This window comes from Shewanella sp. S23-S33, assembly GCF_043359565.1.
Classification (GTDB): Bacteria; Pseudomonadota; Gammaproteobacteria; order Enterobacterales; family Shewanellaceae; genus Shewanella; species Shewanella oncorhynchi.
Map to the genome: position 1 here is coordinate 1 of NZ_JBHFFD010000019.1, position 57671 is coordinate 57671.

Below are 57671 nucleotides of genomic sequence, written 5' to 3' on the forward strand. Positions count from 1 at the left end.
ATTTTTTGATGGGCTGAGGTTATTTTAGTTTGAAGTAGAGCTGCGTTATCGTATTAGGCCAAGCAGTTAACTTCGCTGCAGAGTGGTGATGTAACTGCAGCGAATAGGCCTGATATCATCGCTTTTTGATTGTGCTCTCTGTAGATGCTTGCTCGCATGGTTTAAGATATTTTCTCCATTACTCCATTACTCCATTACTCCATTACTCCTTTACGTCAGGAGCCTAAATCAAAGTCCCAAATCCATTTCTTAAATGTGGCTCCTATCGTTTTGATGTAGTGCTGTTATAAAAAATGCCGCCCTGTTAGGGCGGCATTTAACGTTTGATAAAGCACTAACTCTGTATCTAACCTGAACTCGGGATAACGAGTGTCGAAAAATCTAAATTTAACAAATAAAATCAATGGTATAAAGTTATTAGTTTAAAGCGAAAAATCTATTTCCTGACTGAATGCGCAGATTTTTGCGCATATCAAGGCGCTCTGTCGTACGCCATAGCTAGCTATGGTTAGACAGAGCAACGCAGAGAGGCCCGAAAAGATGCCTATTCAGCGGCTCTGCTTATCCCGAGCTCAGGTTATCTAAGTCCGTATTTGAGTTAGGCCTTAAACTGGCTTATTTGGCGTTTTAAGGCGGCGGCTAAGGAAGACAGTTCATTGGCAGAATGCACTGTTTCAGTGGCACGGTGCTCGCCTTCGTTAGCGAGTTCGCTGATCTGATGCAAATTGTGGGTTATCTCTTGTGCAACACTGCTTTGCTGCTCAGTAGCCGAGGCAATATTGCGTGAGCTAATCGCGAGTTCGCCAATCCTACGGGTGATTTCCTTCAGTTGTTCACCCGTTGCTTCACCCTGTGCTGCAGATTCCATTCCTAATTGATGACTTTGGCTCATTTGTTCTGTGGTACTTTTCACTTGAGTTTGCAGCTTTTCAATTGTTTGGCCAATTTCTACAATGGATGACTGGGTCCGCTGGGCGAGAGTCCTCACCTCATCGGCAACGACAGCAAAGCCTCGACCTTGATCGCCTGCGCGCGCCGCTTCAATCGCTGCATTTAATGCGAGTAAATTAGTTTGCTCGGCAATGCTGTTAATGACTTCGGTCACCTTGCTGATCGCTTCACTTTCATGGCTGACTTTTTCAACCGATTGATGACTGTTACTGAGTTGCTGACTGAGTTTGAGTAAATCCTGCACCACTTTAGTCTGTTGGTTTTGACCTTCTTTGGCTGCGGCATCCACTTGCTGGCTTTGAACTGCGCCATCTTGGGCATGATTAGCCACATCACGGATCGAGGTCGACATTTCTTCGATGGCAGTTGCGATTTGATCCGTTTGTAGCATTAGGGCTTGAGCTTCTTCACCATTTTGCTTCGCGATACTCTGTGCCTTGGAGGCCTGTTGCTCTAGACTCATGACTGAATCCTGCAATGCAATAATCAATTGCCTGAGCTCTGAGGACATAGTTGATACGCTGGTCGTAATTCGATCCACTTCGTTTTGACTCTGTGGTTCTGATGGCGCTAAGTGATGGCTAAAATCGCCACTGCCTAAATTTTCCATATGCACTTGGAGGGCATGCAAAGGTTTGAGTGCGCGAATTAAGACAACTGATAATAGCGCTGTGATCAGCGCGATCCCTGTGATAGCAACGATGGCGTTGATGGTGAGCAATTGCATACTTTCTTCATTAAGCTCACTTGCCTTGACTTGACCCACTAGCACCCAATTCCAGCCTGTTACGGTTTGGCTATAGGCAAACATGGGCTCATTTTTACTATTGCTGTAATGGGATTCCGCATCATTTTGGGTGGCATTTGCAACACTTAAGCCATCAAGCATACTTTCGGTGATGATGTCACCTGCATTGAACTTAGGATGGGCGACCAACACATTGTCCGCTTTGCGTACTAATAGAAAATGGCCACTTTCTTCTAAGGTGATTCTGTTAACTGCTTCTTGTAATTGTTTTAAGGAACTGGTGATGTCGAAGCCAATATATAAGATACCAATAACTTTGCCCTGTGTGTCTTTCACTGGACGATAGACTGTCATGTAGTCTTTGCCGAAAAGTTTGGCATAACCTTCGTATTCATTACCGCTGAGCAGCACTTGATAGCCTGGATGTGTTTTGCCAAGGGAAGTACCTAGTGCACGGCTGCCATCGGCTTTTTTGAGCGAAGTCGAAACTCGCATAAAGTCATCGCCATCACGCACAAATACTGTAGCGGTACCGCCAGTTAGATTAGCAAAACGATCGACTTTACTTTTTGATGAGTTCACTTGTTCTTGTTCATGCATTAGGGCTGGAGAGCCTACTCCCATCACATTGACAGTTTTATTTTGCAGACTAAATTGTCCAGGATACATTTCCTTAAAAACATCGGCGTTGCGTCTCGCAAGCTGCAGAAGACTATCGTACTGCAGCTCTAACATGTCTGAAACTGCACGCATTTCAGATTTCATGGCACTGATACCTTTATCTTCTAATACATTTGAAGCGGCTTTATAGGAGACGGTACTCAATACACCAAAGATGAGAAGAGTGAGAATAAACGCGAGGGCGCCAATTTGTTTTGCAATAGGCCAATTTTTATAATTCATCGTAAGATCCTATAGGTAACGGTTACATCAATGTAGCCTAAGTTTTACTCTGTAGTCTTGATGTGGGTCTAAAACTTCTGCAATTTTAAACTCATTTCGTTGATATTTTTGCAGTTTTAGACTTGGACTCATCAGCTTATTTTGCAGAAATGTTAGCAGATAACATGCCCAAGTACTGGCTGTATTCTGAAGGTATAGACTAAGCTGCTTAAGGTGAATGGAGTTCATAGTGTTAGAACCACATTATAGGAGAAGTGAATATGCTAGGTGAGAATCATGCGTTGGTTTATGAGTTTCCTGATTTTGTCGATCAAATTAAGCATTTAAAAGTCAATAATACCGTCTTCGCGACCATGGCTAGTCGTTACCATGAACTCGATAATAAAATTAGGGCGCTGGAGTTAACAAAAGTGCCCACCGCCGATGAGCACTTTTTAGCGTTAAAATTAGAGCGATTAAACCTTAAAGATAAACTGTACCAATATCTAGTTCATGATGCGATTTGAGCTTGAATCGCGGATGGGGTTTTTGCCGTACGGGTTTTCATCAGCAGCAAATACATAGTTGGAACCCATACCAGAGAAAGTAAAGTTGTCAGCAGGGTGCCGCCCGCGATAGCAATGGCAAAGGGAGGCCAAAACCCGCCGCCAGCAATGATGAGCGGAATAAAACCGCCCACGGTGGTAATAGTCGTTGAGCTGATATGACGACCACAGCTGCTGACGGTAGAGACTATGGTTTCCATATCGCCGAGCCGAGCGCTCGGCATATCTTCTAGTTCGGCCAAGATCACAATCGCAGCGTTAATGGCAAGTCCCATTAATCCAAGCAGTCCTATGATGACCGGGAATCCAAAGGGATAACCAAATACAAACACGGCTAATAGGCCAAGTCCTGCTGATTGTATCGCGCTCAATAGAATAATCGCCGTGAGCCGAAAGGAGTTGAACGACAGCACTACAGTGGCTAATAACAAGGTGACGACCAACATCATATTGGACAGTAAATTACCGACTGCTTCGTTACGCTTAGCACTTTCACCACCGATTTCAATGCGATAACCCGATGGCAACGGTAATTGAGCCACTTTATCTTTAACATCATTAAGTACTTGAGCAGGTAATACCCCACTGACGATGTAGGCTTCTATGGTATTAACCCTTTGGCCGTTGCGCCTTGGAATGGCGCCGCGGCTCACTTGCACTTCGTTGTGGGCGAGGGCGGATAATGCAACAGACTCACCCGAAGGTGTCATTAATTGAATTTCAGAAAGGCGGCTCACCTGCTCGCGACTGTCATCAGTAAGGCGAACTCGTACGGGTAACGATTCTGTTTGCTCAAGCACGCTGCCACCGATAACGCCTGTGGTTGACATTTGGATCTGTTTGGCAATGTCCGTCAGGCTTAACCCACTCATTAGACTGGCATCTTCATTTACCTGTAGCCACAGCTTAGGCGCACCGGCACTTAAGGTTGCACGTGTGTGAAGTACGTCCGGCGTTTGCGCGAGAATATTACGAACGTCGTCGCCCAATGATCGCAAAGTATCTAGATTCGGGCCGAAGATCATTAACTCCACTGGCGCATTAAAGGGCGGGCCTTGCTCGAGTTTTCGTACTAGTACTTGCGCTTCGGGAAAAGCGCTATCAAATTGCTGTTGTAATTCGGGGATTAACTCATTAGCACGCTCAAAGTCAGTCACTTTTACCATGGCCTGTGCATAGTTAGTCGCCCCTTGTTGGCGCTGCGTCAGGTTGTAATAAAATGAGGGCGTATTACCGCCCACCACCCAATCGACTTGAGTGATCCCTGTGACTGCGTGGAGTTTTTTATCCATCAACTGCACTTGGTTCAAGGTGTTTTCTAAACTCACATGGGGCGCAAGATAGATTTCAATTTGGAACATGTCCCTGTCCGATGGCGGAAAGAATTGCTCCGTCATCTTACCCGAGGCGAAAAACCCTAATACTGGTGTAATGCCGATAAGCAGCGCGCTGACGATTGGGCGTTTAAGGGCAATTCTCAGGCTCGCTTGAAAATATTGGCTCACTAGCGGGAGGTTGATCCCGTGTTGATACCAGACATCCAGTTTACCTTCATGACTAAAACGTCCCGCGAGCCCTGCAATTAGCGTATGGGAAATCAGGTAAGAGCCCAGCAGCGCAAACATCACTGACATGGCAATACCACCGACAAATTCCCCCGCAGCACCGGGCATGAGTACTATGGGCGCAAAAGCCAAAATAGTGGTGATAGTCGATCCCGCTAAGGGCAGCCAAAGGTGGTGTAAGGTTTCGCTCACTGCGGCTAAACGGCTCATTCCTTGCTGACGCCTTTGCGATATGGCATCGACAATCACTATCGCATTGTCCACCATGATCCCAAGGGCTACGACGAGTCCTGTCACCGACATTTGATGTATCGGCAGGCCGATATATTTCATGCACGCCAAGGTAAATAGCGCTGTGAGCGGCAATGAAATCGCCACTATGATGGCGTTTCTTAAGCCTAGGGTGAGGAGTAATACCAGTAAGATGATGACAAATCCTTGCAGCAGGTTAACCACTAGCCCGCCAAGTCGTTCGCTGGTGTAACTGTTTTGCTCGAATAGCCATTGGATCTGGATATTAGCGGGAACTTCGCGATTGAGTTCGTCAACGACGTTATTGACTTGTGCTTGCCAAAGATCAACACGGGTATTATCGATCATTCGCACTGCAACCATTACGCCTTGTTCACCATCGACTAACGCTATGCTATCCGCTGGGGTTTGAGCTTGGCGAATCACAGTGGCTATGTCGCCGAGGCGAATAATTTGCCCTTGGCTATCAATTTTAAGCGGCACTTGGCGAATACGGGTTAAAGAATCAAGCTCGCCGGAGACTTCAACTAAGGCGCGAAATTCACGGTTGTTGATTTCACCGGCAGCAATTTTACTGTCGGCGCCGCTGAGAATATGGGCGATGGACGCAGGAGAAAGCTGTAACTGGCTCATCTTGTTACCATCAAGCTGCACTAGCATTTCTTCGGTCGGTGCGCCGTAAAGTTTGACAAAATCCGTGCCCGATAACAGCCTGAGCCGACTTTGTAATTCTTTTGCGTAGCGGTTTAGCATGTCGACTTGTACGGGCGTATTACTATTCCACACTAAACTTAAGATGGCGGTGTAGGCATAACCAATTTGATCATCGAGTGTGGGAGATTGTATGCCCTCAGGTAAATTAATTTTCGCATCGGCCAATAAATCCCGTGCTCGAGACCATACGGGAGCAGTTTCTTTAACTGTGTCTTTCAATTCTAACTGTATAACTGAAATCCCTGGTCGAGAGGTTGATTGGATCAACTTAATTTCTTCCAAACGTCTGAGCTGGTTCTCAATGACTTCAGTCACTAAGGCTTCTACCCGCTCGGCTGAGGCGCCAGGATAAGGGGTGATCACAGAGGCGAAACGGTTAGTTATGTGGGGATCTTCAGTACGCGGTAGGCTCGATATCGCACCAAAGCCTGCGACAAGTAATAGCGCAATAACGAGGCTGACTAAGCGGCCGTTTTCAACAAAGGCTTTAATCATAATTACCTCGTGGCTGCAGCAATGGGAGATACAGTTTGGCCGACGACCAGCTTATGCAGCCCTTGGCTGACATAGATTTCATTAGGCTGAATCGCGCCTTGAATGTAGGCCATGTCTTTGGTGGTGTAGAGGATTTCCACATCGCGGCGCTCTATGATGGATTGCTGTTCATAGTTTGCGATGACATAGAGATTCCATAATCCACGAATACCATCCGTCAGTGCGGAAATGGGTACCCAGTAGCCCGGTTGCGGGATTTGCTGTTGTTGATGCAGATACGCAATTTCGCCATTGAGTACATGGGCATCATTTGGCAGGCTTATTCTCAGTTGTAGGGTACGACTGATGGGATTGACTTCAGCGCTGATACCGGCAATTTCAGCAGTAAAGATTTGATCTCGTACACTAACTTGCACTTGCTGTTTGGTGTGAAATTGTTCTGCTAGCGCAACAGGAACACCAATATAAGCTTCAGGATTGATGTTACCCACTAAGGTGAAGATAGGACTGCCCGCGGCAATCACTTCGCCAAGATTATGTAGCCTTTGGCTGATGCTGCCGTCAAAGGGGGCCACTAAAATGGATTTATCGAGCTTAAGTTGGTTGGCATGCTGCGAGGCGAGTAGACGGTTTTTCGCTGCGGCTAAGCTATTTAATTGTGAGCGGTTTTCATCTAATAGCTGTTCAGAGACATAGCCCGATTTTTTCAATTCTTGATTACGTTTTAGAGTGCTGGTGGCCAGATCAACATCGGCTTGGGTTTGTGCCAGACTTGCTTGGATCTCTTGACGCTCGGCTTCGAGTAGCCGGGTATCGAGAACTGCAAGTATTTGTCCTTGCTTAACTTTACTCCCAGAATCGACCTGTAAATTGTTTAACTTTCCCGCTAGTTCAAAGCCTACACCTGTGGTATTACCTGCACGGATGGTGCCAGTGAAGGTCTGAAAGTGTTCATAACTTGGGGTCTGGATCAACGTTTGGCTTGTGACTGTGGGTAGCGTGGCTGTCGTAGCGTGTTCGGTGACTTCCTTTTGACAGGCGGATAATGTGGCTAAAGCAAACACGCAGACGCTAAGAGTGCGCCAAGAAAGTCGGGCAGTTCGATCCATTTTAAAGGCTTCCGCTGTAAGTTAAACGTTAATACTATGTAACTAGACTTGCTAGTCTAGTTGTACGAAACTAGACTGTCTAGTCTATTTTGTGCTTAACTAATGCCAATTAATTATGTCTATCTATTCGAGAGTTGATATGACGCATTCCTCTGAGACGCAATTACCTTTGAGCCGTAGTGAACAAAAACGTCAGCAAGTCCTTGTGGCTGCTATTGATTTGTTTTGTCGTCAAGGTTTCCCTCATACCAGTATGGATGAGGTTGCAAAGCTTGCGGGCGTGTCGAAACAAACCGTATATTCCCATTACGGGAGCAAAGATGAATTATTTGTTGCGGCAATTGAATCTAAGTGTGTTGGCCATAATCTTAACGATGATTTGTTAAGTGATCCCACTAAGCCGGAATCGGCATTAACCCAATTTGCCTTGCAATTTGGGGAGATGATCGTCAGTCCTGAAGCTATTACCGTATTCAAAGCCTGCGTGGCGCAATCCGAAAGTCATCCTGAAGTGTCGCGATTGTTCTTTGACGCAGGCCCTAAACACATAGTGGGCTTATTGGCGGATTATTTAGTCGCTGTAGAGGCGTTAGGGCAATATCGATTTGGTAATGCTCACCATAGTGCAGTGCGTTTATGTTTAATGTTGTTTGGTGAGCTAAAACTTAAATTGGAATTGGGGTTAGCGGCCGATGAGCTTTTTGACGACAGGAACCATTATATATTGGGTTGTGCTGACATGTTCTTGAGGGCGCATCGGGTAGAGTGAAGGCTTGTTTGTTTCAAAGGTATTAGTTTGTATCTTCATTTTGAAAGTGTGAACCTTTTTATTCAATAGCGCGTATTATGCACAAAAATTTATTCATTATTTTAAATGCAAGGAGCTAGCGTGGCTAATCGAGAACTCGTACCATTAAGCGTAAAACAGCGGTTGCTGAAAGGCAGTTTGTTATTGTTACCGTTAATGAGCTGTGCCGCTATTGCAGCGGATAAACCTTCGCAGGAATACAAACCTTTTAGATTAAGTGTCACGCAGATCAGTACCCAAAGCGCCGAGGTGGCCAATGGCAATACTGAGCTACAAAGGGACAGCTTATTACTGAATGCTGGGATGAATGTGTCGCTGGATAAGCAATGGTCGCTAGGCTTTCGTGTGGGCTATGACAGACTTGATTATGATTGGCGTAACATCACGCTTACTGGCGCAAACAATGTCGCACCGCTGTTTGGCACCGACGGACAGAATTGGGATCATATTAATCGTTACCGTGCCGGAGTGTCGTTAAATTATCGCATGGATAAACATTGGGCCTTCTTTTTAGCGCCGCAGATCCAATATGCCTACGCCGATACTGCATCGGCTAGCCAAGCTCAGAGTTACGGTATTGTGGCATCGGCCATGTATGCATTTGATTCGGGAAACATGATTGGCTTTGGCGTCGCGTATCTTAATGATATCGATGAAGTTCGCACAGTGCCTTATCTTGCCATGCGTTGGCAGATAGATGAACATTGGACACTGGCTAATCCATTCCAAGCTGGTTTTAGTGGTCCAGCAGGACTAGAGCTTAGTTATCAATTCAATCCTGATTGGAATATTGGTTTGGGTAGTTCACGTCGTACTGAGCGATTCCTTATTGAGGATGATGATATTGCTGTAGAAACGAACGAATGGGTGAGTTATCTGCGTGGCGGTTGGCGAGCAACGCCTGCTTTAACCGTAAATCTCTATGCTGGTTATTACTTTGATGGTGAGTTAGAAGTGACAAATCAAGCCGCGCTTGAAATGGATAACCAAGGCGCAGCGGCCTTGGATATCGAATTCAAATTCTAACGTTAATGTCAGTTATTTGCCCAGCATGGCCTCTTTGAGGCTTTTCTGGGCTGGCTTATCACCTAGCCAAATTTTTAACAGTGCTTGACGGAACATTTCACCTTCGATGGTGGCTTGTTCCTGACCATTTTTATAGGCCGTCACGCCGCGGGCTTTATTGGCGACTAAGGTAAATTGGTCACCTTCTTTAATTTCTTCCTTAAACAGCGCCATAAAGGTATCTATCTGCGGTTGAATATCGGCGGTGTTTTCTGCCGTCGCTTGCTCAAAACCTTCAGTGATCGCATCGCGCATTTTTTCTGAGGTGATCATGCCTGAGGTAATGTTAAGGCGTATCGCTGCAACTGGTGCATCAATAACCGCTGCAGTGCTACTTAATGCTGCTGGCAAATACAAACTGCCTACATATAAATCCATAAAGAACTTACTGCGAACGCCCGCGCCATTGAGCTGTAATGTTTGGCTATCTAATGTCACTGTCTCGGCGACTTGCACTCCTGAGACTTCTTTGGCCATTAATGTGTGGGGTAATAACAGCGCGCTTGCTAGGGTAAGAGTGGAGAGTAACTTCATAATACACCTCATTTTTCTATTTTAATTATTGGGTTTTAAGCAGATTTTTATGAGTATTTACAGCAAAAAGTTGACCCCAACTTCTCAAATACTCGGCACCGAAAACGGATGTTAATCTAAAGAAGAGGGGAGTGATAGGCTAATTGTGCTTACGCATCATTCGAAAATGGCTATTATGGCATACTCATCATTAAATATGAGCATACCAACAAGATGACTCCTCGCGCTAAACTATTGCGTAAAAGTGTTGGCGTAAAGCTATCGATGGGAAATTATCAGCGTTAAGCGCCCTGTATAAATTATCCGCGAGTGCCTAGCTTGTATTGACCACTCTGTTCGAACATCACCGCTTGTTTCTGTTTTGGCGAGATCAAAATGGGACCGTCGTCAAAGAAAAGAAAACACTTCCAATTGCGGACGAACACATCCCAACGAGTTTCAATAATCTGATATTTTTCATAGCAAAAATACACCGGCGTCTCATCGGGCCATTGTATAAACTCAGCTAACATGGTGGGTAAACTGTTATCTTCACTATCCCAAGCGCTCTGCCAGTGATCTGTTTCCACCCAAGCATCAGCCTTCGCCGCCCAGTCTCCCTTAGTAAATTGCTCCGCACGACTACTCTTGTTGCTGATCCATTGGTTCCAGATTTCCATTGCACTTTTATCTGTTAACGGCAGGATGTGCGCCTTGTCCTCGTCGGTGACAGGCAAGTCTTTGTGGTTGAAAATCCACTTACGGCGGTAAGTTTCTAAAGGTATATAGGTATGAGCCAAACAAAATCTCCTTACTCAGCCGATACATTTAACTGTATTTTACAGGCATGAATATCAAATATCTCAGATTATACTCTATTTGTGTATGAGGTATAGAAATGAGTTTGACAGTTCTCACATTAAAGCTGCAAGCATTGCTAAATGTTATTTTATACTAACTAAAATGGTGATTAAGCTTTTTACATATCTTCACTCTTTAGCTTAGCTGTTAACTAGCTATAAAGGTTAAGTGTCAATTTTGACTCTGAGCTAAACATTGTTTTGCAATCCTTAGACATGTGACTGTAACCAGTTGATATACTCGTGTGCAACCCGATTGTCAGGGTCGGCTTGTAACACATGATAAAATGCGGTTTTAGCATTAGAGAACTGATTAATATCAATCATAAATAATCCGAACTTAATCCATGTGGATATATCATTAGGGTATTTTTCTAAATAATCTAAATATAAATTAATAGAATCTTGATGTTTCCCTTGAAGCTTTAGTATGTGGGCATATTGAGGAACATATTCATCAATATTTTCAGCTAATCTTGCTATCGCATATTCAGCAATATCTATTTTCCCTTGTTTTAATGCGAGAAGACTAATCTGCTTTAACTCTATTTCAGATTGCAAATCGTTGTCTAGTTCGAGTAGCACTTGAAGGGCTTTATTTTCGTTTTGTTCTAAGAGTAGCTGATGACTATATGCAAGATGATAAAGACGCTTAGCGGCTTCATCTTTTATAGCTAATTCTCTTAGATTTAATGTCATCTTGACCAAGCCTGTATGATCATTGTCTCTAATAAGTACAATAATCTTTTCGAAGACATTTTCCATAGAGGCCGACTCTTTGACGTTCTCTATATACTCCTTAGGTATGATCGTGAGTTGTTCTTGGTATTCATCGCTAATTGATTGTATCAAATGGCGGTATTCTTCTAATAATTGAGCATTCTGCTTAAATTTTTTATGCTCTTGCCAATCTGAATTGTTTTTTAACCATATATTGATGCGACCATGTTGTTTTTCCGTACGCCAAAATTGTACTAGAGGTTCTAGATCGGTATCTTGAGATAATTCATTAATTCTATGAGTTAATCTTGCCAGACTATCTTGGGCTAGTCGTATTAATTGCTCTGCGATACTGATAAATGCTTTATAGTAGTTTTCGGTCATATCTAACACATGTAAAGTATCCCATTCCTCGGTTTTTTTGGTAGTTAGAAAGGCGGAAAACTCTGAAAAACCATAGGTTTTTATTAATTTAACTATACCAGAGTGACTTTTATTTATTTTTTTATCAATAAAATCAATCTTGTTGAATTTTTTTTGTACTGTGTGAGGTGGTTTTGTTTGCTCTTTAAGTTGTTGGCTTAAATCTAAAATATCCTTAGATAAAGTGACAATATTACGAAGTGTAGTGATTAGTCTGTTAATTTCTTTTTTAGAAATAAGATTATCTTGCTTTTTATCTTCCAAACTAAAATAAGGGACCCAGTCAAGTAGCTCTAGGGGAGATGGCTCTTCGGTCTGTAGGCTTATATGCTCTGTATTTTTATATTCCATGCCATTCACTTTAGCGGCATTCAGTGACAGATTAATAAACTCAATTTCAGGATTTATCTTAGCTTCTACAGCTAAAGCTTCAATAGCCAATTTTAGTTGGGTAACAGTTTCAGCTTTTTCGCCTCCATAGGTATCTATCCATTCACCCATGATCCCCAAATTGGGTCCAAGAGTCGATTCAACTGAATCTTTAGCATGTGTAAAACCTGTGTTGGTGAAACATAAATCAACTCCAGTGAGTAAAATGCTTGAAAAGCCCATCTTAGTTGCCAGATGAACTGCAGCATTAGTTACTGTTGGTCCTATTGTTTCAATATTTTCTTTGTCTTCCAGTTGCCAAGGATATTTATTATCCATGAAAAGGTTTTTTCCTTGCCATTGGCTTAGGAGTCTGGAATTAACATGGAAAGAGTTTACAAATAAACTGGAGTTTGCAAGGGGCATCATATCTCTATTGACTTCAAAACTAAAATCATAGGGATCTACCGATACGATAATATGAGGTATGATCCCTACTTTGTGCAATTTACCTGCAATACGTGATACCGCAATGATAAAGAGATGCTTAGAGTGAGATCGTATCCAGTCGAGATGATCATCTAATGAAGGACCACCTGCAACGATAAGACAAGTATGCCCGGTGAATCTATTTGCTAATAAGGATGCTGGGAGCACATTTTCAGAAATATTTTTAAATTGTTCTTCAAAGTATTTTTGTTGGGATGAGTTTACTCTTTGCTCTAAGTGGCCAGCCTCTAGGATTTTGACAATTTGAGTATTAAGAATGCTGTATTCTGGAAGGTGACTTGATGTTGCACCTAAGCTTCGATAATGCTTAAAGTGATTTTTAAGTATATAGACTCCATATGTATCAGAGGAGAAATTCTCTTGGAAGTCTTTATAATTATAAATAAATAATTTATTTTCGATTTCTTTAGGTATATCGATATTGAGAAGGTTGAGCACCTCATCTAATTCAACAAAAATAAAGATGCTGCCCTTAGGTATGCCTTGTTCAAGGAGGTAGTTTACCAGCAGACCAGAGTCTAGTCCGGTAACAACTTGTAACATACCTTCTTTGGCGAAGTCATTCTTGAATTTTTTATCGTATTGAGTTTTTGAATCAATTGATTCAAACATACTCCGGTTAACACTTGGGAGATAATACTCATTAAATCGACTGATAGAGAAAGTGTTTTGTATATTGGATTTATGTAAACTCATCAGTTCCCCGTTAAAATTGATTTTCTATGAAAATTAATATAGTGATAAAATTTTTTTACACTTTTTAGTTATTTAAACTGCTAAGTTAATCACTATATCTAACTGATTACTTAATCTGCTTAATTATTTTTGCTGGTTGTCCTGCAACAACCACATAGGGCGGCACGTCTTTCGTCACCACAGAACCTGCCCCTACTACACTATTTGTTCCGATTGTTACCCCAGGTAAAATAATAGCATTGGCCCCAATCCATACGCCTCGACGGATAAGTACGGGCTCTACAGGCTTATGTCCCTGAAAGAAAATAGCTTGATTCGGATCGGCAAATTCATGGTTAGAAGTATAAATATGTACACCAGAACCAATCAGGACAAAATCTTCGATAGTGATGTTGACCGAGTTACCGCAGTGTTCGGAGCCAAAAAGCATAGTGCCTGGCCTAAGTACGACTTCATCGCCAATACTAATATGATCACAGCAGATAGCATAACTGCCAGGTCTCATTGCACTATTATGGCCAAACTTTGCAAATTTATTTTGACACAACCAGCTACCAAGGCGCTTAGAGTGTAAAAGAAAATGAGTCAGAGGTATGTCTGGCCCAATGCGTTTTACTTTCAACCAATAGCAAAGTTTTTTTAGCATAATTTATAATGTGAACCCATCATCAATAGTGATGTTTTGCCCAGTAATATATTGAGATTGTTGTGACAGTAAAAATATTATCGAACCTACAATATCATTCGGGGCTAACATTCCATGACCATTTGTCGAGTCTTGATATGCTTTTAGAAATGAGGCTGGTTGGCTATCAAAAATGCCTCCAGGGCTGATACTGTTGATCCTAAAGCGACTGTCTTTAATAAATGCTACTACGTATTTACTTAGGTGTAGTAGGGCAGATTTGATAGCGGCATATTCAACTGGCATAGTCATTTTGGTGCCTTCATATAACGAAAATTTTGGTGCTACAACACCATAAATAGATGAAATATTGACTACCGACATGTGGGATTGTTGTCTGACAAATAGTGCTGCACATTGCTGCATAAATAGAAATGAAGAACCTAAATGTAGTGATAGATTCTCATTAAAGCTATCTAGGCTGACTTCTAAAAATGAAGTACCATACTGCGTATTTCGTGGATAGGCACAATTAACCGCGCCAGAAAGTCCATTAAGGCTTGAAAAAAAACGTTTCACTGCGAGTTCATCTGTTATATCTAGTTCAACTAATGTTAATGAATTCCCATAATCCTGGATGAGTTCTTGAAATTTAAGTCTCATCAGTGAATCTGAACGATCCACAGCGATTACTTTTGCACCTTGGGTGAGCATAGAGGCTGTTACTTGAGAGCCGATTAAACCTACTGCACCTGTAATAAGTATGGTTTTTCCCGTTAGCATAACTTTCCTTTGCTGCTTAAGATGGCTTCAGCTAGTTTAAAATCATAAATATCATCGATATCTACCGCTCTCTCTTTAGGCACGATAATATGCGCGACATTACCTACGAAAAGATTGTTGGCTCTCTGAATGTAGCTTGGTTTTGCCACATAAACAACAGTAGTAATATCATAAACTTGTGGGGCATCCTGTCGCCGATATATTTCAGTTGAAGGTGCATTAACCAATTCAACATTACCAGATTCTGTTTCTTTTACCATATTAAAGTATGGGCTACGATTTGCCGGAGTGGTGGAGATACAAATATCAGCCTTACTACTATTAAGCTTATTCATCGCAGATTCGACATCTTCCACACTTCGTAATGGACTTGTTGCAGGTAAACTGATGAATTGCTCAAATTCACCATATTTATGGGTTACCCAGTCGATGGCGTGCTGCCAAGAAAGCCATTCTGGTGATTTATCTGTGGCTAAATGTGCCGGTCTGGGTATTATCTCTGCACCTGCGGCTAAACCAATTGTGGCAATTTGATTATCGTCGGTTGAGACAAAGACTTTATCAATCTTCGCTGTTTGCAGTGCGGTTTCAATGGAATAAACAATAAGGGGTTTACCGAGTAAGTCTTTAATGTTTTTTCCTGGAAGTCCTTTTGAGCCCCCGCGAGCGAAAATAAAGGCGTATCGTGTCATTGAGTGACTCCCCACTCTGCCTGCTGCTTAATTTTCGCGATTAGGCTAATTGTTTGATGTGCGTCTATTAGAGAAGTATTTGTATGTTGTTTATGCTGAATATGGGATACAAAGTCTGCCACCATATTCAGGTACATTTGGTTTTTGTTCCATTCAGGTTGTGAATATAGAACCTGAGTACCCTCTGAATTGTAGTGACGGATTGTATTGGCTACTAAATCCCAATGTAATCTGCCTTTAGAACCGATAAAAGTGCACTCTCGTTGAGCTTGTTTTTGAATGAAATCCATATGGATGTAGCAAATAGTGCCCTGCTGACTGGTTAAAATGAGATCTGCAATTTCTTCCACCTCCAATGCTAGCTCATTTGTCGCTCTTAGCTGTGCGTAGTTGAGTTCTAATGGACCTAATAACCAATGCAAATAATCCAACTCATGACTTAATTCTAATAGGGCACCACCACCAAGGGATATTTGGGCTGATACTGACTCAGAATAATGTTTATTGGGGCGCCAGTCGGGTAAATATTGTCCTACAACTGCGGAGCAGTTATATATTTTGCCAATAAGCTCTTCTAATAATAGTTGTTTGATAACGATTGCAGAACTGAGATATCGCAGACAATACCCTATCATGACTTGACTGTTATGACTTTGAGCAAGGGCCAAAATACGTTCCGAACTCTCAGGTTCTGAGGTTAATGGCTTTTCTATCAATACGGGAATATTGTGCTTCATTAACGTCGTGGCATGGGCTTCATGCAACGAAGCTGGGGAGGCGACAATCACTAGTTCTGGTTGATAGTCGATTAGCTCGTTTATATTAGAGAGTACAAGATCAGCAAATTCTATTGGCTGATTTGCGACTCTTCCACTTGCAGAAAGCGCAATAATATTCGCTTGTGGATAAAGTGTTTTTAGGTTTTGTCGATGACGTTTGGCAATGTTACCCAGTCCAATCACAGCGAGTGTATTCATTGTTCAAAACCGAGAGCACAAATATCAATTTGGGCTTGTTTGAAGTCATCCATACGCCCTATATCGAGCCAATACTCATGGATAGGAAACATAAGAACTTGTCCGCCATCTGCAATTTTTTGCTCTAGCAGTGTTGGCATATCAATATGAGTGTTAGCAGGAACGCTTTTTATAATATATTGGTTTATAACATAAATACCTGCATTAACGAAAAATCGTTGCACGGGTTTCTCGACCATTTCTGTAATACGATTTCCTATGCCGCTAATCACGCCATAAGGGATTTGGTAGTCATATTCTCGAACACACATAGTTGCATCGGCATTATTGTCTTCATGAAATTTAAGTAAGTGTTGAAAATCGACTTTAGTTAAAATATCACCGTTCATCACAATGGTGGGTAATGGTGAAAGGTCTTTTGGAAGCAGGCCTACGGCTCCACCTGTTCCTAATGGTGTCGTTTCATGGACGTAGTTAATATTTACATTCCACCGACTACCATCTCCAAAGTATGATGCAATTTGTTCCGGCATATAGTGGGTAGAAATATAAAAATTAGTAAAACCAGCTTGAATAAAATTAAAGAGTGCAATCTCTAGCAAGGGGCGATTGCCAACCTTAAGCATAGGCTTGGGGCATTTATCTGTTAAGGGCTTTAGGCGTGTTCCAAAGCCTCCCGCCATGATAAGTACTGGATTCTCATAATGCGCTTTTTGTTGTGCACTTTTTAAGGTCTCTAATCCAACAAGAATATGATCTTTAACGAGCGGAATAGATAAAACACTGTACTGTTGCATTAATTGCAGCAGTTTCTTTTTTGAGGTGTTAGGGGAGGCGGTCTTAGGATTGGTGTTCATCACTTCAGTCACAAGGGCGTCAAGTGATAGGTTATTGAGTAAGCCTCTACGAATATCACCGTCGGTGATGATACCTAACAAGCGTTCGCTCTCATCAGTCACTAAAGCTACTTGAAGTGCTTGTGAATTAATAAGTAGTAAGGCATCACGAAGTGATTTCTCAGGTGATATTGTAATTTTACTCAATGTTGGGTTCATATTATGACTTTTCCTCAATTTTGCTGCGGTACCCATAAATTATCGTATTATCGGGCATATTTTTAGTAACAATGGAGCCCGCAGCGATAATGCAATTTTTACCTATTGAGATACCTTGTATCACATTGGCACCCGTAGCAATATGAGAGCGTTCGCCTATATGAACTCCGCCACAAATAATTGCACCAGGGGCGATATGACAGTCATTGCCTATATCACAATCGTGCTCAATGATTGCGCCTGAATTAATTATTGTACCTCTGCCAATGGTTGCACCTGTTTGTATGATTGACCCAGTTAAAATTTGTGCGCCAGCGCCAACAGTTGCATATGACGATAGCATCGCATGCTTAGAGACCACGGATTCAAATTCATAATTAAGCTGAGTAAAGTGAGCAAATAGTTTATGGCGTAAATGTTGCCCAGGTAAGGAGCCTAAACCATTGACTAATCTAACTTCATTACAAGGGAATTGCAAAATGTCATCATCAGAATCAAAGTGTTGTATATTGCTAAAGAGTGTGCTGCGACCTTTGCTCGGGCTAACCACTGCTAACAAAGTGTAATCTTGATGCAGTAAGATTTCTGTTAAGACACTGGCATGTCCGCCAGAGCCAACCATTATGATAGGTTTAGTCATAGATCACCTCACCTGACTGGTAATCTCGCTCTGCATATGTATTGAGTTTCTGCCAATATTTGTATGGACTTGTGCCGGTTCCTGGGCGTTTTATGGCAAGATTGTTGACTGAAAATAGCTCGCCCTTTTTTATGCTTGTCCTTGTCACTAAGCTTTTTCTTGCAAGGGGGAGATTTGTCAGTTCGGCGGGTTGAGGCGTTTTTATACCATTACCCATTGCACGCTCAACGGTGCGAATCGCTGTCACCATCTCCTTAAGCTCATGGGGTTCTAGTGAGGCCTTATGATCTGGACCTGGTAATTCCTTATCTAGAGTAAAGTGTTTTTCAATAACGCACGCGCCCCGTGCTGCGGCAGCAATAGGAATAGTGATCCCTTGACTATGGTCTGAATACCCGACAGGTAAAGAGAAGGCAGAAGCTAAAGTGTCCATAGCCTTAAGATTGATTTGATCAAAGGGAGCCGGGTACTCAGTTGTGCAATGCAGTAAGGTTAACTTTGCTCTTAATGCTTGTTGGCCTTTGGTAGAGGCATAGGCGGCTTGGAAAGCTTGGAGACCCGGGAACGTGTTGAGTGGGGATGTTAGGCCAAAGGCAATGACCCCCAATGCCGCTTCAACTTCAGCTAAGGTTGACATGCCCGTTGATAAAATAAGATCGCAGCCAGTACGGGCATGCTCAAGTAAAAAGGGGGCATTAGTGATTTCTCCCGATGCTATTTTGAGCGTCTTGAGTTGCAGAGTATCGACAAGAAATGTCAAGCTTTCAGAATCAAATGCGGTAGATAAAAACTGGATCCCCAGTTTTTGACAATAGCGGATCAGATGCTGATGAGTTTCAAAACTCAGCTCTAAGCGACTTAGCATCGCAAGTTGTGGCTCTATTTTTTGGGTATTCGCTACCTGATAAGCGGCTTGTTGTGCACTTTCGGTCACTAAGTTTTTAGCATTAAACGTTTGAAATTTTACTGCATCAGCCCCTGCTTTATGGGCAGCATTAATCAGCTCAATTGCTAGTGCTTCGTTACCATTATGATTGACTCCCGCCTCAGCAATAATTAGCGTCATAATATTTTTATACCTTAAGATCATAAAAAAATTTGGTGGGTTTTAGGCGCGTAGTTGTCAATAGTTTAACAATGAATTGGCTCGCCTTGCCCTGTCCATATGGGTTAGTAACTGGGGTCAGTTGTAGTTGTGGTAAGAGTAAAATTGCCTTATTTATTGCCGTTGTAATAGATAATGAGTCGGGTTGACAATGAATAACGCTTTGGGCTGCTAGGCGGCCTTGTTGTCTGGCACCAATATTGACGGTCGGGACATTAAATGAGGGAACCTCAATAATCCCGCTTGAAGAGTTTCCTATCACTGCGGTGGCATATTTAACACAGCTTAAATATCTGACTTGACCTAAAGACGCCATTGCTAACACTTTTCCCTTAGATTGCTGTGCATAATCCTGAATCAAACTGATTATCTCTCTACTGCCATTGTCGGCATTGGGATAGGTGACAATCACATTATGCTGGGGAAACTGTTCTAGGCTCGTTCGTAGGGCATTGAATGTCTCAATAGCGGGTTCATTAGCCAACGTAACCGGATGATAAGTGGCTAAAAAATATGGATGGTTTAAGTCAAAATTCAAATCGGATGATAATTGCTCAGTCGTCATTAATGTACTGCGATACATGTGATCTAAGCCAATCGCTCCAACATTGTAGACACGGTTTGGCATTTCACCCATCTGGATCACGCGTTGCTTGTAGGTTTCTGTTGCCGTGCAGTGGATATGGCTGAGTTTGGTTATTGCGTGTCGAAACGCATCATCGTAGGCACCTTCTGTGATCTCGCCACCGTGTATGTGCAATAGGGGGATTTTTAGGATTGCTGCAGTTTGGGCGATGGCAAGCGCTTCAGATCTGTCCCCTAATATCACCAACACATCGGGTTTGAGCCGGTCGAGAGCCTCGGCGTAGCCAATAATTCCAAGTCCTACACTTTTGGCTGTGCCCACCGCTGAATTGGATGACAACAATATTTCGACTTTTTCATCAATGGAAAAGCCATCCCTTTCTATTTGCTCAAACGTATTTCCGAATTCTGGCGATAAGTGGCTACCAGAGACGATCAGTTGTAGAGTCAGCGTTGCATTCTCTTGGATATCTTTAAGTAGCCAATATAGGAGCCCGTAATCTGCTCTGGTTCCTGTGAACACTGCAATTTTTCTATGCATGGTGAGACCTTATCGCAATTGGAGTACTTGGAAGATTAATTAGACGGGATTCAAGCATTTCAGAATTGTCCATTGGGCCACGTATTGCATCTTTAAACATCGGCAGTTTATGCATTAATTTCCATACTGGCCGAGTCATCACTCCCGCATCATTAGTTGCTTTTAATATTTCATCACGACGTCGTAAATCTGGGCAAATAATTGCGTTAAGCCAATAATTAGACTTGGCATAATCGGGTTCATTCACAAATTGCCATTCGGTGTTGCTAAAAAAATCTTGGTAGTGTTGTGCCAGTGCTCGTTTTTGCTCAATAAAGAGAGGTAAGCTTTCCATTTGAGCACAGCCAAGAGCCGCATTTAGATTGGGCATTCGATAATTGAAACCCGCCTCATCATGGTAAAACTCATAAGGGTGGGGCACCTTCGCGGTGGTTGTAATGTGTTTTGCTCGTTCGCCACTGACTTTATTGCGGGCTAATAACATACCTCCGCCGCCAGTGGTGATGATTTTATTGCCATTAAAACTCAGTGCGCCAAAATCCCCCATAGTACCAGTGTGTGTTCCCTTATAGTAAGAACCTAAACTTTCTGCCGCATCTTCAATTAAGACCAGATTCCATTGTTGGCAAATCTGAAGTAATTCATCAAGTTGTGCTGGGTGGCCGAAAGTATGCATCGGCAATAGCGCTTTTATTGTTTGGCCAGTTTTTTTATGGGTGCATTTTCCGTGTTCATCGATAATGCCATTTTCGGCTAAATAAACGGCGACAGCTTGAGGGCATAGACTGAGACTCGTTGTTGAAATATCGATAAAAATGGGTTCAGCACCTAGATGGTATAAGGTATTACAGGTCGCCACAAAAGTGAGCGCTTGTGTGATAACCAGATCGCCGCGCTTCACATTAGCCATGTACAGGGCGGTATGCAAAGCACTCGTACCACTAGAGGTCGCAACCGCTTTAGGTGATTTGGTAAAGGTTTCTATTTTGCGCTCGAAATCGTTTACGAATCGGCCAACGCTAGACACAAAAGTGCTAGTAATAGTCTCTGCCACATAAGCTTGCTCATTCCCTGGAAAAGTTGGCGCATGTAAGGGAATAAACTCATTGGTTTGATAAGTGTCGCGAATAAACTCAATCAATGACCACATTAGGTTGCTACCTTTAAAATCTAGCGAATTTACATTTTTTCATCGAGAGACTTTCCAGTTTCCCTATGGGCGAAATCGGGTAACATTAACAAAAAAAGATCCAATAACTGTTTTTTAGTCCATGATTTTTCTAAAAGCATAGTTTGAATACTTTTCTCGAAAAACGCGATTAACTTGGCATCGTACTTGAGCTCATTTTTGATAATGCCCAATTCAGCAAAGCTATCCATGTCCAGGGTCTCTTTTTCCGTGAAAAACTCCTCAAAATCCTTTTCACCTGAGGTATCACTAACACTGAAATAGCACGGCCATAACCCTTTGGCTGGTAAAGTAAATGAGAGTTCTCTTGCCTCATCTTCACTGTTACAAATATAGGCTTTATAACCACGAGTTAACAGATAGCGGGTTGCGATATCGGCAAAGGAGATAAGGTGTTGTGACTTATCGAGCTTGGGAAAGTAAATGTCTCTATTTTCACCGAAAATACACGACATCAAACAAAGCTCTCCAGACTCCTGAGGCGTCAAAAAATAGCGTTTTATATCAGTAGGTGCAACTATGGGTTGTTGTTTTAACATTCGTTGGTTAAAGCTATGCAGTAAAGAACCATCAGAAAAGGCAACATTGGCAAACCGTGCAGTAGAAATAGCCAATTGTTCACTGCCGCGCATCAAAAACATTTCCATGATACGTTTTGACGCTCCCATCATATTCACTGGGTTAGCCGCTTTATCGGTAGAAACACAAAAATATTTTTTAACCCCATTGGCAATCGATTGCTTAATCGTTTTGTCAGTATTAAGAATATTGACGTTAATCATGCGCATCAAGGTGAAGGGGTCTTTCTCGCTTCTCACATGCTTAAGTGCAGAAAGATTTAGAACATAATCATACTGGCCATCTCTAGCGATGAAAGCATCATATTCAATGGAGTCGACATCAAGGGCAAACGTTTGAAAGTCACCCGCAATATAGCCAAATGAGCTGCGTATGTCCCTGACCAGCTCGGCTAAATTATTCTCACTGATATCGACAACATGCAACTTGAGCGGAGAGCGTTTAAAGATTTCTTTAACAACCGCTTGACCAATAGAGCCAGCTCCACCGATAACGAGAAAACGTGAGTGATTGACCTCTTGATTTAATGAGGGATTATGATGGCTGATATCTGATACGAAAAGTGCGCTCTCCCTTCCTATCAATTTTAGTATGTCCGTCATTGGGGATCCTATTGGTGTTGGGAATTTTTATGCCAAATTGAGTCAGAAAATATGAGTTACTGTACAGAGAACTAAATTTTATCCTATTTTTGTATTCAACAAGATGAATCTAGTTCGACTTACGTATAAACAAAAGCAAAAAATGGACCAGATTACTATAAGTGCGGTGTGATTATGGTTTAAAAGACACTTTTAAAAGCAGAGGTAAGTCATATTCAAGACTGTCAGCCAAAGCAAGCCAGTCGTGGCGTTCTTGTTCTGCAAGCATCTCACGAAATAATTGTGCAACAGTCACTGCATTTGTTAGTTCCGGCAGCAGGGGTTTAAGCAGGTCTATACAATGAGCAAATTCATGTGAACCATCGGCTTCATAGCCTAATCGAAACTTACTAGCAGTAGATATTAATTTCATGGTGAGTATGTCAATTGGTTTATTGTTCATGACTTACACTCCTGATATGGAACGCCATTAATGGTGGCGCCATCTAAGCTTGCGTTATAAAATGTTACATGTGGTTTAGAATAAATATAATTTTCTAATGCTAGTAAATATCCACGAAAACTAAGATCAGTTGCAACTTTTTCCCCATAACCATTCATTACCCAGTGTTTTTTTGTATGGGCTATAGATATGCCCAACTCGCCGTCTTGCCAGAAGGCATGAGTCTTATTATGCGGATAACTAAAATCGCAACCGAATAAGATAATAGTTTGACTTTTTAGGTGTACTGCTAAATCTATGGCAGGGTGAATTACGCTGCCATTAGTAAATAAGCGTAATTTTGGAGCTAGTTGGTATAACTCATCATAGACTTGGCTCAGCGAATAGGCGGCAAAACGTTGTCCTGGCCACCATTGCAATACATCCTGTCGTGACTTGGGGAAATAGACTAGTTTCACACTGGCGGGGATGTTATCTGGTAACAGCTGTCGTGACATATGTTGATCTAGGCTAACAACAATATCAGGGATAATATTTTCATTGAGTAACGCTTTTAATGCGGTGTCAACACTAATCATTAGTGGTCTAGTCGACTCTGGCAACGCCCGTTGCACTCTCAGATAGGTGTAATGTTGCTCTAATGTTGGTCCTGTAGCTATAACTAAGGTCTTATTAGGCTGGTAGTAGGAGCTTAAATCGGCAGCATCACTGTCTTTTTTTATTGTAGCAAGATTTTCTATCATCCGTTGCTTAAGCTTAGCATCAACATTGTTATGCTTTTTATTGGCATAGGTAATGTTATTATTAAATGCTAGTAAGTCACGCAGCCTAGCGTTTTCATCACTGCTCAGTAATAATTCAGGTGTAATCGCGATATAGTGTTGCGGTAATCGGTTTTGTTGAGGCTGATATTCCAGTTCTAGGCGTTGATCGCTTAACCATTCTCGTTGATCGGTGTAAGTCAATAATAGGGAAAACAGATTCACGTTAAGCAGACATATGTTAATGCGTTTTATAGTAGAGTTTTGTACGAGAATTGTGGGTACATCACCCATACCGACGCCATAAACCGTCGCCCTGCTACAATTTCTTGGCAATTGACCAATTAAAAGCTGTGCTTCTGCAATACGGTTATGACGACTACTTAACTGGATACCATTAACGCTAATGGTTTGTTCACGACCTTGCACTAAATGGGCATTTAAATCTGAGACTGAAGCAGTGTTTAGTACCTGACTTAGTAATGGCCAACGTCTGTTTATAACTTCTAAATTGTCATCAAAAAGTACAGTCATTAACGGTATCCTTGAAAGTATTTTTAATTTATCAAGAGAAGCCTGCGAACTGGTCTCTCCACAGGGACTCGAACCCCGATCGGCCGCTTAGGAGGCGGCTGCTCTATCCTGTTGAGCTATGAAGAGACGACAGTGATTATACTGGTTTTATCTTTGATTAAAAGGCTTATGATTTAGTTGCTTAAATCTTAAGCGCTATGTCGTTTATCTGTACATTGTAGGCGGCATTTTGGTCTACAAGTACTGCGGTGGCGCTTTCTTCGCTTACTTGCTCAATTTTTACCGTTGCACGACTTTTGGTCGCGACGGCGCGCATTTCATTGAGTCTATCGGGTAAGTTTTGTTGTAATACTACTTGGAATTTATCACCGACACGAATGCCATGTTTACGGCCTAGATTTAATATAATCCTGTCTGCTTGTCGGCTAACGACTTGGCCAAGTAATGGCCTGCAATTAAGTGTGCTGTCTAAATCTCGGGTAGCTTGCAATATTAATTGAGTAATACTTTTTCCATAGGAGGAACGCCAGAATCTATTACTGTTGGGAGCAATGATAGCCTGTTCTTCAAATTCCCATGGGGCCGATGTGCTGTAGCTTTTGCTCCAGACCTCTTCGCCACTGATCCCATGATAGAGGCTGAGTTTGAATTGAAATTGCCTTAGCGGAGCTTCATCCCAAAATCCTAAGAAGGTGGGTTGTACAGGCTCTATCGATATATCAATGATCTGCGGTTGAAGAATATATTGGCTGTCGGTAATTTCACTGAGCCAGCTTGGGAGTCTATAACCGCGAATATCCACTAGGTCTTGTTCAATATCGAGTCGCTCGTTAGCATGGATGTGACTAAAGCCAGTTGAAGAGTAATCTTCTATAGTGTTCCCTAACGCCTCTGAAATGACCTCTTCAAAGCCTGAAAGTTGTCCATATCTAAGCTGAGAACGATCTTTTATTTGTGTTTGAGGTATTAAAATAGCGGCCTTTAATTGGCCATTAGGACACTGTTGTGTTGGATCATCATTTAGATCGAGGCGTAGGGATACATATATTTTATTTCCCTGAATTTGTTCACTTACGAGTTGGATGTTTATGGCTTGGGCGTTGCGATTTATCGCAAAGTTATTTTGTGTGAGGTTACCATTAGAGGTTTGTTGCTCGCTGGATATTTGAATACCTGTGCTTAATGTCGCATAGCTAACAGCTTGATTAATTGCTTCTTCCCTTGCTTGAGCTGTATTACCATTGATAATAGTTGCTTCTCCGCTGGCTTCTATCCATTCGGCTCTGGTGGGCAAAGAAAGTAGTAAAAGGCTCAAAATGATGAGCGAAGCTGAACCTGGTATGTGCATCAATTCAATCCTTATCGCTAAGCTAATGGCGATATTACCAATCGAGCCAGTTTTCTGACTCTTAATCTAATATGGCAATAAAGCAAATTTCGTGCCTGAGTATGAGAACTTTTGATAAAGTTTCCATTGTTACAGTCGATATACTGCGTAATAGAAGAATATTGTCGGACTGAGGTTAATATTGGTCTGAAGATTGCTGGTTTTTGTTACTCATTAAAAATTTGAAGCTTAGAAAGTGAGTCACTTGACTGCCAATGCACCCATAGATGAGGTAAATCCAATGCTAAAGCGTGTGATTATTCCCTTAACATTGATAATGTTAGGTGGATGTGTAGCTAAACCGGTTACGCCGCCCAAACCGAGTTTAGTGGATGGCAATGGGTTGCCGCCAACGGCAGTGATTAACCATTTAGCACAGCGAATAGTGACTGAGCTCGTTAAGCAAAATGATGCTTTGCGTTCTGATCAACCTATCGTAGTTGCAACACCAGTATTAGTGGGCGATTTGAATGGCACTAATGCGTTAGCGCAACAGTTACAGCAAGGATTAATGACGTCACTCCATAGCTTTCAGTTTAATGTGGTGGATTTAAACTTAGCTGATGGCTTGAGAGTCACATCTGACGGGGATTTTATTTTGACGCGAGATTGGCAAAAATTGTCGAAAGATCTTCCTGTTGAGCATCTTGTCGTTTCGACTATGAGCGTAGTAACCAATGGTATGGCGATCAATACTCGGATTGTGAACATTAGTAACAATCGCGTGGTATCGGCATCTCAAACTTTTGTGACTCAAAAAGAGTTGGCAAACTACATGCAGCCTTCGGAGCAAATTGTGTCACAAAATGGCATCTTATATCGTCAGGCGAGTCCAGGTATGAATGAAGTGCGTGTTTTAGGAGATGGAAAATGAAACGCTACCTTTTAGTTATTGTGGCGCTAATGCTAACTGGCTGCGCTGCTAAAGATAGATATGTGCAATGGGAAGATGTGCCGCCGCCGAGTTTTCCTAAGTTAACGGCTATAGGATATGCGCCGTTAGCGACTCAACCGGCTAAAGAGCAATCACAAAGAGTGTTGATGGCTATGCAGGCATCAAAAATTGTGGCTTATCGTGAATTAGCGGAACAAGTTTATGGGCAGAAAATAACGGCAAACAGCAGTGTCAGTGATTGGATGTTGACGGACGATAATGTCAAAGCGTCAGTTTCTGGCGTGATCCGCGGCGCACGAGTCGTTAAGAGTTATCCCGCAGGCGAGCATTATGTCACTGAGTTAGAACTTGATTTTTCACAGGTTTGGGCGCTTTATCAACAACAGAGCCGTCCACAACGAGTGAAGGAAGTGACGTATTTCTAGCGTTTTTGAGAGTATGTTCAACAGCATGTATTGAGCCGCGTATTTACGCGGCTTTTCTTTTTATACAAGACATGAATATCTAATCAGAGCTTAGAAAAGGGAATGCTAAGTGGGAGTGATGCGCTTGTTAGGCCTTTAAATCATTGCCTAAACTTGAGATAGTCGAGGTCTTGCCTTTATCGTTATAGGTGAGGCTGGAGGCGTTTCTGCTGGCTTGTAAAGCTTGAGCAAAGCGATTTAAACTCGCTAAATTCATCTCAATTAAACTGGCATTTTGTTCGTTTAATTCTTTGCATTCAGTCAATGCGTCTTTGATCTCAGCCATTTTATGCACGAGTTCGACTTGCTGAGTGAGTAGCGATTTATCACTGTGTTTTGCCAGAATATCATCATTATTCTTTAGTTCTTTCAGACATTGCGATTTTTCGTTAGCAAGGGAAAGCAGTAAATCGGCGTTTTGGTCAACCAAAGCGCCTTTTTCCTTGAGTATGATTTGCTTAAGAACAGCCAAATGGGCGTGTTGTAGATCTACCAGTTTAGCTATTTCAGTCATAGTTACTCTTTATTTAAGTCATTAAGTTCGGCTTCAAAACTTGCAATATTGGCAGCCAACTTTTCAGGGTCAATTTTATAGCGACCTTCGGCAATAGCTTGTTTGATTTCGGCTACTTTCTTTTGATCAACTTCAGGAAGGCTAGCCATTTTAGTCTGAGCTCCTTGAAGTTGTTGTGCCTGGGCCGTAATGACCACTGAATCGCTTCTCTGTGGTGTTGTCGATTTTGTAGCAACTTGAGCAGATTGATCGCTGCTCGTTTTCGTTGCGCCTGAACGAACTTGCGCAGTCGTTGCAGTGTTAAGTTTGCTAATATCAATTGCCATTTTAGGCTCCAGCGTCGTGTGTACGGGATTTCTTAACTGGGGTATCGGCAGCTTACAAAAAAGCTTTAGATTATTTTACATTCTTACTTCAACTTCGCCAATGCCTGTGACTATAGCATCTAGTTCTTTGTTTGAACTGCTATTTTTGACTCTGATCCGATCACCTTTATTGCCATCTTGTAGGGCTTCGCCCACTGTTTTGAGCTCGAATGAGCCAGAACGAACGTAGATAGATACCGAATCATTTTTACAAACGAAGCATAAGTTGTTGCTTAATAAGGGATTATCTTTTGCTACTCGTCGTTTTACTCGCACACCAGCCAATTTACTCGGGTCATCGAATTCGGCACCTCTCAAGCTATTTTGTTCAATGTAACGGACTTCTACTTGACTAGGAGAGATGAGTTCGCCTGGTGCTAAGATTTCGGTTGAGACAACAACGGGGAATAAGATATCCACCCGAACCGAGATATAGATTTGCCAAGGGTAAGCTAAGTCTTGTGTATCGCAGCTGACTTTTAAGGTGTTATTACGGCTAATTTCCCTATCGCTAGCCAGTTCAACTTTCATTGGAGACGAACATTGTGACGGCAGCATTCTTGCGTCAACCATCTGTGGCGAAATATTTACTTTGGCATTTTCTGGAACGGATATTTTTTCTGAAATAAGCGCTTTAGCTAATTCTGAGATTGCCGATACGGTGGGGACAATAGGCTCTGCACTCGCAAAAGCGGGCATGAAGAGGGTGAAAAGACTAAAAAAACAGACTAAATTTACTTTCATAATGAAGAGACTAGCTTGTAACGCCAGAATGCACCTATACTTTTATTAAGTTCGAAGCTGACCACTGTAATAATAATTTGCATCACTGTCAGAAGATTGACTCAGTTTCGACTATGTTTATCGATAGATAAGACGTAAGCAATTAATATGCCTATACTCAACTGAGTTATAGGGCCGAACATAAACAGAACAACAAGGCAGAGTTATGTCGAGTATTCTTGATTCAGTCAACAAACGAACCCAGCTCGTTGGACAAAACCGTTTAGAATTGCTGCTTTTTAAATTAAACGGTCGTCAACGGTTTGGGATTAACGTGTTTAAGGTGAAAGAAGTACTGCAGTGTCCACCACTGACCACTTTGCCTAAACTTAATCCTTATGTGAAGGGTGTTGCTCATATTCGTGGAACAACCATTTCAGTGATTGATTTGAGTGCGGCAACAGGGGGAAAACCTTTAGCGAGCACTGAAAACTGTTTCATCATTATTTCTGAATATAACCGTAGTGTTCAAGGCTTCTTGGTCAGTTCTGTTGAGCGGATCATCAACATGAATTGGGAAGCGATTATGCCTCCGCCGCAAGGTGCTGGCCGTTATTCTTATCTGACAGCTGTGACTGAAATTGAAGGTGAATTAGTTGAAATTCTCGATGTGGAAAAAATCTTAGATGAGATTTCACCAGTTAAAACGGCTATCAGTGAAGAAGCCAATGAAAAACTGACCCTCGACAGAACTCAGCATTATCATATTATGGTTATTGATGATTCTGCCGTGGCGCGTAAACAAATTATTCGTTCACTCGAGTCATTGAATTTACAAATTGATACCGCAAAAGATGGTCGCGAAGCATTAGACAAGCTTAAAGAGATCGCCAAAGAGATGGATAATGTGGCCGATGAGATCCCCCTCATTATCTCTGATATTGAGATGCCTGAAATGGATGGCTACACCCTGACCGCTGAAATCCGAGATGATCCTAAGCTTAAGCATATTAAAGTGGTACTGCATACTTCGTTAAGTGGTGTATTCAATCAGGCAATGGTTCAAAAAGTGGGGGCTAATGACTTTATCGCTAAGTTTAATCCCGACGAACTGGCCGCTGCTGTGAATAAGCATTTAAGTTTGTAATTGCTGTCGGTTAGTACCTAGATACGCTTTACGCTATAATCTCGACTTTATAACATGATGGTTTCGCACTGATTTTGGTGCTTGCTATAGGATTTAGGATGTGAATGTGCCAAATAAATCACTCGCTGAGGCTGAATATAATCAATTTAGGTTGTTCTTAGAGCAACACAGCGGCATCGTACTGGGTGAAAATAAGCAATATCTTGTGCGCAGTCGTCTTGCTCCTTTGATGGGCAAATATAACCTGCCATCCTTATCTGATGTGGTTAAGCATTCGATGAAGCCTACTGAGCGTGCGCTTAGAGCTGAAGTGATCGATGCTATGACGACCAATGAAACCCTTTGGTTCCGTGATCGTTATCCATTTGAGTTGTTGAATAATGTCCTACTACCTGAATACAGTCGTCTGGGGCGTCCACTTAAAATTTGGTCTGCGGCTTGCTCGTCAGGCCAAGAGCCATACTCATTGGCTATGACTATTCTTGAGTATCAACAGAAGAAGCCTGGTGCCCTGGCTGGTAGTGCTTCGATTCAAGCAACGGATTTATCTCCTTCCATGTTGGAACGCTGCAAAAATGCCGAGTACGATAGTTTGGCATTAGCGCGTGGTTTATCTGAAGAACGTAAGCGTCAGTTTTTTGAGGCATTACCTTCAGGTAATATGAAGTTAAAGGATAATGTGAAGCGGTTGGTGAACTTTAGAGCGCATAATTTGCTTGAGAGTTATAGTCTGCTTGGCAAGTTCGACATTATCTTTTGCCGCAATGTGCTGATTTATTTTGCACCAGAGGCAAAGGCAAAAATTTTGCGGCAATTCGCTGCCGCTCTCAATCCCAAAGGGATTTTATTTCTCGGTGCATCAGAATCTATCGCTGGTTTAACGGACGAGTTTGATATGGTTCGTTGTAACCCTGGCATTTATTACCAGAAAAAGACTTAACTCAGCCGCTCTAAAGAAAATTACCGACAATTGTCGGTAATTTTTTACCCATCACTTGCTCATCCTTATTGTTATTCTCAAAATTTGCCTGATGTTGGCACATGAATTGCTTTATTTTCGTGAGAACACGAGGAGGCAATTTTATGGCGATCAATTTTGATAATGCACTGGGTGTGCATCAATACACTCTCGGTATTAGAGCGCAGCGGGCTGAAGTCATTTCAAGCAATATCGCTAACGCAGATACGCCACATTACAAAGCCCGCGATGTTGATTTTTCTACGGCAATGCAGGCCGCTCGAGGCCAACAGCAGCAGCGAAATAGTCTTGAAATGCAAGAGCCAGATAAGCATTTTGGGCTTGCGGAGTTGACTGGGCAATTTGTTAAGTTCCGTGTGCCAAATCAACCCGATACCGGTGATGGTAATACTGTTGATATCCAACAGGAACAATCGGCATTCATGCAAAATGCACTTGAATATCAAATGTCGCTAGGTTTTTTAGACAGTAAGTTTAGTGGCATGAAGAAAGCGTTGAGAGGGGATTAATCATGAGTTTATTTAGCATATTTGATGTTGCTGGCTCGGGAATGTCTGCTCAATCGGTCAGGCTAAACACCACCGCGAGCAACATAGCCAACGCGGATTCCGTCTCGAGTAGTGTAGATAAGACCTATCGTTCTCGTCATCCCATTTTTGAAGCCGAAATGGCTAAAGCCCAAAGTCAGCAACAAGCTTCTCAAGGCGTTGCAGTAAAAGGCATTGTAGAAAGTGATAAACCACTACTGAAAGAATATTCGCCCGATCATCCAATGGCGGATGCGGACGGCTTTATTTATAAACCGAATGTTAATGTCATGGAAGAAATGGCAAATATGATTTCTGCTTCGCGCTCATATCAAATGAATGTTCAAGTCGCTGAAGCAGCTAAGTCTATGCTGCAACAAACACTTGGGATGGGTAAATAACATGTGTTACTTAGGAGGTAAGCTGTGAGCCTCATTAATCAAATTAACCAAGCGTCGGCGCAGACGGCTCAAAATAAGAGTCAGCCAAATGCCGTTACGACGAATTCATCAACCAGCTCAACGGGTAATCCGTTTCTTGATGGCATACGTTTGCCAAAAGAGTCAATAGTACCGGAAGCAAAAAGCCAGCAGTTAACTCAAGATGACTTTTTCTCGTTATTAAGCCAACAGTTATCGATGCAAGATCCCTTTAAGCCCGTCGACAACGACCAAATGATTGCGCAGATGGCATCATTCTCGACGGTTGATGGTATTACTAAGTTGAATAAGGAAATCGTTAATTTAAACGGTGTTATGACATCAAGCCAAGCATTACAGGCATCAGGACTTGTTGGTCGCAAGGTGTTGATCCCAACTGATACAGGTAACATTTCAGCTGAAAGCCCAACAATAAAAGGTGTGATTAGCACGCCAGCTAAAATTCCTGAAGTTACTGTACGTGTTGAGGATGAGAAAGGCCAAGTTGTGACCACCTTTAAAGTTGATGGCAGTAAGGGGGGCAATGTCGATGTTAACTGGGATGGCCTCGATAAAGATGGAAACCCTGTAACCGCAGGTAACTATACGATCAAGGCGAGTGGTTTAGTGGATGGGAAATCCCAAGAATTGCCAGTCTCGACCTATGCTCATGTGACCAGCGTTTCTCTCGGTACGGCCAGTACTGGCGCGATTCTTAACTTGAGAGGCGGTATGGGCATCAAGTTAACCGATGTGTTAGCTGTGTCTGAAACCTAAGTTTGCATAAAAGAATTTTTGCAGTATCCGAATTGGGCATAAGTTGCTCATAAATGAATTGAGTCAAGTGTAGAGGTGAATTATGTCGTTTAACATTGCATTGAGTGGCATTTCTGCCGCGCAGAAAGATTTAAACACTACGGCGAATAACATTGCTAATGCGAACACTATTGGCTTTAAAGAGTCCCGTGCTGAATTTGCGGATGTTTACGCTAATTCTATTTTTTCAAATGCTAAAACTGCTGTCGGTGGTGGTGTTGCTACGAGCCAAGTGGCACAGCAATTCCATCAAGGTAGCTTACAGTTGACGAATAACTCCCTTGATATGGCGATTAAAGGTGGTGGCTTTTTCGTTACTGCCTCTGAACTGGGTACATTAGACCACTCGTTTACCCGTGCTGGAGCATTTAAGGTCGATAAAAATAATTACATGGTTGATTCTGCTGGTAATTATTTGCAAACTTTCCCAGTGGATAAAGACGGGAACTCGACATCAGTGAGTTTAACGACGGCTAAGCCGGTACAAATACCAGACACTGCAGGTAGCCCTGTAAAGACTGAGAATGTTACTTTACAAATGAACTTAAATGCTAAAGAAAGTGCACTCGACCCCGCAGCATTCGATCCTCTAGATGCAAAAACCTACAATAACGTTACATCAATGACAATTTATGACTCACTCGGTGAGCCACATATTATGACCACTTATTTTGTTAAGCCCAAAGATGGTTCGTACAATGGTGAGAACAATTGGGTAGCTTACTATGCTGTTGATGGAAAGCAAGTCGATCTAGCCGGTCCTGCTGGTACTTATCAAACAGATACCACCGGCGATGGTACACCTGATGCAACGGGCACAGCTCAAACTGCTGGTGGTTGGAAAGGCTCTGTACTCAAGTTCAATTCGGTTGGTGTCTACACAGGTAGTGATCCTGCGATAGTCAAGACTGAGGCTTTGGGCGTCAGTGGTGCGGGTGTTTTAGGAGCTGGTGCCGATGGCACTCAAGATTTGACTGTGAAGTTTAATGCCCCAACGCAATATGCGGCTCCTTTTGGTGCAACTGAGTTGACGCAAGATGGTACGACTGTAGGTCGCTTAACTAACGTTGAAATCGGCGAAGATGGTTTAGTGACCGCGAGTTATTCTAATGGTTCAACCGTGCCTTTAGCACGGGTTGCTTTAGTTCGTTTTGCTAACGAACAAGGTTTAACGCAAGTGGGTAATACGTCGTGGAAGGCTAGTTTGAACTCAGGTCCAGCGTTAGCGGGTGAGGCAAATAGTGGAACTTTTGGTAGCATCAGTTCATCGGCGTTAGAGCAATCGAACATCGATTTAACTACTGAACTGGTCGATTTAATTTCGGCACAGCGTAACTTCCAAGCGAACTCTCGTACCCTTGAAGTGAATAACACGCTGCAACAAACCGTATTACAAATCCGCTAATCATTACTTTATTTAACTAAGTGTTGCCGCCAGTGGCAACACTTAGCCTTTATCCTGCCGTCAAATCACTTCATTTTCATATTTTTCAATTCTATCAGTAAATTAAACGTTATTTTTTTGGCATGATGCTTGCTTGGATATTGTCATGTAGAAAATTTGACGGAGCAGTCTGTGGACAAATTCCTTTATGTCGCCATGAGTGGCGCTAAGCAAAATATGAATGAGCTGGCACTCCGTGCGAACAACTTAGCCAATGCTAATACCGATGGTTTTAAATCAGATATGGCGCAGGCCAGATCGATGCAAGCCTTCGGTGAAGGGTTGCCTTCAAGGGTGTTTGCGATGACAGAATCTCCGTCAGCTAATTTTCGCTCTGGTCCGATAAAAACCACTGGACGGGATCTCGATGTTGCCATTAAAGGCGATGGCTGGTTTGCCGTTCAGGCGAAAGATGGCAGTGAAGCTTATACCCGTTCCGGTAGTCTCAGTTTCGATGCGACGGGCATGTTGTATAACGACAGAGGCAATCCCGTGATGGGGGATGTTGGCCCGATAGTGCTGCCATTACCTATTGATAAAGTGTCAATTTCACAGGATGGCATAGTGTCTGTTCGCCCTCAAGGGGCGACTGCTGAAGTGATAGAAGAAGTGGCGAGATTGAAGTTAGTTAATCCCGGCAATGCGCAGATGATGCGTGGTGAAGATGGATTATTTCGACAAATGTCAGGTGAACCAGCACCAGCTGACCCTTTCGTCGCAGTTGAAAGTGGTGCCGTAGAGGGCAGTAACGTTAACCCTGTTGATGAAATGGTGTCTTTGATTGATCTTCAGCGGCAGTTTGAATTGCAAGTCAAGATGATGAAAACCGCGGAAGAGAATGATCGCGCTTCATCTTCATTAATGCGTATTAGTTAGGAGATAGATTATGCATCCGGCGTTATGGATTAGTAAAACTGGCTTAGACGCACAGCAAACTGATATTTCAGTGATTTCAAACAACGTAGCGAACGCTAGCACTGTGGGCTACAAAAAAAGCCGCGCAGTATTTGAAGATTTACTCTATCAAACAGTTAACCAAGCGGGTGGTGTTAGTGCATCTAACACTAAGCTACCCAACGGATTAAACATAGGTGCGGGTACGAAAGTCGTCGCCACTCAAAAAATGTTTACTCAGGGTAACATGCTGACGACGGATAACTCACTGGATCTCATGATTGAAGGTCCTGGATTTTTTGAAATCCAGCTCCCTGATGGAACCACTGCTTATACTCGAAATGGTCAGTTTACCTTAGACGATACGGGTCAGATTGTGACGCCAGGTTCTGGCTATTTGCTACAACCCGCGATCACTATTCCTGATAATGCGACCAGTATTACCGTTTCAGCAGAGGGTGAAGTTTCAGTAAAAACGCCGGGTACCGCTGAGAACCAAGTCGTGGGTCAGTTGACGATGACGGATTTTATTAATCCATCGGGTCTAGATCCTATGGGACAAAACTTATATACGGAAACCGGTGCGAGCGGCACGCCAATTCAAGGTACCGCTTCGTTAGATGGCATGGGAGCGATTCGTCAAGGCGCCTTAGAAACCTCTAATGTTAACGTGACCGAGGAACTGGTTAACCTTATCGAAAGTCAGCGTATTTACGAGATGAACTCCAAAGTGATTTCAGCGGTAGATCAGATGCTGTCTTATGTGACTCAGAATTTATAGAGGCAAACATCATGGCTAGATATCTTGTGTTGGCCGTCGCGTTATTGCTTGCAGCTTGTAGCTCGACGCAAAAGAAACCCCTTGCGGATGATCCCTTTTACGCGCCGGTATACCCAGAGGCGCCGCCGACAAAAATTGCCGCAACTGGCTCTATTTATCAAGACAGCCAAGCATCTAGCTTGTATTCGGATATACGCGCCCACAAAGTCGGTGACATTATCACTATCGTATTGAAGGAATCGACTCAGGCGAAGAAAAGTGCAGGCAATCAGATCAAAAAAGGCTCAGACATGAGCTTAGATCCCATCTTTGCTGGTGGTAGTAATGTGTCCATTGGCGGAGTGCCAATTGATTTGCGTTACAAAGATAGCATGAACACTAAGCGTGAATCGGATGCGGATCAGAGCAATAGTCTAGATGGCAGCATCTCGGCAAACGTGATGCAAGTGCTAAACAACGGCAGCTTAGTGATCCGTGGTGAAAAATGGATTTCAATCAATAATGGTGATGAGTTTATTCGTGTCACTGGTCTCGTTCGCTCGCAGGACATTAAACCCGATAACACTGTCGATTCAACGCGAATGGCTAATGCCCGTATCCAATACAGTGGCACAGGCACTTTCGCAGATGCTCAAAAAGTGGGCTGGTTAAGCCAGTTCTTTATGAGCGACTGGTGGCCCTTCTAAGGAGTCGTATCATGAAATATAAACTGGTGTTAGCCGTTGCCATGCTAGTGTTTTCTCTACCTAGTCAGGCTGAACGAATTAAAGATATTGCCAATGTGCAAGGTGTGCGTAGTAACCAGTTGATTGGTTATGGCTTAGTGGTCGGTTTACCGGGAACGGGGGAAAAAACCAGTTATACCGAGCAGACCTTTATGACTATGCTCAAAAACTTTGGGATTAATCTTCCTGACAACGTCAAACCGAAAATTAAAAACGTTGCAGTGGTAGCCGTACACGCGGATATGCCTGCCTTTATCAAACCTGGTCAAGATCTTGACGTGACGGTATCTAGCTTAGGCGAAGCCAAAAGCTTACGCGGTGGCACCTTATTACAGACCTTTTTGAAAGGGGTAGACGGTAATGTGTATGCGATCGCCCAAGGTAGTTTAGTGGTGAGTGGTTTTAGTGCCGATGGTTTAGATGGTTCAAAGGTGATTCAAAATACGCCAACTGTAGGTCGTATACCCAATGGCGCGATTGTTGAGCGTAGTGTAGCAACCCCATTTTCAACTGGCGATTATTTGACGTTTAACCTACGTCGTTCGGATTTCTCTACTGCGCAGCGCATGGCCGATGCGATCAATGATCTATTAGGTCCAGATATGGCGCGTCCTTTAGATGCGACGTCTGTTCAGGTAACGGCTCCACGTGATGTATCACAACGAGTCTCCTTTTTAGCAACGCTTGAAAACCTTGATGTTGTTCCCGCAGAGGAATCTGCCAAAGTGATCGTTAATTCACGTACTGGAACCATAGTGGTTGGGCAAAACGTACGCTTACTCCCTGCGGCGATTACCCATGGCGGCATGACTGTCACGATTGCGGAGGCGACACAGGTTTCGCAGCCAAATGCCTTGGCTAATGGTCAAACAACCGTCACGAGTAATAGTACGATCACAGCGACAGAAAGTGACCGTCGTATGTTTATGTTTAATCCAGGCACTACGCTGGATGAGCTGGTTAGAGCGGTTAACTTAGTCGGTGCAGCCCCTTCAGATGTGTTAGCAATACTTGAAGCATTAAAAGTGGCAGGAGCTTTGCATGGTGAACTTATCATCATCTAATTTCTGTCGGGAAAATCATGGAAAAGCTTTCAAGTTCATCACATTTTCTTGACCTGGGCGGGCTAGATTCACTCCGCGCCCAGGCTCAGAAAGATGAGAAGGGCGCCTTGAAAAAGGTCGCCCAACAATTTGAAGGTATTTTCGTGCAAATGCTGATGAAAAGTATGCGCGATGCCAATGCGGTTTTTCAGTCTGATAGTCCACTCAATAGCCAATACACTCAGTTTTACGAGCAGATGCGCGATCAGCAGTTATCGGTCGATTTATCTGACAAAGGTGTATTGGGCCTTGCCGATATGATGGTGCAGCAACTCTCTCCCGAAACAAGTCATTTCACGCCTGCATCGGTATTGCGTGACGATGGTGGCATGAAAATGCTCCACGACGATAAAGCGCTTAATGTGCCTATGCAGAGTTCAGCCGCTCCTGTGGTTGAACCCACAGTTGTAAATCATGGTGTGCCGGCTGCTATCGCTCGGCCTGTATTTGAACCGGATAGAGCTGAAGATGCAAATTCATCAATGGACATTGATGCGCCTAATCGTTCACTGGCTATCGATACGCCTAAGCCGAGCTGGAGTGAACAATCACTTTCAGTGGTAGAACCTGTGATTAGCGGCCAAGTTTTGCCGACGGCAGCATTTAGGGAAACCCAAAAGATTGTCAGGTTTGGTAGTCGAGAAGAATTTTTAGCGACCTTATATCCACATGCTGAAAAAGCCGCAAAAACATTAGGTACTCAACCAGAAGTATTGTTGGCGCAATCGGCACTGGAAACTGGCTGGGGACAAAAAATCGTCCGCGGCAATAACGGTGCGCCGAGTCATAACCTATTCAACATTAAAGCTGATCGTCGTTGGTTAGGTGATAAGGCTAACGTCAGTACCTTAGAATTTGAGCACGGTGTTGCTGTTCAGCAAAAAGCTGACTTCCGAGTTTATAGTGATTTCGAGCATAGCTTTAACGATTTTGTGTCCTTCATTGCCGAAGGTGAACGTTATCAAGATGCGAAAAAAGTGGCCGCTTCCCCTACTCAATTCATCCGAGCTTTGCAGGATGCGGGTTATGCCACTGATCCTCGATACGCTGAAAAAGTGATTAAAGTGATGCAGTCGATCAGTGAAGAACTGAAATCAATTCTGCCAGGAGAAGACAAATGATGAATCTTACAACCCTGTTTGTTCATAGGAGTGTCAACTAATGGCCGTTGATCTACTGAATATAGCGCGAACTGGGGTGCTTGCCTCCCAGTCGCAACTGGGTGTTACCAGTAATAATATAGCTAACGCCAATACCGCTGGTTACCACAGACAAGTAGCAACGCAGTCGACTCTTGAATCGCAGCGTTTTGGTAGTAGCTTTTATGGCACTGGAACTTACGTTAATGACGTTAAGCGTATCTACAATGACTATGCTGCAAGAGAGTTACGCATTGGTCAAACAACGTTAAGCGCCGCCGAAGCCAGCTACGGTAAATTGAGTGAGCTAGATCAGCTGTTTTCACAGGTAGGTAAAGTTGTGCCACAAAGCTTGAATGACCTGTTTTCGGGGCTGAATAGTGTGGCTGATTTGCCTGCAGATTTGGGTATTCGGAGTTCGACCCTAACAAACGCACAGCAAGTTGCCAGCAGTCTTAATCAGATGCAGTCGTATTTGAATGGCCAGCTTAATCAGACCAATGACCAGATCACAGGTATGACTAAGCGTATCAATGAGATCAGTACAGAACTGGCAAATTTAAACCTAGAGTTAATGAAGTCGCCGAATCAGGATGCGCAGTTGCTTGATAAGCAAGATGCACTGGTTCAAGAGTTAAGCCAGTATGCTCAAGTGAACGTTATTCCATTAGAAAATGGTGCTAAGAGCGTAATGCTCGGTGGTTCAGTGATGTTGGTCTCTGGCGAAATTGCTATGACGATGGGAGTCCAAGCGGGTGATCCATTTCCGAATGAGCTTCAATTGACTTCAAGTATTGGTTCGCAAAGTGTCACTGTTGATCCGAGTAAACTTGGCGGTCAGTTAGGGGCCATTTTTGATTATCGTGATCAAACGTTAATTCCCGCGGGTCATGAGCTCGATCAATTAGCCTTGGGCGTGGCTGATAACTTCAATAAAATGCAAGCACAAGGTATTGACCTCAATGGACAAGTTGGTGCCAATATCTTCAAAGATATCAACGATCCTATGATGTCTTTGGGCCGTGCAGCAGGTTTTTCTGGTAATACAGGTAATGCAACGTTAGGCGTCACCATAGATGACACCAGTTTATTAACTGGTGGTGCCTACGAACTGTCATTTACCGCGCCTGCAACTTATGAGCTGAGAGATTCGAAAACGGGGGCAATTACGCCACTGACGTTAACTGGCTCGACTTTATCGGGTGGATCTGGATTTTCAATTGATATAAAAGCGGGCGCTATGGCGTCTGGCGATCGTTTTGCCATTCGCCCGACAGCGGGTGCTTCAAATGGCATTGAAGTGGTCATGAAAGACCCTAAAGGCATTGCCGCCGCATCACCAAAGATTACTGCAGATGCCGCTAACTCGGGCAATACCCAAGTGAAGTTGACTCAAATTAGCAATCGTAATGCCGCAAATTTCCCTGTAACGGGCAGTGAGTTGACGATAAAGCTCGATACCACAGTTGTGCCTCCAACCTATGAAGCATTCGACGCCGCGGGAACATCCCTTGGGGCTGCAGCCCCTTATACGCCTCCGAGTATTAGCGCTTTTGGTTTTACCTTTGAAGTTGAAAGCAAAGCGGCTGCAGGCAATGACAGATTTACCTTCGATTTATCCTTCGCAGCGGGGGATAACTCTAATGCTGTCGCTATGGCTAAGTTGAGCGAAAGTAAGGTGATGAATGGGGGAAAGTCGACCCTAGCTGATGTGTTCGAGAACACTAAGCTCGAGGTAGGCAGTAAAACGAAAGCGGCTGAAGTGCGTGTTGGTTCGGCAGAGGCGGTGTATCAACAAGCTTATGCGCGAGTAGAGAGTGAGTCGGGCGTGAACTTAGATGAAGAAGCAGCAAATTTAATGCGTTTTCAGCAAGCCTATCAAGCCTCTGCGCGGATCATGACGACTGCACAGCAGATTTTTGACACCTTATTATCCTCAGTGCGTTAGGAGATTTAACTATGCGATTATCATCCGCGCAGATTTTTAATCAAAGCATTACCAGTGTGCTGCAAAAGCAAACGGCGACCAGCAAAATTCTTGACCAATTGAGCAGTGGTAAGAAAGTCAATACTGCTGGTGATGATCCTGTGGCGTCACAGGGTATTGATAATCTGAATCAGAAAAATGCACTCGTCGATCAGTTTATGAAAAATATTGACTATGCGAAAAATCGTCTTGCTGTGGCAGAAAGCAAACTCGGTAGTGCTGAAGATTTAACTGGCTCTATGCGTGAGCAAGTTATGCGAGCGATAAACGGCACACTCTCAGGAACTGAGCGGCAAATGATTGCCGAAGAGATGAAAGGCAGCTTAGAAGAATTGCTCTCTATTGCGAATAGTAAGGATGAATCTGGCAATTATATGTTCTCTGGTTTCAGTACCGATAAAGAACCTTTTGCTTTTGATAACTCGACACCGCCTAAAATAGTGTATAGCGGCGATTCTGGCGTCAAAAATAGTTTAGTACAAATGGGTGTTGCCATGGGGACAAACATCCCTGGCGATAGCGCGTTTATGAAAGCACCCAATGGACTTGGTGATTATAGCGTCAATTATTTGGCCAGCCAGCAGGGGGAGTTTAGCGTTAAAACAGCAAAAATTGCTGATGCTGCAACTTATGTTGCTGATACATATACATTTAACTTCACTGATAATGGTGCCGGCGGTACTAACTTGCAAGTGCTCGATTCTGCAAGTAATCCTGTCGCAAACGTAGCTAACTTCGATGCCACTAATCCCGTTAGTTTTAATGGTATAGAAGTTAAAATTGATGGAAAACCCAGCGCTGGCGATAGTTTCACCATGGAGCCGCAGGCCGAAGTCAGTATTTTCGATACGATCAGCAGTGCGATTGCATTAATTGAAGACCCTAATTCTGCCAACACTCCCCAAGGGCGAGCTCAGTTGGCACAGATATTGAATAACATCGGTAGTGGCGTCAATCAAATTAGTTCTGCCAGAAGTGTGGCGGGGAATAATCTGAAAGTTGTCGAAAGTTACAAAGAGACTCATACCGAGGAGAAAGTGGTGAACTCATCAGCGCTATCACTCTTGGAAGATCTCGATTATGCATCAGCGATTACGGAATTTGAAAAGCAACAGCTTGCATTGAACGCAGTCTCTAGCGTGTTTAGTAAGGTGGGTTCTGTTTCCCTGTTCGACTTTATTTAACAGAAAGCAAGTACCTATCCATCTGTAAGATAAATTGTTAAAAATTTAGCCAAGCTCCAAGCCTTGGCGGTATAACTAGGAAGAGGAACTCAACATGGCTATTACAGTAAATACCAACGTGACTTCAATGAAGGCACAAAAGAATTTAAATACTTCCAGTAGCGGTTTAGCGACCTCAATGGAACGTTTATCCAGTGGTCTACGCATTAACAGTGCAAAAGACGATGCCGCTGGTCTAGCCATTTCTAACCGCTTGAATAGTCAAGTGCGCGGTCTAGAAGTGGGCATGCGAAATGCTAATGATGCGATTTCAATTGCTCAAATCGCCGAAGGTGCGATGCAAGAACAAACTAACATGCTCCAACGTATGCGTGATTTAACAATCCAAGCAGAAAATGGTGCAAACAGTACAGACGATATTTCAGCACTGAAAGCTGAAATGGATCAGTTAGTTACTGAGATCGATAACATAGGCACAAGTACAGCGTTTGGTAATACAAAGCTGTTACAAGGTGGATTCTCGACAGGGAAAGTGTTCCAAGTCGGTCACCAAGAAGGTGAAGATGTCGTTGTAAAAGTGAAGAAAACAGATAAAACATCTTTATCAGTGACAGGCTTAGCGTTGGCGACTTCTGCAAACCGCGCATCATCACTCAAGGCGATTGATAAAGCCATTAAATCGATTGACACCCAACGTGCTGATTTAGGTGCGGTACAAAACCGTTTAGCACATAACATTAGTAACAGTGCGAACACACAAGCTAACGTTGCTGATGCTAAGAGTCGTATCGTGGATGTCGATTTTGCGAAGGAAACTTCAGTTATGACTAAGAACCAAGTGTTACAACAAACGGGTTCTGCAATGCTTGCACAGGCTAACCAGTTACCTCAAGTTGCATTATCTCTTCTTGGTTAATGTTACTTGCGTGATGTTATATGAAGTACTTTGCCTACTTGTTCTAGAGTTATCTAGAAAAGCAGGCAAAGTTTCATAGGGATTTGATATTTATGCTTATGATAATTAGGGTTATTTTTTTAAATCAATATATTTTAAAAAATAACCCTAAAGTTAAAAAAGATGCTGCCGTTAAATATACTGTAACCACTAAGACCCGCCTGGCTTAAGTAGACAGGCAAGTTAACAAGCCAGGTATAAAGAGGAAACGATCATGGCCATTACAGTAAACACTAACGTCACATCTTTAAAAGCGCAAAAGAACTTAAATACATCAGCTGGCGGTTTGGCCACATCAATGGAACGTTTATCCAGTGGTCTGCGTATTAACAGTGCCAAAGACGATGCTGCCGGTCTAGCAATTTCTAACCGCCTAAACAGCCAAGTGCGTGGTCTTGAAGTCGGCATGCGTAACGCAAATGATGCAATCTCTATTGCGCAAATTGCTGAAGGTGCGATGCAAGAGCAAACCAACATGTTACAACGTATGCGTGACTTGACAGTGCAAGCTGAAAACGGTGCAAACAGTACTGATGACATTGCGGCGCTAAAAGCTGAAATGGACGAGTTAGCCACTGAGATTGACAATATTGGAACAACGACGGCGTTTGGTACGACTAAATTAATGCAAGGTGGGTTCTCTGCTGGGAAAAAATTCCAAGTCGGTCACCAAGAAGGTGAAGATGTTACCGTGAAGGTGAAGAAAACGGATAAAGCATCTTTATCCATTAGTGGCTTAGTACTTGCCACCTCTGCAAACCGCGCATCATCGCTCAAGGCGATTGATAAAGCTATTAAAACGATTGATACCCAACGTGCTGATTTAGGTGCGATACAAAACCGTTTAGCGCATAACATTAGTAACAGTGCGAACACACAAGCTAACGTTGCTGATGCGAAGAGCCGAATTGTTGATGTGGATTTCGCGAAAGAAACATCACAAATGACCAAGAATCAAGTGCTACAACAAACGGGTTCTGCAATGTTGGCCCAAGCCAACCAGTTACCTCAAGTGGCCTTGTCACTGCTGTAGTTTCAAGCAGAATAGTGAGAATGTGATAAGGGAGGTTCGGTGACGGATCTCCCTTTGCCACTTTAAAGGTTAATGTAGTTTTATAGGGTAATTTTAATGTAACCATTTAAAGTTATTACTAAATTTGCTGAGGTATGGCTATGGATATCAATATAGCAAGTTCACCTTCTATGCTTCACAGTAAGGTTGATTTAGCTCAAACGCCGCTAAAAGCATCTTCTCCAGATGCTGAATTAAAGCGAAATACGGCGATTGAACAGGTTGCGGAACAAGATGTGACGAAAAATGAACAGAATCCAAGTAAGCTGGCTCAAGTTGCCACAGAGTTGTCTGATATGATGTCTATGATGCGTAAAGGTTTAGCATTTAAGGTTGATGAAAACTCTGGACAAGCTGTTGTGACTGTACTTGACAGAGATACTGGTGATGTGATCAGACAAATGCCAAGTGAAGAAGCATTAGCTTTGGCAGAAAAACTATCAGAAGTCACAGGGCTTTTGATGAAAACAGAGGCATAGATATTCGCATTACTAATAGTGATGGTTGAAGAGTAAGAGGTTTGTATGGCATTAACAGCGACAGGTATGGGTTCAGGTTTAGAAATCTCTAACATTGTTAAAGTGTTAGTCGATGCTGAAAAAACACCCAAAGAAGCGATGTTTAATAAAAAAGAAGATAGCATCAAAGCAAAGGTTTCTGCCATGGGAACCTTAAAAAGTGCGTTGTCTACGTTTCAAGATGCCTTAAAAAAACTTCAAACTGGCGATGCCCTTAATCAGCGAAAAATCTCTGTTAGTAATCAAACTTATTTGTCAGCAACAACAGACAAAACTGCACAAGCCGGTAGTTATGGTATTAAAGTTGAGCAACTTGCGGTAAATCATAAAGTTGCTGGAATAAACGTCGCAGATCCTGCATTGCCAGTCGGTGAAGGAAGTTTAGATTTTGGCATTAATGGCAAGAGTTTTTCTGTTGATATTGCAGCAACCGACTCATTATCTGATATTGCTAAGAAAGTTAATGAATCTTCGGATAATGCAGGTGTAACAGCGACTGTCATTACCAGTGATGCTGGCAGCCGGTTGGTTTTTAGTTCTAATAAATCGGGTGAAGATAATCAAATAAGTATCACAGCTAATGACACGACTGGAACTGGACTGAATGATATGTTTGGTGCAGGAAATATTACCACACTTCAAGATGCTAAAAATGCAATTATTTATATTGATAACCAGAAGGTTACTTCACAAAGTAATGAAGTTAAAAATGCAATTACAGGTGTTACGTTAAACTTAACTGATGCTGATGTTTCTAAGACGACTACGTTAAAAATCGAACAAGATGATGGTGCAGTAAAGGCAAATGTGAAAGCTTTTGTCGATGCCTACAATAGTTTAGCGACTGCAGTTGATAAAATGTCGTCCTATGATAAGGACAAGAAAACCGCTGCAGCATTACAGGGCGACTCTATGATCCGTTCTATAGAATCGCAACTCCGAAGTATATCGAGTGAACGAGTGCCAACTGATAGCGGCAGTTCGATAGCATTATATGATATTGGTATAAAAACAGATAGATATGGTAAGTTATCTGTCGATGACACTAAACTTAATAAAGTTATCTCTGAAGATATGGCCAGTGTTGAAGCATTATTCTCGACACCAGATAAAGGGCTTGCTAATCGCTTTAATGATCTTGCAGATAGCTATGTCAAGTCTCGAGGATTAATTGATTCTCGTCAAACTGGATATACTAGTCAACAAAGCCAAATCGCAGATCAAAGAGAAGCTTTCACGCTCAAGATGGATCAACTAACAGCCCGTTTAACAAAGCAATTTAATGCGATGGATCTTGTTGTTGGCCAACTTAAGCAACAGAGTAGTGGTCTTGTTGATCGTTTGAATTCGCTTCCTGGAGCTGTTAAAAAACGATAGTGAAATTATAAATGAGTAAGGGGAGTATAAGTGAAACAACTCGATGAGCTTAATGTCCTTTTGAGTGAAAATTTAAATAAACTGACTCAGCTTCCTGCTGAAGAGCCTCAATCTGACGAGTTGGTGTCGAACTTGCAAGTACTGGTTGGAGAGCGTCAAATTTTACTCAATGTATTAGTGGCTGATGCTAATATGACAGATGTTGATTATCTTCAACATCAGCTTGAACTTACTCAAGAGTACACAAGTAAAGCAAGTGTTGTTATGGCAGATAGGCAAGCATTATTACATGCAGGTAATAAGAATAAGCGCCAGATTAGTGTTTATGAGACTATAGATTTAAACAGGTAGGTGTTTATGAGAGGATCACTGCAATCGTATCGTAAGGTGTCTTTAGAGAGTGAAATTACTGTTGCGTCACCACATCGTATTATTCAGCTTATGTTCGCGGGGGCACTGCAACGTTTAGCACAAAGTCGTCTTGCGATTGAACAAAATGACTTGTCTAATAAAGGTATGTACATTGGCAAAGCTATTGGAATTATTACTGGTTTAAACAATAGCCTAGATATGGATGCTGGTGGCCAGATAGCCAGAAATTTGAGTGATTTATATGACTTTATGTTGCGTAGAATTTCTGAAGCTAACGTAAATAATGATGTGAAAGCGATTGATGATGTATGTGACATTTTACGTACTATCAAAGAGGGTTGGGATGCAATTCCTGCAGATAAACATAATATTTCTGCGCATTCTGAAGCGGGTTAATATCTTATTTCGTGATTAAAAATAGACGCACTGGTTGCGTCTTTTTTTTGGCTAAAAGTCAAAGTATTGACGTTTTAGACTAGAATCATGATGTAAATGAACTAAAATCAATTCAGTTTGGCATAAACCTCATCTGAGGCTTGCTTCTCGTCTGCTGATAATACAATATTCATCACAAGTAGTGATGGTGGCACAGATTGTTACATTGAATTTGTTAAGCTTTTACAGCAACTAATCATAAATAATTAATGCGAATTAATACATATTAGAGCTTTACGGCCTACTGAATGATGCAAACAGATCAACGAATTTTACTTATCGGCCCTCCATCAGAGCGATTAAATCGCCTGTGTTGCATTTTGGATTTTTTAGGTGAGCAATTTGTACAAATTGACACCGAAAAATTAAGTGCTAGCCTCCAAGATACCCGTTTTCGAGCTTTAGTTATCCTAACTGATGTTATGGATGCTGATGGGCTTAAAAACATCGCAGGTCAACATCCATGGCAACCTATGCTGTTGCTTGGCAATGTTGACGATCTGCAAGTGTCTAATATTCTTGGACATATTGAAGAACCTTTAACGTATCCTCAGCTCACAGAATTATTACACTTTTGCCAAGTATTCGGTCAAGTTAAACGGCCTCAAGTCCCTACTAGTGCGAATCAAACAAAGTTATTCCGAAGCTTAGTGGGACGCAGTGATGGTATTGCGAATGTGAGGCACTTGATAAATCAAGTCGCAACATCTGAGGCAACCGTGCTTGTTTTGGGTCAATCAGGTACAGGTAAAGAAGTGGTCGCCCGTAATATCCATTATTTGTCTGAGCGCCGTGACGGTCCATTTATCCCTGTTAACTGTGGTGCTATACCGCCTGAGTTATTAGAGAGTGAGCTATTTGGTCATGAAAAGGGGTCATTTACGGGGGCAATCTGTTCTCGTAAAGGCCGTTTTGAATTAGCTGAAGGTGGTACACTATTTCTCGATGAAATAGGAGACATGCCACTACAAATGCAAGTTAAATTACTCCGTGTGCTGCAAGAGCGGGTATTTGAGCGCGTTGGTGGTACTAAGACTATTAATGCTGATGTACGCGTAGTTGCTGCGACACATAGAGATTTAGAAACCATGATCAGCGTTAATGAGTTCCGTGAGGATCTTTATTACCGCCTAAACGTATTCCCAATTGAAATGCCCGCGTTGTGTGATCGCAAGGACGATGTGCCTTTGCTATTACAAGAGTTAGTTAGCCGAGTCTATAACGAAGGCCGTGGTAAGGTGCGTTTTACGCAGCGTGCGATAGAGTCGCTGAAAGAACATGCTTGGTCGGGCAACGTGCGCGAGCTGTCTAATTTAGTCGAACGCCTCACCATTTTATATCCGGGTGGATTGGTCGATGTTAACGATTTACCTGTCAAATATCGCCATATCGATGTGCCCGAATATTGTGTAGAGATGAGTGAAGAGCAACAGGAACGTGATGCTTTAGCTTCTATCTTTAGCGATGAAGAGCCGGTTGAAATCCCTGAAACGCGTTTCCCTAGTGAGCTGCCGCCTGAAGGTGTGAATCTTAAGGATTTGTTAGCAGAACTAGAAATAGACATGATACGTCAGGCACTAGAGCTACAAGATAATGTCGTAGCTCGCGCTGCTGAAATGCTTGGAATACGCCGTACAACGCTTGTAGAAAAAATGCGTAAGTACGGAATGACGAAAGATTAGTTTTCTATTTTATTGTTATATAAGTTGTTTTAACCTCTAAAGTTCAATTTCCAATTTGGCATAGATACTGCAGTCACCCCGTCATAAGCAATTTTTTGACGGAGTGACTATGTCAGCCAACCCACTAGCGCAAATTGAGTCATTCAAGCACACTAGCAAACAATGGAACCAACTGCGTGAGGCCGCGAATATGTCCAATCGAATGGAGCATATTTTACAGGCTATGCCATCCGGCGTGGTGATTATCAATGGCGACGGTATAGTCACGGATGCAAATCCGGTTGCAGTTGAATTACTTGAGCGCTCCTTGTGTGGTGTTCGCTGGATTGATGTGATCCACAGTGCCTTTGCGCCGCAGGACGATGATGGCCACGAAGTGTCGCTGCGTAATGGCCGCCGCGTTAAATTAGCGATTACGCCATTGACGCCAGAGCCTGGTCAATTAATTGTGCTAACTGATCTGACTGAAACTCGGTTATTACAGAAAAATATCTCCCATTTACAACGTTTATCTGCACTGGGCAAGATGGTAGCAACTTTGGCTCATCAGGTGCGCACGCCTTTATCAGCCGCTTTGTTATACGCTTCAAACCTTGCGAGTCCGAAGTTATCCGATGCCGCTAAAGCTAAATTCCAACAAAAACTTGTTGATAGACTCAATGAACTCGAGCGGCAGGTTAACGACATGCTATTGATGGCGAAAGGCCGTCAGGATGAACTTGGAGATCTAATCTCGTTGGCTGAGGTTATCGACAATGTTTTGGCAAATTGTGAGCCAATAGCGGCAAAGCAAGGCTGTGACTTGTTATTTGATGATGCGTCAAGCAGCTCGATGTTAGCTAATTCCAATGCATTAAGCTCGGCGATTAATAATTTAGTCATGAACAGCATAGAAGCCGGAGCAACTGAAATTCGTATCCAAGCGAAGGAAGAGGGCGAACGGTTATTATTGGACGTCATCGATAATGGTAAAGGCTTAGACGCCACTATGCAGCAGAAGGTATTTGAACCTTTCTTTACGACTAAGTCGCAGGGAACAGGGCTTGGGTTAGCCGTTGTGCAATCTGTGGTGCGCAATCATGGGGGGCAACTGCAACTCAGTTGTGTACCGAATAAAGGCTGTACTGTGTCTTTAGTATTCCCACGGGCTAAATCCGCGGTGATATTACCTTTGGAGATTACCCATGTCTGAAGCAAAGTTATTGCTCGTTGAGGATGATGCTTCATTACGTGAAGCCTTGTTGGATACCTTAATGCTGGCTCAGTATGAGTGTGTTGATGTTGCCTCCGGTGAAGACGCTATTTTAGCCTTGAAACAACATCAGTTTGATTTAGTTATTAGCGATGTGCAGATGCAAGGTATTGGTGGTTTAGGTTTATTGAACTACCTGCAGCAGCATCATCCTAAGTTGCCAGTGCTGTTGATGACGGCCTACGCGACTATTGGTAGCGCGGTGAACGCTATAAAATTAGGTGCTGTTGATTATTTAGCCAAACCTTTTGCACCAGAAGTGTTACTCAATCAAGTCTCACGCTATTTGCCATTAAAACAAAATGTGGATCAGCCCGTCGTCGCTGATGAGAAAAGTTTAGCCTTATTAGCACTGGCTCAACGGGTTGCCGCTTCTGATGCCTCTGTCATGATCTTAGGTCCTAGCGGTTCGGGTAAAGAGGTTTTGGCCCGTTATATTCATCAACACAGTAGCCGTGCTAATCAAGCCTTTGTGGCCATTAACTGTGCCGCTATTCCTGAGAACATGCTCGAAGCCACCCTTTTTGGTTATGAAAAGGGTGCATTTACGGGGGCTTATCAAGCGTGTCCGGGGAAATTTGAGCAGGCTCAAGGTGGCACTTTGCTGCTCGATGAAATCTCTGAGATGGATTTAGGCTTACAAGCTAAGTTGTTGCGGGTTTTGCAAGAGCGTGAAGTTGAGCGTTTAGGTGGCCGTAAAACCATTAAATTGGATGTGCGCGTGCTTGCCACATCCAATCGTGATTTAAAGGCAGTGGTCGCAGCTGGCGGATTTAGGGAAGATCTCTACTATCGAATTAACGTATTTCCTTTAGCTTGGCCTGCGTTAAGTCAACGTCCTGCAGATATTTTACCTCTTGCGCGTCATTTATTGGCTAAACATGCTAAGGCATTGAATGTTGCCGATGTGCCTGAGTTGGATGAGAATGCGCGTCGACGTTTATTGAGTCATCGCTGGCCAGGGAACGTACGTGAACTCGACAATGTGATCCAGCGTGCTTTGATATTAAGAGCCGGTCAATTGATCACTGCCAATGACATTATTATCGATGCGCAGGATGTGATTTTAAGCGGTGAAGATCTAGACCCATTTTCTTCTGAGCCAGATGGCTTAGGTGAAGAGCTCAAAGCTCAAGAACATGTGATTATTTTAGAGACCCTTAATCAATGCCAAGGAAGTCGTAAGTTAGTCGCCGAAAAGCTAGGAATTAGCGCACGAACCCTAAGATACAAGATGGCAAGGATGCGTGATATGGGGATCCAACTGCCAAATTAGTCTATAAATTCAAGTTATCATCTCGCAGCCTCCACATTGAGTGTGAGGCTGTATTTATTAAAATACACAACCGTAAAAGTGGCTCATTTCATTCAAAATCCTTAGATATTGACATCTTCTTATCCCGTCAATTTATTATCAATCACGACCATCTGAAAACTTGGCCGTTATTTTGCATTGTCCCGTTATCGGTATTTTGATCGTCAAGAATTCGACGACTGGGAGCTCAGCATGCAAATAGGCGCAAATTCATTCCTGCAGGAAATGCAGAAACTCCAAGGCGAAATAACGCCGTCGTTTGGCGTTCAGCCAAATATCATGCAGCAAGTGAATAACACTAGTGGTGCAGACTTCGGTCAGTTGCTATCGCAAGCCGTCGGCAATGTCAGCGGCTTACAGTCTGCATCGTCAAACCTCGCGACACGTTTAGAGATGGGTGATACTACCGTTTCTTTATCGGACACTGTGATTGCCCGTGAGAAAGCGAGTGTCGCTTTCGAGGCGACAGTGCAAGTGCGTAATAAGCTTGTCGAAGCCTACAAAGAAATAATGAGCATGCCTGTCTAGGCCAGTGAATAACCCAATTAGCAGGTACGAATCGTGAGTACAGAAATGATTGTCGGATCCAATTCCGGTTTAGCTGACCAAGGTGTCCAGCAAGAACATAAGTCAGGAATGATGGGAAATCTTGGCGGTGTCGATATGATGCGCCAAGTGACTATGATTTTAGCCTTAGCGATTTGTTTAGCCTTGGCGGTATTTGTCATGCTGTGGGCGCAGGAGCCAGAGTATCGTCCATTGGGTAAAATGGAAACTCAGGAAATGGTTCAAGTGCTAGATGTACTTGATAAAAATAAAGTTAAGTACCAAATCGACGTGGACGTTATTAAAGTTCCTGAAGATAAATATCAAGAAGTCAAAATGATGTTGAGCCGTGCAGGTATCGACAGTCCTGCAGCCAACCAAGATTTTTTGAATAAAGACAGTGGTTTTGGTGTCAGCCAACGTATGGAACAAGCTCGTCTTAAGCATAGCCAAGAAGAAAACCTCGCCCGTGCGATAGAGCAACTACAAAGTGTCAGTCGTGCCAAAGTCATTCTTGCGTTACCTAAAGAAAACGTCTTCGCCCGCAATGCCTCTAAACCGAGTGCAACAGTGGTGATCAATACCCGTCGCGGTGGCTTAGGCCAAGGTGAAGTCGATGCTATCGTCGATATTGTTGCTTCTGCAGTACAAGGTTTAGAACCATCAAGGGTGACGGTAACTGATTCTAACGGCCGTTTATTGAACTCAGGCAGCCAAGATGGCGCGTCTGCGACGGCTCGCCGTGAACTTGAATTAGTACAGCAAAAAGAAGCTGAATATCGCACTAAGATTGAATCGATTCTGGTGCCAATTCTAGGTCCTGATAATTTTACCTCTCAAGTCGACGTCAGTATGGATTTTACTGCGGTTGAGCAAACATCAAAGCGTTTTAACCCTGATTTACCGGCACTGCGTAGTGAAATGACCGTTGAAAATAACACCACTGGCGGCTCTTCTGGTGGGATCCCTGGCGCGTTATCCAATCAACCGCCAATGGAGTCTAATATTCCAGAAGATGCAACAAAAGCGACAGAATCAGCAACGGCTGCAGCAGGTAATTCGCACCGCGAAGCGACCCGTAACTTTGAATTAGATACCACCATTAGCCATACCCGCCAGCAAGTTGGTGCAGTGCGCCGTATTAGTGTATCAGTCGCGGTGGACTTTAAACCTGGTGCCGCTGGAGAAAATGGTCAAGTAGCCCGTGTTGCCCGTACCGAACAAGAACTGACCAATATCCGTCGTTTGCTTGAAGGCGCGGTTGGTTTTAGCTCACAACGGGGTGATGTGCTGGAAGTGGTAACTGTTCCCTTTATGGATCAATTGGTTGAAGATTTACCCGCACCTGAACTTTGGGAGCAACCTTGGTTTTGGCGTGCGATTAAGCTTGGGATTGGTGCGCTAGTGATTTTGGTGCTGATTCTAGCTGTGGTACGTCCTATGCTGAAACGCTTGATCTATCCTGACAGTGTGAATATGCCTGAGGATGGCAGATTAGGTAATGAATTAGCCGAAATTGAGGACCAATATGCGGCTGATACGCTAGGGATGCTCAATACTCAAGAGGCGGAATACAGTTATGCTGACGATGGCTCAATTCATATCCCTAATCTTCACAAAGATGATGATATGATTAAAGCTATCCGTGCGCTCGTGGCGAATGAGCCTGAGCTCTCTACTCAAGTCGTGAAAAACTGGTTACAAGACAATGGCTGAGAATAAAACGAAAGAAGTGGCTCCTGCGGCCGCACCAGCCTTTAATATCAAAGATATTAGTGGCGTTGAAAAGACCGCTATTTTACTCCTCAGTTTGAGTGAGGCTGATGCTGCATCCATTTTAAAACACTTAGAGCCGAAGCAAGTGCAAAAAGTGGGTATGGCCATGGCGGCAATGGATGAGTTTGGTCAGGAAAAAGTTATCGGGGTACATAAGCTGTTTCTTGATGATATTCAAAAGTATTCTTCAATTGGTTTCAACAGTGAAGAGTTCGTCCGTAAAGCCTTAACCGCTGCGCTGGGTGAAGATAAAGCGGGTAATCTGATTGAACAGATTATCATGGGCAGTGGTGCTAAAGGTTTGGACTCGTTGAAGTGGATGGATGCACGCCAAGTGGCGACCATTATTCAAAACGAACATCCACAGATCCAAACCATTGTGCTGTCTTATTTAGAACCCGATCAAGCGGCGGAAATTTTTGGTCAATTCCCTGAGAATACCCGCTTAGACTTGATGATGCGTATTGCCAATCTTGAAGAAGTGCAGCCCGCTGCATTGCAAGAGCTGAATGACATCATGGAGAAACAGTTTGCCGGTCAAGGTGGCGCCCAGGCTGCGAAAATGGGTGGCTTAAAAGCGGCCGCCAACATAATGAACTACTTAGACACGGGTATCGAAAGCCAGTTGATGGAAACCATGCGCGAGTCTGATGAAGAAATGGCGCAGCAAATCCAAGATTTGATGTTTGTATTTGAAAACTTAATCGATGTCGATGACCGCGGTATTCAAGCCCTGTTGCGTGAAGTGCAGCAAGATGTACTGATGAAGGCGCTCAAAGGCACAGATGATCAGCTGAAAGAAAAAATATTGGGTAACATGTCAAAACGTGCCGCTGAATTATTGCGTGATGATCTTGAAGCTATGGGCCCAATCCGTATCAGTGAAGTGGAAGTCGCCCAAAAAGAAATCCTGTCTATTGCTCGTCGCTTAAGTGACAGCGGCGAAATCATGTTAGGCGGCGGTGGTGGCGATGAGTTCCTCTAATCCGAGCGACAATAAATTGTTGAATAAGGTCTTGAGCGAAGGAGATGTCGAATTTAGTCACTGGGCGCTGCCAGATGTGACTGAAGCCGATGATGATTCTATCTCAAATCTGTTCGGCCATTCGAATCATCAAGCCGCTAAGTCGACTACAGTGGAAAGTGTTTCTCCACCGACTATGGCTGAGATTGAAGACATTCGCGCCCAAGCCGAAGAAGAAGGCTTTAGCGAGGGTAAGCAGCAAGGGTATGAGCAAGGGCTAGAAAAAGGGCGTTTAGAAGGGTTAGAGCAGGGCCATACTGAAGGGCTCGCCCAAGGGCATGAGCAAGGATTAGAAACCGGTTTAGCCCAAGCAAAAATATTGCTCTCGCGTTTTGAAACCTTATTAGCTCAATTTGAAAAACCATTGCAATTGCTCGATGGCGATATTGAACTTTCGCTACTGAACCTGAGTATGACATTAGCGAAATCTGTCATTGGCCACGAATTAAAAACTCATCCAGAACAAGTGCTTTCGGCATTGCGCTTAGGTATAGAATCACTGCCGATAAAAGAACAAACAGTCACAATCCGCTTGCATCCTGACGATGTTATTTTAGTCGAACAACTTTATTCCAGCGCTCAATTGACCCGCAGTAAGTGGGAACTTGAAGTTGACCCTTCCTTAAGCCCAGGTGACTGTATTCTCAGTAGTCATCGTTCTTTAGTCGATTTGACCCTCGCATCGCGTATTGATGCTGTGTTTGAGTCTTTACGGAACCAACATGCTCACTTAAGTGACAAGCAGCGTCAATTGCAAGAGGCGATAGAGGTTGAAGATACCGCTAAACACGTTGCTGCTTCTGAGGCTGTGGGATCAGAGCTTGATGATCAGGTTGTCGATACGGTTTCTCAACATGCTGAGGATATACAATCTGCCTCAAACACAGGTGAGCAATTAGAGGCAAAATCAGATGCAAAATCGCCAACATCAACTGCTGAATAGACTTAATCATCATCAGGGTAAGGTGCCGCCATTTCGCGCTGTGGCCAGTGGTCAACTGGTGCGTGTTGTCGGCTTAACCTTAGAAGCAAGCGGTTGCCGTGCGCCTGTGGGCAGTTTATGTTCGATCGAAACCATGGCGGGCGAGTTAATCGCCGAGGTGGTCGGGTTTGATGGCGAACTATTATATTTAATGCCCATTGAAGAATTACGTGGTGTATTGCCCGGTGCGCGGGTTGTGCCTTTGGGGGAACAAACTGGACTCAATGTTGGTTTATCCCTGCTAGGACGCGTACTCGATGGTAACGGTGTGCCTTTAGATGGTTTAGGCGCGTTGCAGACCGATCAACAAGCACCAAGACATAGCGCCGCCATTAATCCCTTATCCCGCCGTGCTATTACTGAACCGCTGGACGTTGGCGTTCGCGCTATCAACGCTATGCTGACCGTGGGCAAAGGCCAACGTATGGGCTTGTTTGCGGGCTCAGGTGTAGGTAAGAGTGTGCTCTTAGGTATGATGACTCGCGGTACTACCGCCGACATTATTGTGGTTGGGCTAGTGGGTGAGCGTGGCCGGGAAGTGAAAGAGTTTATTGAGGAAATTCTTGGTGAGAAGGGTCGAGCGCGTTCAGTCGTTGTTGCTGCGCCTGCGGATACATCGCCTCTGATGCGCCTTCGCGCCTGTGAAACCTCGACTCGTATTGCCGAATACTTTCGCGATTTAGGCTATAACGTTTTATTGCTTATGGACAGTTTAACACGCTACGCCCAAGCGCAGCGTGAAATTGCTTTGGCTGTGGGTGAACCGCCTGCGACTAAAGGTTATCCGCCTTCTGTGTTTGCAAAATTGCCACGTTTAGTTGAGCGCGCCGGAAACGGTGGCCCCGGGCAAGGTTCAATTACGGCATTTTATACTGTGTTGACGGAAGGGGACGATCAACAGGATCCCATTGCCGATGCTTCGCGGGCGATCCTCGATGGTCACATTGTCTTGTCACGTTCGCTTGCGGATTCGGGGCACTATCCTGCGATTGATATTGAAGCTTCTATTAGCCGAGTCGCGCCTATGGTGATCTCCAATGAACATTTGGAGGCGATGCGCCGCGTGAAACAAACCTATTCTTTGTATCAGCAAAATCGAGATTTGATTTCTATTGGGGCCTATGCCCAAGGAAGCGATCCTCGCATTGATAATGCGATACGACTGCAGCCAGCAATGAATGCTTTTTTGCGACAAACCATGCGTGATGCATTTAGCTTTGCCGATAGCCAAGTCATGCTTGGGCAACTTGCTGCACAGTGCAAATAATGGCGTCATCGAATTAATTGAGGTCTAGTATGGCTAACGCCGATCCCTTGTTGTTAGTGTTAAAGCTTGCCAATGATGCCGAAGAACAAGCGGCTTTATTGTTAAAATCTGCGCAGTTAGAGTGTCAAAAACGGTTGAATCAACTCAGTGCTCTAAATAACTATCGCTTAGAATACATGAAGCAAATGCAATCCCAGCAAGGTCAAGCCATTAGTGCTAGTCACTATCACCAGTTTCACCGTTTTATTCGTCAGATTGATGACGCTATTATCCAGCAAAATCGCGTCGTAGCCGACGGTGAAAAGCAAAAAGAATATCGACAACAACATTGGTTGGAAAAGCAAAAAAAACGTAAGGCAGTAGAATTACTCTTAGCCAGTAAAGAGAAGAAGCGTCAAGTGGTTGAACAAAAAAGGGAGCAAAAAATGACCGATGAATTTGCTTCCCAGCAATTTTATCGCCGTCATCAACGTTAGTGAAATGATAGGCATCTTTACTGCTCGCGAGCCGGATAGGCTCTTTAGTTTTTTGTATTGATGGCATAAGCATCAATTTGACACCTCCCAGAGTTAATTCTTTTCGATATGCTGTCGTAAAACCTGATGTTTTGGCATCTTATTTGCTTTGATTTAGTCCATGACCCTGCAACCGCAGTGTTTAATTGACGTTTCTACCTAGCCATTTTCTTTTTTGCTGGGTGATGTTTGGGAGCACTTATGCAACAAATGACCAATATCCTGTTAAGTAAAACAGGCAACTCTGCGGCCAATTCCGCTAAGACATCTTCCCAAGAGTCTAATAATGAAGACTTTTCATCTACACTTGCGTCAGCCACCGCTAGCTCATTTTCTATTTCTGCGTCTAAAAAAACCATTGCTAACACTGATGATACTGTGCAGGTTACCTCTGCTGATAAAGTAAAAGATGACGATATATCAACTGATGACGCCGACGTAAATCTCATTTTTGCCCAAATTAGCATGGCAAATGATATGAAGAAAACGGCATCTGATGGAGATAGTTTGCCGCTAGCATTTTTAAATGCTGAAGAAGATATAACTGGTGAAGAAAATATTGATACTTCATCAGCGTTATTAACCGGCTCAGCATTGGCATCTACTGTTTCTGATAATTCAACATTGGCATCTACTATTTCTGCTGATTTAGCATTGGCCTCTACTGTTTCTGCCGATTCAGCATTGGCCTCTACTATTTCTGCTGATTCAGCATTGGCACCTACTGTTTCTGA

General features: G+C 43.2%; 56 protein-coding genes and 1 tRNA gene (1 of these 57 running past the window's edge). 34 read left to right on the forward strand and 23 right to left on the reverse strand.

What is annotated here, in order from left to right; translation table 11 throughout:
• Nucleotides 1–598: 598 nt before the first annotated feature.
• The gene (locus tag ACHA99_RS04990) at nt 599–2602 is read right to left on the reverse strand and encodes a methyl-accepting chemotaxis protein (RefSeq protein WP_393941444.1); all 2004 of its coding nucleotides are present in this window, start codon (nt 2600–2602) and stop codon (nt 599–601) included.
• 260 nt (nt 2603–2862) lie between these two features.
• Here ACHA99_RS04990 and ACHA99_RS04995 point away from each other — a divergent pair, with 260 nt between their 5' ends.
• Complete coding sequence (locus tag ACHA99_RS04995) at nt 2863–3108, forward strand: YdcH family protein (protein WP_113939445.1); 246 nt, start codon at nt 2863–2865, stop codon at nt 3106–3108.
• Here the strand turns inward: ACHA99_RS04995 and ACHA99_RS05000 are convergent.
• Nucleotides 3093–6173 carry an efflux RND transporter permease subunit gene (locus ACHA99_RS05000; RefSeq protein WP_393941446.1) on the reverse strand — a complete coding sequence of 1027 codons (3081 nt, stop codon included), beginning with the start codon at nt 6171–6173 and terminating at the stop codon, nt 3093–3095. The two genes, ACHA99_RS04995 and ACHA99_RS05000, sit on opposite strands and share 16 nt — an antisense overlap.
• 2 nt (nt 6174–6175) lie before the next feature.
• Nucleotides 6176–7282, reverse strand: coding sequence for an efflux RND transporter periplasmic adaptor subunit (locus ACHA99_RS05005; protein ID WP_393941448.1), 1107 nt, complete (start codon nt 7280–7282; stop codon nt 6176–6178).
• Between the two features lie 139 nt (nt 7283–7421).
• Between ACHA99_RS05005 and ACHA99_RS05010 the strand changes: the two genes are divergently transcribed.
• Both ACHA99_RS05010 and ACHA99_RS05015 read left to right on the forward strand, forming a co-directional pair.
• Nucleotides 7422–8051 carry a TetR/AcrR family transcriptional regulator gene (locus tag ACHA99_RS05010; protein ID WP_131523683.1) on the forward strand — a complete coding sequence of 210 codons (630 nt, stop codon included), beginning with the start codon at nt 7422–7424 and terminating at the stop codon, nt 8049–8051.
• 120 nt (nt 8052–8171) lie between these two features.
• The gene (locus ACHA99_RS05015) at nt 8172–9116 is read left to right on the forward strand and encodes a DUF6268 family outer membrane beta-barrel protein (protein WP_393941450.1); all 945 of its coding nucleotides are present in this window, start codon (nt 8172–8174) and stop codon (nt 9114–9116) included.
• 12 nt (nt 9117–9128) lie between these two features.
• Here the strand turns inward: ACHA99_RS05015 and ACHA99_RS05020 are convergent, their stop codons facing one another.
• From ACHA99_RS05020 to ACHA99_RS05100, 17 genes are all read right to left on the reverse strand, one after another.
• Complete coding sequence (locus tag ACHA99_RS05020) at nt 9129–9689, reverse strand: chalcone isomerase family protein (RefSeq protein WP_105251908.1); 561 nt, start codon at nt 9687–9689, stop codon at nt 9129–9131.
• Nucleotides 9690–9988: 299 nt separating this feature from the next.
• Nucleotides 9989–10468 (reverse strand): DUF2947 domain-containing protein, encoded by a 480-nt coding sequence (locus ACHA99_RS05025; RefSeq protein WP_393941452.1) that lies wholly within the window; start codon nt 10466–10468, stop codon nt 9989–9991.
• A gap of 270 nt (nt 10469–10738) precedes the next feature.
• Entirely contained in the window at nt 10739–13246 is a 2508-nt protein-coding gene (locus ACHA99_RS05030; RefSeq protein WP_393941454.1) for a 6-hydroxymethylpterin diphosphokinase MptE-like protein, read from the reverse strand.
• A gap of 106 nt (nt 13247–13352) precedes the next feature.
• Nucleotides 13353–13751 carry an acyltransferase gene (locus ACHA99_RS05035; protein ID WP_393941456.1) on the reverse strand — a complete coding sequence of 133 codons (399 nt, stop codon included), beginning with the start codon at nt 13749–13751 and terminating at the stop codon, nt 13353–13355.
• Nucleotides 13752–13895: 144 nt separating this feature from the next.
• The gene (locus ACHA99_RS05040) at nt 13896–14654 is read right to left on the reverse strand and encodes an oxidoreductase (RefSeq protein ID WP_393941458.1); all 759 of its coding nucleotides are present in this window, start codon (nt 14652–14654) and stop codon (nt 13896–13898) included.
• Nucleotides 14648–15346 (reverse strand): cytidylyltransferase domain-containing protein, encoded by a 699-nt coding sequence (locus ACHA99_RS05045; protein ID WP_393941460.1) that lies wholly within the window; start codon nt 15344–15346, stop codon nt 14648–14650. The genes ACHA99_RS05040 and ACHA99_RS05045 overlap by 7 nt, the downstream gene beginning before the upstream one ends.
• Nucleotides 15343–16323 carry a Gfo/Idh/MocA family protein gene (locus ACHA99_RS05050; protein WP_393941462.1) on the reverse strand — a complete coding sequence of 327 codons (981 nt, stop codon included), beginning with the start codon at nt 16321–16323 and terminating at the stop codon, nt 15343–15345. The genes ACHA99_RS05045 and ACHA99_RS05050 overlap by 4 nt, the downstream gene beginning before the upstream one ends.
• Nucleotides 16320–17378, reverse strand: coding sequence for a nucleotidyltransferase family protein (locus tag ACHA99_RS05055; RefSeq protein ID WP_393941631.1), 1059 nt, complete (start codon nt 17376–17378; stop codon nt 16320–16322). Before ACHA99_RS05055 ends, ACHA99_RS05050 begins: the two co-directional genes overlap by 4 nt.
• Nucleotide 17379: 1 nt before the next feature.
• Nucleotides 17380–18018 (reverse strand): acetyltransferase, encoded by a 639-nt coding sequence (locus ACHA99_RS05060; RefSeq protein WP_393941465.1) that lies wholly within the window; start codon nt 18016–18018, stop codon nt 17380–17382.
• Entirely contained in the window at nt 18011–19084 is a 1074-nt protein-coding gene (gene neuB, locus ACHA99_RS05065) for an N-acetylneuraminate synthase (RefSeq protein ID WP_393941467.1), read from the reverse strand. The genes ACHA99_RS05060 and neuB overlap by 8 nt, the downstream gene beginning before the upstream one ends.
• A 7-nt stretch (nt 19085–19091) precedes the next feature.
• Nucleotides 19092–20249, reverse strand: a complete 1158-nt coding sequence (gene neuC, locus ACHA99_RS05070; RefSeq protein ID WP_263191096.1) for a UDP-N-acetylglucosamine 2-epimerase — start codon at nt 20247–20249, stop codon at nt 19092–19094.
• Complete coding sequence (locus tag ACHA99_RS05075; RefSeq protein WP_393941469.1) at nt 20242–21399, reverse strand: LegC family aminotransferase; 1158 nt, start codon at nt 21397–21399, stop codon at nt 20242–20244. Before ACHA99_RS05075 ends, neuC begins: the two co-directional genes overlap by 8 nt.
• Before the next feature lie 29 nt (nt 21400–21428).
• A complete protein-coding gene (locus tag ACHA99_RS05080) occupies nt 21429–22619 on the reverse strand; it encodes a UDP-N-acetylglucosamine 4,6-dehydratase (RefSeq protein WP_393941471.1) in 1191 nt (396 codons plus the stop codon).
• Between the two features lie 172 nt (nt 22620–22791).
• Nucleotides 22792–23061 carry a hypothetical protein gene (locus ACHA99_RS05085; RefSeq protein WP_393941473.1) on the reverse strand — a complete coding sequence of 90 codons (270 nt, stop codon included), beginning with the start codon at nt 23059–23061 and terminating at the stop codon, nt 22792–22794.
• A complete protein-coding gene (locus tag ACHA99_RS05090; protein WP_393941475.1) occupies nt 23058–24356 on the reverse strand; it encodes a motility associated factor glycosyltransferase family protein in 1299 nt (432 codons plus the stop codon). The genes ACHA99_RS05085 and ACHA99_RS05090 overlap by 4 nt, the downstream gene beginning before the upstream one ends.
• 50 nt (nt 24357–24406) lie before the next feature.
• Nucleotides 24407–24482: transfer RNA gene (locus ACHA99_RS05095), tRNA-Arg, on the reverse strand.
• A gap of 55 nt (nt 24483–24537) precedes the next feature.
• Nucleotides 24538–25704, reverse strand: coding sequence for a flagellar assembly protein FlgT (locus ACHA99_RS05100; protein WP_131523072.1), 1167 nt, complete (start codon nt 25702–25704; stop codon nt 24538–24540).
• Between the two features lie 280 nt (nt 25705–25984).
• Here ACHA99_RS05100 and ACHA99_RS05105 point away from each other — a divergent pair, with 280 nt between their 5' ends.
• Together ACHA99_RS05105 and ACHA99_RS05110 are read left to right on the forward strand one after the other, a co-directional pair.
• On the forward strand, nt 25985–26617 hold the full coding sequence (locus ACHA99_RS05105; protein ID WP_028761216.1) for a FlgO family outer membrane protein: 633 nt from the start codon (nt 25985–25987) through the stop codon (nt 26615–26617).
• Nucleotides 26614–27063 carry an LPP20 family lipoprotein gene (locus tag ACHA99_RS05110; protein WP_219253411.1) on the forward strand — a complete coding sequence of 150 codons (450 nt, stop codon included), beginning with the start codon at nt 26614–26616 and terminating at the stop codon, nt 27061–27063. The genes ACHA99_RS05105 and ACHA99_RS05110 overlap by 4 nt, the downstream gene beginning before the upstream one ends.
• Nucleotides 27064–27190: 127 nt before the next feature.
• Here ACHA99_RS05110 and ACHA99_RS05115 read toward each other — a convergent pair whose 3' ends face one another.
• From ACHA99_RS05115 to flgA, 3 genes are all read right to left on the reverse strand, one after another.
• On the reverse strand, nt 27191–27616 hold the full coding sequence (locus ACHA99_RS05115) for a flagella synthesis protein FlgN (RefSeq protein WP_028761214.1): 426 nt from the start codon (nt 27614–27616) through the stop codon (nt 27191–27193).
• Between the two features lie 2 nt (nt 27617–27618).
• Nucleotides 27619–27942 (reverse strand): flagellar biosynthesis anti-sigma factor FlgM, encoded by a 324-nt coding sequence (flgM, locus tag ACHA99_RS05120; protein ID WP_107948432.1) that lies wholly within the window; start codon nt 27940–27942, stop codon nt 27619–27621.
• Between the two features lie 75 nt (nt 27943–28017).
• The gene (gene flgA, locus ACHA99_RS05125; RefSeq protein ID WP_393941479.1) at nt 28018–28725 is read right to left on the reverse strand and encodes a flagellar basal body P-ring formation chaperone FlgA; all 708 of its coding nucleotides are present in this window, start codon (nt 28723–28725) and stop codon (nt 28018–28020) included.
• 205 nt (nt 28726–28930) lie between these two features.
• Here flgA and ACHA99_RS05130 point away from each other — a divergent pair, with 205 nt between their 5' ends.
• The 29 genes from ACHA99_RS05130 to ACHA99_RS05270 all read left to right on the forward strand — a co-directional run.
• A complete protein-coding gene (locus ACHA99_RS05130) occupies nt 28931–29851 on the forward strand; it encodes a chemotaxis protein CheV (protein ID WP_028761211.1) in 921 nt (306 codons plus the stop codon).
• A 100-nt stretch (nt 29852–29951) separates the two neighbouring features.
• Entirely contained in the window at nt 29952–30791 is an 840-nt protein-coding gene (locus tag ACHA99_RS05135; RefSeq protein WP_393941481.1) for a CheR family methyltransferase, read from the forward strand.
• Nucleotides 30792–30934: 143 nt separating this feature from the next.
• On the forward strand, nt 30935–31339 hold the full coding sequence (flgB, locus tag ACHA99_RS05140) for a flagellar basal body rod protein FlgB (RefSeq protein WP_393941483.1): 405 nt from the start codon (nt 30935–30937) through the stop codon (nt 31337–31339).
• Nucleotides 31340–31341: 2 nt separating this feature from the next.
• Nucleotides 31342–31758 (forward strand): flagellar basal body rod protein FlgC, encoded by a 417-nt coding sequence (gene flgC, locus ACHA99_RS05145; protein ID WP_393941485.1) that lies wholly within the window; start codon nt 31342–31344, stop codon nt 31756–31758.
• Nucleotides 31759–31782: 24 nt separating this feature from the next.
• Complete coding sequence (gene flgD, locus ACHA99_RS05150) at nt 31783–32553, forward strand: flagellar hook assembly protein FlgD (protein ID WP_173497640.1); 771 nt, start codon at nt 31783–31785, stop codon at nt 32551–32553.
• A gap of 82 nt (nt 32554–32635) precedes the next feature.
• The gene (gene flgE / locus ACHA99_RS05155; protein ID WP_105251929.1) at nt 32636–33997 is read left to right on the forward strand and encodes a flagellar hook protein FlgE; all 1362 of its coding nucleotides are present in this window, start codon (nt 32636–32638) and stop codon (nt 33995–33997) included.
• 171 nt (nt 33998–34168) lie between these two features.
• The gene (flgF, locus tag ACHA99_RS05160) at nt 34169–34912 is read left to right on the forward strand and encodes a flagellar basal-body rod protein FlgF (protein ID WP_393941487.1); all 744 of its coding nucleotides are present in this window, start codon (nt 34169–34171) and stop codon (nt 34910–34912) included.
• A gap of 10 nt (nt 34913–34922) precedes the next feature.
• Nucleotides 34923–35711, forward strand: coding sequence for a flagellar basal-body rod protein FlgG (flgG, locus tag ACHA99_RS05165; RefSeq protein ID WP_028761205.1), 789 nt, complete (start codon nt 34923–34925; stop codon nt 35709–35711).
• Nucleotides 35712–35722: 11 nt separating this feature from the next.
• Nucleotides 35723–36397, forward strand: coding sequence for a flagellar basal body L-ring protein FlgH (flgH, locus tag ACHA99_RS05170; protein WP_028761204.1), 675 nt, complete (start codon nt 35723–35725; stop codon nt 36395–36397).
• A gap of 11 nt (nt 36398–36408) precedes the next feature.
• A complete protein-coding gene (locus ACHA99_RS05175) occupies nt 36409–37500 on the forward strand; it encodes a flagellar basal body P-ring protein FlgI (RefSeq protein ID WP_028761203.1) in 1092 nt (363 codons plus the stop codon).
• 17 nt (nt 37501–37517) lie between these two features.
• Nucleotides 37518–38660 carry a flagellar assembly peptidoglycan hydrolase FlgJ gene (gene flgJ, locus ACHA99_RS05180; protein ID WP_028761202.1) on the forward strand — a complete coding sequence of 381 codons (1143 nt, stop codon included), beginning with the start codon at nt 37518–37520 and terminating at the stop codon, nt 38658–38660.
• Nucleotides 38661–38700: 40 nt separating this feature from the next.
• Entirely contained in the window at nt 38701–40626 is a 1926-nt protein-coding gene (flgK, locus tag ACHA99_RS05185) for a flagellar hook-associated protein FlgK (RefSeq protein WP_393941491.1), read from the forward strand.
• A gap of 11 nt (nt 40627–40637) precedes the next feature.
• Complete coding sequence (flgL, locus tag ACHA99_RS05190) at nt 40638–41849, forward strand: flagellar hook-associated protein FlgL (protein WP_393941492.1); 1212 nt, start codon at nt 40638–40640, stop codon at nt 41847–41849.
• Between the two features lie 94 nt (nt 41850–41943).
• A complete protein-coding gene (locus ACHA99_RS05195; RefSeq protein ID WP_393941494.1) occupies nt 41944–42765 on the forward strand; it encodes a flagellin in 822 nt (273 codons plus the stop codon).
• Between the two features lie 253 nt (nt 42766–43018).
• Nucleotides 43019–43837: a flagellin gene (locus ACHA99_RS05200; RefSeq protein WP_393941496.1), complete on the forward strand. Its 819-nt coding sequence runs from the start codon at nt 43019–43021 to the stop codon at nt 43835–43837.
• A 140-nt stretch (nt 43838–43977) separates the two neighbouring features.
• On the forward strand, nt 43978–44355 hold the full coding sequence (locus ACHA99_RS05205) for a flagellar protein FlaG (RefSeq protein WP_393941498.1): 378 nt from the start codon (nt 43978–43980) through the stop codon (nt 44353–44355).
• 45 nt (nt 44356–44400) lie between these two features.
• A complete protein-coding gene (fliD, locus tag ACHA99_RS05210) occupies nt 44401–45771 on the forward strand; it encodes a flagellar filament capping protein FliD (RefSeq protein WP_393941500.1) in 1371 nt (456 codons plus the stop codon).
• Between the two features lie 30 nt (nt 45772–45801).
• Nucleotides 45802–46122, forward strand: coding sequence for a hypothetical protein (locus ACHA99_RS05215; RefSeq protein ID WP_028761196.1), 321 nt, complete (start codon nt 45802–45804; stop codon nt 46120–46122).
• Nucleotides 46123–46128: 6 nt separating this feature from the next.
• Nucleotides 46129–46539 carry a flagellar export chaperone FliS gene (fliS, locus tag ACHA99_RS05220; protein ID WP_028761195.1) on the forward strand — a complete coding sequence of 137 codons (411 nt, stop codon included), beginning with the start codon at nt 46129–46131 and terminating at the stop codon, nt 46537–46539.
• 287 nt (nt 46540–46826) lie between these two features.
• The gene (locus tag ACHA99_RS05225; RefSeq protein ID WP_105251936.1) at nt 46827–48260 is read left to right on the forward strand and encodes a sigma-54 dependent transcriptional regulator; all 1434 of its coding nucleotides are present in this window, start codon (nt 46827–46829) and stop codon (nt 48258–48260) included.
• 109 nt (nt 48261–48369) lie between these two features.
• Entirely contained in the window at nt 48370–49452 is a 1083-nt protein-coding gene (locus ACHA99_RS05230; RefSeq protein WP_113939465.1) for a PAS domain-containing sensor histidine kinase, read from the forward strand.
• Nucleotides 49445–50788, forward strand: coding sequence for a sigma-54 dependent transcriptional regulator (locus ACHA99_RS05235; RefSeq protein ID WP_028761192.1), 1344 nt, complete (start codon nt 49445–49447; stop codon nt 50786–50788). Before ACHA99_RS05230 ends, ACHA99_RS05235 begins: the two co-directional genes overlap by 8 nt.
• 231 nt (nt 50789–51019) lie before the next feature.
• Nucleotides 51020–51355, forward strand: coding sequence for a flagellar hook-basal body complex protein FliE (gene fliE / locus ACHA99_RS05240; protein ID WP_028761191.1), 336 nt, complete (start codon nt 51020–51022; stop codon nt 51353–51355).
• A 45-nt stretch (nt 51356–51400) separates the two neighbouring features.
• A complete protein-coding gene (fliF, locus tag ACHA99_RS05245; protein ID WP_168824616.1) occupies nt 51401–53089 on the forward strand; it encodes a flagellar basal-body MS-ring/collar protein FliF in 1689 nt (562 codons plus the stop codon).
• The gene (fliG, locus tag ACHA99_RS05250) at nt 53082–54134 is read left to right on the forward strand and encodes a flagellar motor switch protein FliG (protein WP_028761189.1); all 1053 of its coding nucleotides are present in this window, start codon (nt 53082–53084) and stop codon (nt 54132–54134) included. Before fliF ends, fliG begins: the two co-directional genes overlap by 8 nt.
• Nucleotides 54121–55116: a flagellar assembly protein FliH gene (gene fliH, locus ACHA99_RS05255; protein ID WP_263139365.1), complete on the forward strand. Its 996-nt coding sequence runs from the start codon at nt 54121–54123 to the stop codon at nt 55114–55116. The genes fliG and fliH overlap by 14 nt, the downstream gene beginning before the upstream one ends.
• Nucleotides 55085–56422 (forward strand): flagellar protein export ATPase FliI, encoded by a 1338-nt coding sequence (gene fliI / locus ACHA99_RS05260; RefSeq protein WP_028761187.1) that lies wholly within the window; start codon nt 55085–55087, stop codon nt 56420–56422. The genes fliH and fliI overlap by 32 nt, the downstream gene beginning before the upstream one ends.
• Nucleotides 56423–56451: 29 nt before the next feature.
• A complete protein-coding gene (gene fliJ / locus ACHA99_RS05265) occupies nt 56452–56898 on the forward strand; it encodes a flagellar export protein FliJ (protein ID WP_028761186.1) in 447 nt (148 codons plus the stop codon).
• 240 nt (nt 56899–57138) lie between these two features.
• Nucleotides 57139–57671: the 5' end (the start) of a flagellar hook-length control protein FliK gene (locus ACHA99_RS05270; protein ID WP_393941505.1), read on the forward strand. The gene runs 1324 nt beyond the window's last position; only the first 533 of its 1857 coding nucleotides appear in the window; its start codon is at nt 57139–57141; its stop codon lies beyond the right edge, outside the window.

Coding starts and splice junctions, on each gene's coding strand:
- ACHA99_RS04990 (WP_393941444.1), bottom strand. CDS start 2,602: ATGAATTATAAAAATTGGCCTATTGCAAAACAAATTGGCGCCCTCGCG.
- ACHA99_RS04995 (WP_113939445.1), top strand. CDS start 2,863: ATGCTAGGTGAGAATCATGCGTTGGTTTATGAGTTTCCTGATTTTGTC.
- ACHA99_RS05000 (WP_393941446.1), bottom strand. CDS start 6,173: ATGATTAAAGCCTTTGTTGAAAACGGCCGCTTAGTCAGCCTCGTTATT.
- ACHA99_RS05005 (WP_393941448.1), bottom strand. CDS start 7,282: ATGGATCGAACTGCCCGACTTTCTTGGCGCACTCTTAGCGTCTGCGTG.
- ACHA99_RS05010 (WP_131523683.1), top strand. CDS start 7,422: ATGACGCATTCCTCTGAGACGCAATTACCTTTGAGCCGTAGTGAACAA.
- ACHA99_RS05020 (WP_105251908.1), bottom strand. CDS start 9,689: ATGAAGTTACTCTCCACTCTTACCCTAGCAAGCGCGCTGTTATTACCC.
- ACHA99_RS05030 (WP_393941454.1), bottom strand. CDS start 13,246: ATGAGTTTACATAAATCCAATATACAAAACACTTTCTCTATCAGTCGA.
- ACHA99_RS05035 (WP_393941456.1), bottom strand. CDS start 13,751: ATGAGACCTGGCAGTTATGCTATCTGCTGTGATCATATTAGTATTGGC.
- ACHA99_RS05040 (WP_393941458.1), bottom strand. CDS start 14,654: ATGCTAACGGGAAAAACCATACTTATTACAGGTGCAGTAGGTTTAATC.
- ACHA99_RS05045 (WP_393941460.1), bottom strand. CDS start 15,346: ATGACACGATACGCCTTTATTTTCGCTCGCGGGGGCTCAAAAGGACTT.
- ACHA99_RS05050 (WP_393941462.1), bottom strand. CDS start 16,323: ATGAATACACTCGCTGTGATTGGACTGGGTAACATTGCCAAACGTCAT.
- ACHA99_RS05055 (WP_393941631.1), bottom strand. CDS start 17,378: ATGAACCCAACATTGAGTAAAATTACAATATCACCTGAGAAATCACTT.
- ACHA99_RS05060 (WP_393941465.1), bottom strand. CDS start 18,018: ATGACTAAACCTATCATAATGGTTGGCTCTGGCGGACATGCCAGTGTC.
- neuB (WP_393941467.1), bottom strand. CDS start 19,084: ATGACGCTAATTATTGCTGAGGCGGGAGTCAATCATAATGGTAACGAA.
- neuC (WP_263191096.1), bottom strand. CDS start 20,249: ATGCATAGAAAAATTGCAGTGTTCACAGGAACCAGAGCAGATTACGGG.
- ACHA99_RS05075 (WP_393941469.1), bottom strand. CDS start 21,399: ATGTGGTCATTGATTGAGTTTATTCGCGACACTTATCAAACCAATGAG.
- ACHA99_RS05080 (WP_393941471.1), bottom strand. CDS start 22,619: ATGACGGACATACTAAAATTGATAGGAAGGGAGAGCGCACTTTTCGTA.
- ACHA99_RS05085 (WP_393941473.1), bottom strand. CDS start 23,061: ATGAACAATAAACCAATTGACATACTCACCATGAAATTAATATCTACT.
- ACHA99_RS05090 (WP_393941475.1), bottom strand. CDS start 24,356: ATGACTGTACTTTTTGATGACAATTTAGAAGTTATAAACAGACGTTGG.
- ACHA99_RS05100 (WP_131523072.1), bottom strand. CDS start 25,704: ATGCACATACCAGGTTCAGCTTCGCTCATCATTTTGAGCCTTTTACTA.
- ACHA99_RS05105 (WP_028761216.1), top strand. CDS start 25,985: ATGCTAAAGCGTGTGATTATTCCCTTAACATTGATAATGTTAGGTGGA.
- ACHA99_RS05110 (WP_219253411.1), top strand. CDS start 26,614: ATGAAACGCTACCTTTTAGTTATTGTGGCGCTAATGCTAACTGGCTGC.
- ACHA99_RS05115 (WP_028761214.1), bottom strand. CDS start 27,616: ATGACTGAAATAGCTAAACTGGTAGATCTACAACACGCCCATTTGGCT.
- flgM (WP_107948432.1), bottom strand. CDS start 27,942: ATGGCAATTGATATTAGCAAACTTAACACTGCAACGACTGCGCAAGTT.
- flgA (WP_393941479.1), bottom strand. CDS start 28,725: ATGAAAGTAAATTTAGTCTGTTTTTTTAGTCTTTTCACCCTCTTCATG.
- ACHA99_RS05130 (WP_028761211.1), top strand. CDS start 28,931: ATGTCGAGTATTCTTGATTCAGTCAACAAACGAACCCAGCTCGTTGGA.
- flgB (WP_393941483.1), top strand. CDS start 30,935: ATGGCGATCAATTTTGATAATGCACTGGGTGTGCATCAATACACTCTC.
- flgC (WP_393941485.1), top strand. CDS start 31,342: ATGAGTTTATTTAGCATATTTGATGTTGCTGGCTCGGGAATGTCTGCT.
- flgE (WP_105251929.1), top strand. CDS start 32,636: ATGTCGTTTAACATTGCATTGAGTGGCATTTCTGCCGCGCAGAAAGAT.
- flgG (WP_028761205.1), top strand. CDS start 34,923: ATGCATCCGGCGTTATGGATTAGTAAAACTGGCTTAGACGCACAGCAA.
- flgH (WP_028761204.1), top strand. CDS start 35,723: ATGGCTAGATATCTTGTGTTGGCCGTCGCGTTATTGCTTGCAGCTTGT.
- ACHA99_RS05175 (WP_028761203.1), top strand. CDS start 36,409: ATGAAATATAAACTGGTGTTAGCCGTTGCCATGCTAGTGTTTTCTCTA.
- flgJ (WP_028761202.1), top strand. CDS start 37,518: ATGGAAAAGCTTTCAAGTTCATCACATTTTCTTGACCTGGGCGGGCTA.
- flgK (WP_393941491.1), top strand. CDS start 38,701: ATGGCCGTTGATCTACTGAATATAGCGCGAACTGGGGTGCTTGCCTCC.
- flgL (WP_393941492.1), top strand. CDS start 40,638: ATGCGATTATCATCCGCGCAGATTTTTAATCAAAGCATTACCAGTGTG.
- ACHA99_RS05195 (WP_393941494.1), top strand. CDS start 41,944: ATGGCTATTACAGTAAATACCAACGTGACTTCAATGAAGGCACAAAAG.
- ACHA99_RS05200 (WP_393941496.1), top strand. CDS start 43,019: ATGGCCATTACAGTAAACACTAACGTCACATCTTTAAAAGCGCAAAAG.
- ACHA99_RS05205 (WP_393941498.1), top strand. CDS start 43,978: ATGGATATCAATATAGCAAGTTCACCTTCTATGCTTCACAGTAAGGTT.
- fliD (WP_393941500.1), top strand. CDS start 44,401: ATGGCATTAACAGCGACAGGTATGGGTTCAGGTTTAGAAATCTCTAAC.
- fliS (WP_028761195.1), top strand. CDS start 46,129: ATGAGAGGATCACTGCAATCGTATCGTAAGGTGTCTTTAGAGAGTGAA.
- ACHA99_RS05225 (WP_105251936.1), top strand. CDS start 46,827: ATGATGCAAACAGATCAACGAATTTTACTTATCGGCCCTCCATCAGAG.
- ACHA99_RS05230 (WP_113939465.1), top strand. CDS start 48,370: ATGTCAGCCAACCCACTAGCGCAAATTGAGTCATTCAAGCACACTAGC.
- ACHA99_RS05235 (WP_028761192.1), top strand. CDS start 49,445: ATGTCTGAAGCAAAGTTATTGCTCGTTGAGGATGATGCTTCATTACGT.
- fliE (WP_028761191.1), top strand. CDS start 51,020: ATGCAAATAGGCGCAAATTCATTCCTGCAGGAAATGCAGAAACTCCAA.
- fliF (WP_168824616.1), top strand. CDS start 51,401: ATGATTGTCGGATCCAATTCCGGTTTAGCTGACCAAGGTGTCCAGCAA.
- fliG (WP_028761189.1), top strand. CDS start 53,082: ATGGCTGAGAATAAAACGAAAGAAGTGGCTCCTGCGGCCGCACCAGCC.
- fliH (WP_263139365.1), top strand. CDS start 54,121: ATGAGTTCCTCTAATCCGAGCGACAATAAATTGTTGAATAAGGTCTTG.
- fliI (WP_028761187.1), top strand. CDS start 55,085: ATGCAAAATCGCCAACATCAACTGCTGAATAGACTTAATCATCATCAG.
- fliJ (WP_028761186.1), top strand. CDS start 56,452: ATGGCTAACGCCGATCCCTTGTTGTTAGTGTTAAAGCTTGCCAATGAT.